Here is a 57671-nt window from a genome sequence, read left to right on the forward strand (position 1 = left end):
GAATAGTATGAAGAATGGAGTCAAAGTTGTACATATTTATTCAAGCGTTTTAGTACATTGTTAGGTTATCATTTATAAATAACTTAATATCGTCGATATTAGACAACCCTTCGTACGCACTCTTGCTCTCTTCAAATGATTTACATATGATGGCGATGCTATTATAACGAAGACTTCGTAAAGTTTCGACCTTAGATACAATGCTGCGATGCAGCTCTGTGTGATCGAACACTTGTGTTAGCTCAGGTCGCTCCCCATCTCTCTCAAAGGGGATAATCCGGTTTCCATTAGGTACTAGTTTGTTTGTGAATTCGATAATCGGTTTGGTAGACCGGTAACTCCTTGTCATGTTTATGACTTCCGTCTCATCTTGTCCGTAAAGGCTCATTAGTGTGTTAAAATCTTTCATTTCACTTGCATGTGCGAAAATCGCCTGGTTGAAATCACCTAGTACAGTCAGTCTGGCCCTTGGAAATAAACGCTTAAGGAACTCGAATTGGAAAGGTGAATAATCCTGCGCCTCGTCAACAAGGACGTGCTTGATAGATGAGTTTGTTTGAAAACCTTGAATCAGCTCTTTTATAAGTAGGTACGGAGTAGCATCTTCGTATGAAAGTTTGCCTTCGTTTAGCATTTCCAGTGTCGCACGACAAATCTCCGCCCACTCTTTAGGTGGTTCACCATTTACCCAGCGTTTGATTTGTGATGGTTCAACAAAAAGCTGCTTATATATCCCACTTATGTCGATGAAACCGAATGTTTGGATTCGTTTACGTAAAGGCTTCAATTTTTGTTGAATAATCAATTGAGCAAGATCTTCAGACTGAAGCTCATAATCGGTCATCGATTCTCCTCTTAAACCTCGTTTTTTCGCAAAGTAGATTTGGGCTTTATGGTACTCATCATTACTCAATAGCTCAATTTTTTCGAATACCCATGGTTTTTCCATTTCAGTCTTTTCCGTTTCATTTAACTTCTTAATTAGCCAATCCTTTAATTTTTCCAATCGATTATGGAAGCGGAGTGTTGTGTCGTAACTATAAAATCTTTCTGTTATTTGTTGAGCAGTCACAATCGGTTTTCCTCTGAAGTTCAAGTCCTTGAATAACATGCCAGATAACTCTAAAGACTTTCTATAGGATTGGATTGCTTCGAAAAAAGTAGGAGATGCTTTGAATCGAATGCTCGCAACCCTTGACCTGTAGGAAGTAGTACCTTTAGCAGTTAACACATATTCCAATTGATCATAAGGATTTTCTACTTGAAACTCTTTACTTAGCCGATGATTTAAATATTCTTGGAAAGTGACTTGTTGCATATTCTCTTCTCCCAGTTCAGGGAGTACATTTGACACATAACTGTTAAACATTGAGTTAGGTGAAAATAGAATAATCTGATCGGCACTTATAATTTCTCGATATTTGTAAAGTAAAAAAGCTATCCGCTGCAAGGCGGCTGATGTTTTCCCGCTACCAGCTGCCCCGTGCACAATGAGCAGTCTCCCCCGATCATGACGAATGATTCTATTTTGCTCTTGTTGAATGGTAGCCACTATATTGTGCATATGTTTGTCTGTTCCTTTTCCTAGCACTTGTTGTAAAATCTCATCCCCAATGGTGAGACTCGTATCGAACATAGACTCTAGAACACCGCCCCGGATAAGGTATTGCCCCTTTTTCTCCAAGTTGCCTTTAATTTCACCACCAGGCGTTACATACTTGGCCGGCCCAGTTTGAAACTCATAGTAAACACTTGAGACCGGTGCCCTCCAGTCATATATAAGAAATTCCTCACCACTAGCATCGGTAAGTGTAGAGATTCCAATATATATTTGTTCCGGAGCGGAATCCCCTTCTTCAATAAAATCGATTCGACCAAAATAAGGAGCCTCTTGCATACGTCGAAGCTTGGATAATTTTTTGGTTACCTGTCTAACGGTGCTTTGGCTTACTGATAGAACTTGAGCCTCTTGTCTCAAACCGATGATGGTCTCAAGATAATCATCGAAGCTATCAACATTCACCTTCACATCATCCCAAAAATGTTTACGTATCGTAACCAGTTCGTTTCGACGCTGAGAATTTTCTTCCTCTAACTTTTTGATTTCCTCTGTTATTGTTTCTATTACACATCCCACACGTTTTTGTTCCTTTTGAAATTCTGAATCCATAAAAAATCACTCCTAAAATTGATGGATTTGACAAACGGAAAACTTTGATGTATAATTTAAAATAGGGAAACAATAACCTTTTTTAATTTATACGTATAACTATATAAATTTACCATATGTCCACAGTTTTTTCAATGTATTGGACATGTTTTTTATGTTTGGTCCTTCTTATTGTTTTTTCATACTTTAATCGAATACAAATCAAAAACACCCACTCAAAGGGACTGACCCCCAAAAATGAGACAGGTCAAAACACCTTTTAATTAAACTGCCAGTTGTCGGTATTGGACCGGTGACTGGTAGTTTAATTTTGTTTGAATCCGGATATTGTTATAATAATCAATGTAGTCATGCACGGTACTTTCTACGATTGCCGTCGTAGTCCGTGTTAAATTGTAAAGATAGAACCTTTCCGACTTTAATGAGGAGTGAAAGGATTCAATCGGGGCATTATCAGCGGGCGTTCCCTTTCGGGACATGCTCATGGTAATGCCTTTTTCTTTTACTGCAGCTTGATATGCATAAGAGGTATAGACAGAGCCCTGGTCACTATGCAAGGTACAAGCATTTAGCGAAGGTGGAAGCTGATTCAAGGTATCTAAGACTAAATTGACATCTTGTCTATCCTTTATTGTGTATGCAACGATCTCACCATTATATAAATCTTTTATGCTTGAAAGATAAAGCATCTTCTGGCCAAAAGGCAAGTAAGTAATGTCAGTTACTAACTTTTCGAACGGTTTAGTGGCGGAGAAATCTTGCTTTAATATATTTTCCACAATGTGATAGGGCTGTCCTGTGACCTTGCGTTTCTTAACTTTCACACGGCATTGCCAACCGTAGGTTTGCATAATTCTTTGAACCGTCTTATGGTTCACGAGCATCTCTTTTCTTAAAATCCCTGTTATCGTGCGGTAACCATACGTATAGTGATGCTTCTTGCATAGTGATCCAATTTTGTTTTCTAGGTCAGTTTTCTTCCTCGTATTCGGATACTGATCACGCCATCTATAATAGGTGGATCTAGGAATGTTTAGTAAGCGGCATATCTTTGTGATAGTCATTGTTTTCTTCAGTTCATCAAAGACTTGTAACGCTACTCTTGGAACCACTTCCTCTCCAACTCTTTGTACTTTTCTAATACCTCAATGTGTTGTTTCAAATAGCGATTCTCCGCCTTCAGCTTTTCTACCTCATCTACATATTCCGGTCCTTTACCGAAGGTATATTGCTTGCCAACTGGTTGTTGAAGTCGGTGTATTTCTCCGTTTCTATACCATCTCATCCAAGTTTTTATTTGTGATTTATTTTTCACCCCAAGACGATCCATCACTTCTGCGACAGGAACACCTGCCATTCTTAAACGAATAGCTTCTTCTTTTACTTCCACTGGATAACTGACTCTTGTACCCATAGAAAAAACACCTCCAAGTTGGATTTAGGTAGTATATACCCGAATTTCAACATAAAGGTGTTTTTATTTGTCTCAGCCTATGGGGTCAGTCCCAAAAGAAAAAGCGGGTGTTTTTTTGAACGGAATTTTACTGTGAAACGTATTGTCTCCAAATAAAAATTTTTTCTGTCATTTAACTACCATGGCTAACACAATTAGTTGCAACATAACCACTTCCCTCGCAATAAAGGAGCGGAGCCTAATTAGAGTACAATCTTTTACATTTTTATTTACAATAAGATCGGCTACGTGATCACAACAAATTCTTATTTTCCTCTCATAACTTCTTATATACATAATCAAAACATAAAGTTTGGTGCCTTAATTACTTACAGCGACTTCAGTTACTGTTTGATCTGGATTCACTACATACTCCCAGACCTTTCCGTCATCGCCTTTATAAAAATAAGAATACATAAACGCTTTGTTGTCCACAAAGTTAATAAATAATTGATAGTGTACGAGTTCATCTTTTATATCTTGAAAAGCAACCGTTTCTAAACTCTTTTCATACTGATAATTATTTTTAACCTTGTCGTACATCCAAATGTCACTACTATCCACAAAATCTGAAACGTAATTTTTACCAAATATTCCTTTGACTCCTTGCTTTGTTATACCTATTTCCGCATTGCTTTCTAAAAATTCTTTTGTTATTGCAAGGGTTGATTTAGAACCATTTTTTTCATACCCTAAAACTTTCCCTTTTATTTCATCGATTGGCAGTGCACCAAAACTTCTACTATCAGAACTTCTCCACCAACTATCACCTAATACAAACACTGAATCATTCGGAATTAAAAGAGATTTCATATCAGTAGAAAAATATTCTTTCTGTCTTTCCTCATCTGCTTTGCTGTCATCTGTTGATTTTGCAAAATATTCTTCTTCACTCATCCCAAAGTAAGTTACTGTTGAATAGAAATAATCCAATTTTCGATCGTTAATAAATACTTTCCCATCCTTAATTTCAATCGTTTCTCCCGGCAAACCAACGACTCTTGAAATTTGAGAATCCTCTAAATTTAAGTGTGGGTTTTCGCTCTCGAATTCTGGTGTATTAAAATAGATTACATCCCCGCGTTGTACATCCATGTAATCCAAATCCACAACGAGACGAGAATGAACATACGTATCATAATCGTGATTGCCTCTATCCATATTGTCGCTTGCCCAATCTACCAGAAGAAAATTCCCACTCGGCTCAACAGATTTTACGACCGGTTTTGTGTTGTAACCTTTTGCGGGTTCTTCTATAGGTGTCTCTTCAGTTGTACAAGAAGCTAATAAAAGGACTACTCCTACTAATAAATATTTTTTCAACTTCATCATCTCCTTCACTTATCATATACCAACATTATCCATTCAACGGCCTTTATAAGTGAATATTCTGTGAAATATATAATTTTAGAGTGATTTTGAAGATCACATGACTTTCCGAGAATTATATTGTAATTGCGCTTGCACCTTTGGTGTAGAAAATGAGTATGAAGAGGGTGTAAATGAAGTGTTAAGACTATTTAGAAATTGAGAATTAAACATTGATACAATTTTAAGCAAATAAAAAATCCAGCAACTGATTAGTCTGCTGAATTCTAATGAATTTTTAAATAATTGAGTATTTATTCCTAAACAACTGATCCATTTCTTCCAATCCTTTTCCTTCTCTTGTTTCTTTCTGTACTTCCAAAGCTTCAGGCATGTCTTTGCCTGAAATAATTTGAAACCAGAGCTGGTCAACGATGTACATATGAGAAACAACTTCTGAAATAGAAGAGAATACACTATTAACTTCTTGATGAAAAACGTCATCTGAAAGTTCCTTTAGCCGATTAAACAGTATGTGATTTGCCCAAACATGATAGTCGTACATAGTTACCGCAAAGTGAGTCATCGATGTTTCCCCCATCTAGTAATTAGATTATCAGCGTTCTGATGGCCACGCCCCCTGCATTTTTCTGATTAGCATAATTTGGCCAGTATGGTACGCATCATGTAGCATGATATCTAATAACTTTTCCTCATGTGAATTTTCGCCCAACTTTTCAGAAGACGTTTTACTCAGAATATCCCGTAAATTTCTCTGGGCAATTTCTGCCCGCTCCACAACTTTACTCCATTCGTATTCGTCTCCCGATTGTTCCGTGAGGAAGAAAGTTTGGTCGCCGTCCAGAGGATTGTTCCATTCACGCCCAGCTATGTTGACTGCTAACCTCTCTTTATAGTAAATAAGATGATTCACATTCTCCCAAATCGATTTAGTCGCTTCGCCCGACGGCTTCCAACTCGCCTGTTGCGCGGTCAACCCCTCAATTGCAGCCTTGAATGGCGCATACCAACTCTCTTTGTCGTACGTCGAATCCAGTACCTTTACAAGTAAATCTGTTCGGTTCATATCGATTTCCTCCTTAGGGAGTGTTTAATCTAGTGAAGATATCCGTAATTTTCAGAATAAACAAAATTCTATTAATAACTTACAATATGTAATTTATCCAGTCAAGTAGACCCAGCATTCAACTCATTGCATGGGGTATTTATCACATCAAAAAACGCTTCTACTAGTTGTAGAAACGCTAAATTTATTTGGTTTATTTAACTCATTGCGCTAATATCTTTGTAAACATGGAAGGATTCGATTCCCGATTACATCAATTTTTGCATAAACACTTGTTAATTTTCCAAATTCTATGTCTTACATTAATTACTCCTTGGTTTACAAGACGATAAATAATTTCATTCATTTTTTCCATTTATTTAGTCATCTCTAGCTAAAAATCTCTCGCACATAATCTAAAACAAGATTCTGAATTAATAAGAACAGCAACCAACCACATCCACCTAAAGCAATTGAGAGAAATAGATGGAGAGAATTTTGCAAAGCGATGTAAACGATTATTAAGAGAATTGCAGTTGCAGGAAATCCCCATAATACCCCTAATGCAAACTTGCTTAAAGTGGCTGAATGTTCTCCCTGAACATAAAGCCAAATGATACTAAGTAAACTCACGAGCGGGAGAGCTGCCAACACTCCCCCATATGATGGGAATCTTCGAGAAATCTCCGTGACTACACCAATCACAATCGCTGAGGCGATAATCTTCATGACTACAAACATGTTTTTGCACGCTCACTTAAGATTTTGAATGCCTGTTCTACTACCTCTATTTCGTTGTCCACTAATTGGTTCAGTATTTGTTCCAGTTTTTCTTCATCTAGGCTTGTATTTCGATGCAGAACATTTTTCCCCAATTCTGTAAGTCGTAATATAACTCTTCTTTCATCAAGCAAGTCCCTCTCTTTGGTCAAAAAGTTCTTCTCGATCATACGTTTCACGTGTTCTGAAGCCGTATTCTGAGAAACTTGGAGGTAGGAGGCAATTTCATTCACCCCAACCTCTTCCTTTTTATCAATAAGCTGCAGAATACGAACCACTTGGTGGGAGATTTTTTCTTTATGGAAGTAATGCAGATGAAAATATATATCTGTCCAGTAACGATTTAATTGTTTAACTTTGTTGTGCACAGCTAACACCCCTTTAAATATATCTTTTTTTACGATTGTATCGTATTTTACGATATAATAAAAGAGATTACACAAATAACTAGTTTTTCTAAACCTTCAAAAGTGATTTACCCAAACACTTGTCCCATGCTACACTTAAAAAACCACTTGAAAAATTCCCCAATGTTGAAACACATATTGTATAGACCAAAATGACTGCGCAAAGGATGAGTTAAATTGAAACACGCACTCGTAATCGGGGGTACAGGTATGCTTGCTCGAGCGTCTGTATGGTTATCAGAAAATGGATATCATGTATCTGTAATTGGTCGAAACGCTGAAAAAATGCAAGTTCTATTAGACGAAAATCCAACTAGAATGACACCAGTTTTGGTTGATTACACAAATCGTGTTGAATTAATGGAGCAATTACATCGCATGCAAAATGAGAACGGCCCAATCCAGTTAGTCATTGCCTGGATTCATTCAACTGGACAATATGTCATTCCTTGTTTATCAGAATCACTTTCTCATTCACATCCATGGAAATTATTCCATCTAAGTGGCAGCAGTTCAAACTTAAAAGAGATAAAATCCAAAACTTCAATTCCCACACACGTTTCTTATCATCAAATTCAGCTAGGATTCAAGATAGAAAGCGGTATCTCCCGGTGGCTGACTCATGCGGAAATTTCCAATGGTGTCATTAAAGCCATTTTGGAAGAAAAATCTGAGCAAATTATTGGAACGATTGAACCGTGGGAGAACCGACCATAAGAAAACTCTTGTGGCTATTAAGAAAGAGCTATCCTCGATGGATAGCTCTTTCTTATTATTTGAAGCGAATTCGCCCCTATTCTACATGTCCCCTAAAAATCTGTTCAAACCGTAAGTTGTTGATCTAGTTCATACTTCTGACGCAGATGATGACGAAAATGCATGCCAACAAGAGCAAACCACTCCTGTGCATTTAGCCAGCCAAACCCTCCATGTTTATCTTTATAATTTGGGTTTGTTTCATCTACTATCTTTTTTAATTCTTTCATTCTTTTCATTAGTTGATCAAGCTCGAGCATGATGTCCTCTTTCATTTTTGAATTGTTAGGTGGTGCATTCATTTCATCTGGTAATTTGATTTTAATTGGTGGAAAGCCTCCAATATTAAATAAATATTCGCCAAACTCTGTTTTCCCCTTCTTTTGCTCTCCAGCAGCTAACGCACATGCTTCAACACTATCCAAGTACTCATGAGCTACGACAATTAAATGATCATACATTTGATTGATAGACCAAACCCCTTGTTTTGGTATATGTCTTAGTTGCTCAGGTGAATATTCTTCTAAAAAACCTTTGTATGTTTCAATTAATTTCAGATCACTCATGGAAAATCCTCCTCTTCATTTCAAGGATTGTTTGGTTACATTATTAATAAACCTGCACATCTGTACTTACATGAATAAGTACTACAAGAGATGCAAAACATGTCACTTATTTTTGCTTCAATCACTCTATTATTTCAGGTTAAAGATGCCTTTTCCAGATTGCATATCAATCGGCAATGATGAATGCTCGTGTGTGATTAGCCAAGAGTCATTTACTTTTTTCAAGCCAAATGTGAAACGGTTGATCATTTGACGATGTTTATCTTCAGTATTTCCTTTGAAAGCAGCGAAAGTCACAGCGCAATGCACGAATGCAATATGAGTATTTTCCTGAATCGATATATCATTAAAATCAACTTTTAGTAAATATCCGTCTTCATTCACACCATTAAACCATTCAGTCACACTTTCCTTCCATAAAGAGATCCCCTTACTCTCCCAGTTTCCCCAGCAATCATAAATATGTACGTCATCAGCATAGATTGATAGGAATTTTTTCGTATCTAGTTCATAAACAGCACTCTTGTAAATATCCAGAACGTCTTGGACTAAACTCGCTCCATTCGTCATAAAAATCAGCTCCTTAATAAAAAATGTAATTCTTTTCGATTGGGAATAAACTTTACTTTGTGTCTCTGTTTCCCACCAAATTAAACGTTTATTTTTGTAGTGTCTATCTTCCTATATGCATTACACTATGGCTCACAACAAGGGTTGACACCTTTCATTCATACGAGATATTCTATTTATCATTCTTAAAGTAATGGACAGGACGAATTTCGATGCGCCACCCAAACTCTTCTCCTTTGTTGACTTGTGTTGTCGGATGAATCGAGGCTATTCGAATCGCATCATCCATGTTCTCAGCTTCAAAAATGAATATGCTACCTATCATCTCTTTTGTTTCTGTAAACGGACCATCTGTGACAACTACCTTCCCGTCCACACGACGTAAATTCTTAATCTCTGATTCTAGCCCCGCATCAAGCAGCACTTTACCACTTTCATAAAATTTCTCCGTGTGCGGCTGGCATTCATCCATCAAAGCCTCAATTTCCGCATTTGGTCGTGCATGCATTTTTTCAGAGTTAAAATAGCCCATGCATAAAAAGATCATGATCATCTCTCCTATTTCATTCAAATTTTGTATCTATACATACAACGATCAGCAAATCGAAAAATCGACAAAACTGCTTTTTTTATTTCATACAATCTTCAGCCTGTTTCAATAGGAATTTCTGTTCCTGTGTATTTTGTGTTAATACCGCAGCACGTCGAAATTCTTCTGAAGCTTCCATCTTTCTTCCTAGCTTTAAGAGAAAATTCCCCTTTACACTTGGAAGTAAATGATAGTTTTTCAATGTCGGTTCCAAAAGTAAAGAATCGACAATTTCCAAACCTGCCAATGGTCCATTAACCATCGAAATCGCAACTGCCCTATTCAACTCAACGACGGGAGAAGGAGAGATTTTAGAAAGTGCTTCATAAAGTACAGAAATTCGCTCCCAATTTGTTTTTTCTGGCGTGTCTGCTTTTGCATGGCAGGCAGCTATAGAAGCTTGCAGTGCATACAGTCCGAATGTGCCTCCCAAATCCTCTGCTTTTTTAAGTGCAGCAACACCTCGCACTATGTGCTCTTGATTCCACAACGACCGGTTTTGGTCCATTAATAAAATCATTTCACCATTCGTATTCGTGCGTGCTTTAAAACGGGATACTTGTAGCTCCATTAGAGCAACCAGACCATAAACTTCCGGTTCTATAAGAATGAGATCTGCTAATACTCTTCCCACTCTTAATGCTTCATTACATAGATTCATTCGGATTAAATTATTACCTGAAGTAGCCGAATAACCTTCGTTGAACATAAGATAGATCACTTCCAATACAGAAGAAAGCCGTTCTCCATAAGCACTCTTATGAGGAATCTCGAAAGGAACATTTGCCGTCGCAAGCGTTCGTTTTGCCCTAACAATTCGCTGTGCAATCGTCGTTTCAGGTACAAGGAATGCATGTGCAATTTCTTCTGTTGTTAGCCCCCCAACCAATCTCAATGTAAGAGCTACACGGGCGTTTTTTGATAGTACTGGATGACAAGTCATAAAAATCAGCCTCAGCACGTTGTCATCAATTTCTTCATCAATTTCTTCGGAGAAATCGTAATCATTGTGGTTGTTCATTTCATAAGCTATTTGTTCATATTTTTGATCCAGTCGTTTTTTCCGTCGAAGTATGTCTATGGCTTTTCTTTTAGCCACAGTCATCAACCAGGCACCAGGGTTATCCGGAATACCAGAGACTGACCAACGCTCAATCGCTATAATCAGTGCATCTTGCGCAACATCTTCCGCTAAACTGATATCCTTCACCATCCGAGTTAAGGAAGCAATGATTTTAGCTGATTCCAATCTCCAAACGGATTCGATCCTTTGGTGAACGAAAGATTCATTCATATGCTTGTTCCTCCTTCGATTACCTCCTCTATAAAGAAAACGAATGAATATTCATTCTAAAAACACTTTTTGTCTGCTATCTACTTATTCCCATAAATAGATTCATTCCTCTATTAATAAAAATGTGACCATTCTTTTTTTAACTATCAAATAGATCCGTTACACTTAATTGATCAATCCAAAAAAAATTTTTGAAAGATCTCATTCCTAATGGGTGAACCGGGTAGTTTAAGTGAAATTCTTTATATACTTGACTTTATCTTAACATAAATATCCAAATATTCTGTTAAATTTTTGGTTTTTGAAATAAGAATGTCTATGAACAGGTAGTAAAATGCATCCTATTCGGAATCTGTTCCTAATAATTTGTATATGAAATTGAAAAAACCGACAGTCTTGTTTTAATAAGATCGTCGGGTTTCATCATTTATACATTTGGTCTATTATTGTTTTCATAATACGTCATCTGGTAGCTAACAGCTCAATTATTTTTATATTGAGCTATCCAAGCAGTTTTTAGTAATTCGAAAAAGAAAATGTCTCATCCTTAATCCCTTCAGTCCAATGCACTGGATGGCACTTTATTTATTCCATTACAACTTCATTTATAGGTTTAGAAAGAAGTTCCAATAAGCTAAACCGATAAAAACAAAAAACCAAGAAACAAACCCGAAAACCGTGACAATAACATTTTCGGACCACCTATATTTTATGCCAAAGTGATAGTGAATCGGCGTCATTTTGAAAATACGCTTACGAGTAAGTTTAAATGACGCGACTTGTAAAGTAACAGAAAGTACTTCAGCAAAATATATGATGAACAAAATAGGAATTAAAATCTCAACTTTCTCAAGTACAGCAAGAAATGATAACGATCCACCTATAGCTAATGATCCCGTATCCCCCATAAAAGCTTTAGCAGGAAATATGTTGTAAACGAGAAAGCCAAGTAAACATCCAATCATAATTAGACTAAAAAGTTGCACCTCTGCTCTTTCTGAAATCACAAAAAAGAAAAAGTAAGTTGGGATTGCAACAACTCCTAATAGACCGTCTAAGCCATCCGTGAAGTTAATGGCATTTGCAGAACCTACAACAAATAATGTGATGACAAAAACATATATCAACATGGGAAGATCCAAGGAAATATTTTTAAAAATATGAATGTTGGTGTCTACGCCGAGTTCGTTGATCATGTAATAAAGTAAACCACCAGTAAAAATAAATTGGAAAACAAGTTTGGTCTTACCCGATACCCCTTCTGGATCTTGACGAGAAGCTTTCCAAAAATCGTCCAAGAACCCAATAAAACTAAAAAGAATGTAGGTTATAGACAAGAAATACATTAATGGAGTAGGAGAAAAAAGAATTGATATGATTATTCCGACAAAAAGAATAATCCCAAACATTAAAGGAGTGCCTTTTTTTAACTGATGATTTGAAGGAAGTTCTTTTCTGATCGGTTGAATGAGTCTAAGTTTTTTCAAAACAGCAATTAAAATGGGAGACAAAATTAAAACAACTACAAAAGAGATTAAAGCTGGGATTATTTGATTAATCATTTTTCAATACTCCTTTTTTCTTTATTATCTATAAGTAAGTTCTATAAATCACATTCATTTCCTCTATTTTACAAAACCCAATATTCTAATATGTATAAAGTTAGGTTTAATAGAGACTAAATTAATCCTCCACATAATTGAAAAAGCTGCCCAAATTATATCTTCGGCAGCTTGCTTTATTCCGTCCGCTTCCGTCCCGCCACCATGTTCATCACGAGCAAGTGGCATTCCGCAACTTTGGCAATTCTTGAATTGTTTTTCCATTTCTATTCTCTTACTACAGGTGCTATAATTTATTTTATTTTGCGTTCACATCAGGTTCGTGAATTCCAAATATGTTGCCTTCGGTATCAATATAGTATCCTTGCCAAGCCATCCCAGGCAAAGCATATTTGGCCATTGCGACCTTGCCACCATTTTCAATTATTTTAGCTTCCGTTAAATCGTAATTTTCCACACTCATTGTACAAGCAAATCCATTTAGAGCTTGACCACGTTCCGGTGGCGCACTTTGACGTTGCATTAAAGCACCATTGATTCCAGGTTCACTTTCATCACCTGTCACCACTCCAAAGTAAGGCATTCCTGCATATTCACTATAATCTTGAAATGACCATCCAAATACGTCACCATAAAATTTCGTTGCTTGTTCCATGTCATTCACATGAATTTCAAAATGAACTAATCTTCCCATAATAACCTCCTATATTGACGTTATGTTTTTCTTACCTATTCTCTTTCATCCTAAACAATAGAAACAAATCCATTTTTATTACTAATACCGTACTAAAATGGAATTTCTATTATGTAAGTATTCCCTATCTATTGGTTATATCCTTTTCAACTATATTAATTTCTTATAAAACATAAGAGTTTATGATTATAACGCAAAAGACGATTTACCTTTATAGAGGCAAAATCGTCTTTTGTATATTTGCTGTAAATACGTCTACAAAGTTTGAAACCAATACGAAGGTTATTCTCTAATCATCTTGATGACCAATTTGACTGCGCCTTTTGTTCCCTGCCAGGCAGAACCTGCCATAAAAATTTGGCTACAGGGTTTGAAAAATTATATTTTTTTCCATCTTTCACGATATTATATTTCCCATTACAATCAACGTCCTTCTTGCCCAAGCTCACTGCAAGTGCACATTGACCATTAAATTCGGCATTAGATAAAGGTTTCATAAAATCCTCCTATTGTTTTGAATTTTCAAAAATATCTCCAAAAACTATCATACCATTTTTGTGACCCATATAATTGAACTTCTAAACAATAAAAACTCCAACAACGGACGGGTTGTTGGAGTTCGTTTATATTTACACTATCTATTGCTGTTCAGTACCTAATTCGCGGGTGCATTCTTATTACTGTTTTTGTGATCCATTGATTGTATTCGAATTGCTAGGAGAATTAACAGTATTCTTTTTAGCCTTATTAGTTGATCCGTTAACCATCTTAGCCGTTTTATCCACTGTATTCATCGCTGCAAATTCAGTCTTTTCCAATGCCTTGTGCACTGCATGAAATGCAGCTCCAGCCGTGTTTTTAACACCTTTGGTAATTTGATTTCCTTGTTGATTGGTATTTTTTTGATTTGGCATATTTTCACCTCCTGGATAGAGTTTAGGATATGTCATTTAAGTAACTTTATTCAGAAAGTGAAAGTTGTAAATTAAAGCATGTATGTAAAGACTAAAACTCCAACAACCGATAGGTTGTTGGAGTTATCATTTATTTTCATACAATTTATTGTGCTGTATAACCACCATCGATGACTGCTGCTTGTCCAGTAACACCTTTAGCTGAATCACTTGCCAAGAACAAAGCATAGTCCGCAACTTCAGTCACATCAAGCAAGCGTTTTTGTGGCACTAGAGGAAGAAGAACTTCTGCCAGTACTTTCTCTAACGGCACGTTACGAGTTTTCGCTAAGTCTTCCATTTGTCCACGAACAAGTGGCGTATCTACATAGCCTGGGCATAAAGCATTCACTGTAATTCCATGTTCTGCCCCTTCAAGAGCTGCCACTTTCGTTAATCCGATTACGCCATGTTTGGCACTATTATAAGCCGCTTTACCTGCAAAACCGATAACGCCGTTAATAGAAGCAATGTTGATGATACGGCCGAAGCCCTGTTCCTTCATCACCGGGAATACCGCTTTGGTTAGCATAAACGGAGCAGTTAACATGATTTTGATCATGATTTCAAACTTTTCAGTAGGGAATTCCTCAATTGGTGAAACATGTTGCAAACCAGCGTTGTTGATGACAATATCAACTGAACCGTAAGTTTCCTTAGCTGTGTTTACCAAGTTTTGAAGTTCTTGTTCACTAGTTACATCTGCTTTTACACCGATTGACTCAAATCCTAATTGTTTAAGCGATTCTGAGGATTCTTTCACCAGTTCTTCATTGATATCAGATAGAACGACTTTCGCTCCATTTTCTGCAAAACGTTTTCCTATTTCAAAACCAATTCCTTGAGCAGAACCAGTGATAACGACAACTTTACTTTGTACCATGATTTATTCCTCCAATAAAATATATTTATTCACCAATGTTGATTACACCAATCCCATACCACCCATGATGATTCCGACGATTACAGCAATTGTTGGGATTACTAATGCAACCACAAAGACATCTTTATACGTTTCTTTGTGCGTCATTCCAGTTACCGCAATTAGCGTTAACAAAGCGCCGTTATTTGGAAGAATCGATGCACCGGAAGCAACCGCAGCCATTCGATGGAATACTTCTGGGCTGATCCCGGTTGTTTGAGACAGTTCATAGAACGTGTCTCCTAGCGTACTAAGGGCAATTCCCATACCACCTGAAGCAGAACCTGTAATCATCGCCATAATTTGTACAGAAAGTGACTCAGCTATTAATGGATTATCCGATACATTCAGGAGCCAGGAAACGATGTCGTCAAATGCAGGAACAACCGCGATGACTGCTCCAAAACCAACAGCCGCACTTGTATTCAATATCGCCATGACCGAGCCTTTTGCTCCATCATTAATAGAGGACGTAAACTTTTTGTAATCCTTGAAATTGATCACCATAATACTCAAGACACCCAGTATTAATGCATAAATGGGTTCCATTTTGAAAACATTAAGCAAAACCACCACAATGACAAGGGGAATTAATGACAACATCCAATTCGGAATGCTTTCGTCATTGTTTGCTTCTTCTTCAGATTCCTCGGTTTCAGTGAACCCTTCACCCTTAGCAGAGAGTGTTTTCTCCCTGTAAGCTAACCAAAGATACCCACCGACCGCCATGATTAATGTCGTCACAATCCCAATGATCGGAGCCGCTGTTGGGGACGTATTAAAATACTCCATTGGAATTAAGTTCTGAATCTGCGGTGTCCCCGGCATGGATGTCATCGTGAAAGTAAATGCCCCAAGTGCGAATGTAGGAACAAGCAATCTTCTTGTTACATTCGCTTCACGGAATAACTCAAGCGCAATCGGATAAACTGCAAATACGACAACGAACAAACTTACGCCACCGTATGTCAATAAAGCTGAAGCAATTAACACACCAAGAATGGCTTTCTTTTTACCAATCAGCTGCGTTACCTTTTTAGCAACTGCTTTCGCAGCACCCGTTTCTTCCATTAACTTCCCAAAAACTGCACCGAGCAAGAAAATCGGGAACCATTTCTGAACGAACCCAACCAAACCTTCCATGTAGGTTCCGGTATACATATCAAAGACGTCCAAGCCGCTCATTAAAGCCACAACAGCAGCTGCTAGTGGCGCTACCCAAATAATCGACCATCCCAGATATGCCAACGCCATTAACAGGATCAAACCCACAATAATACTTAACAAATGAAATCACCTCTTTGTATTTACAGTAAATAAATCTTTGCATCTAGCAAAAATATATTATATTTACATATCTTTCTAATTTGTTTTATTGCTACTCACAAACAAATATAAATAATCTTATTTTCATGAAAACCTCTAGAAATATTAAATAAATTATCGATACACTTAAATTAAAGTACCCAGTTCACATTAAAGTATGCACAAATAATTAATATTTTATAATAATATTAATTCGAATAATTCAGTGTTTTTTGTTATAAGCTCAAGTTAGTAAAGCTGTTTTGTCGTTTTTTTATATGACTAACAAGGGTGATTTCCTAGAGAAAAAATCGAGTAAATAAAAGAGCAAAGCCATTAGGCTCTGCTCTTTTATCTAATCCCAGAAATTCTGATACAAGGCTATATTTTAATGAAGAAGCGTTTCTTTTATTTGTGGATTAGATTTATATTTTGTCAAACTCTTTCTTTGCTCACTCCAAATTCTTTGAGCATTAATAAGGATTTCTTTTAAAAATAAATAAGAATTGTAATTAGCATCTACATCAAGCTGTTCAAAGTCCGTGTGTTCATGTAGATAACCAGCTGAAAGATTGACACTTTGAATATTATGAGATGCCCAAATACTTGTATCGCTAGAACCTCCTCTTACTGACTTCCAAGGACCCAATTCATTCGTGTTTGCAATTCTTTCTAAAGAGAGACCAAATTCATGGTTACAAAACTCTTGTGAATTGTTATGTGTAACAATATCATTTGTTCCTCTACGATCAATCACAAAAGCCATTTCTGTATTCCATAAGAATGATTCATTTACTTTTCGAGCACCCACTAAACCAATCTCTTCTTCTACCGTAAAAATAATTTTCAAGGTACCATTAAATTCATTTGATTGAAGAGATTTTAGCGTAGCCAGTATGACATTAATACCTGCTCGGTCATCGGCACCTAATATCCCCTCGGTACTGGTCCAAATGTTTTCTTCTTTTAAAATAGTTCGAGACTCTTTAATTTTTTCCACTGTATCAAGATGTGCGTTCAATATAACTGTCGGACCAGATCCAAATCTTTTTTCAGCTAAAATATTCCCGTAAAAATCAGTAGTCACAAAGTCAATATAAGGAATCATTTCTTTTAAGACATGATTCCTTATTTTACTTTCTCTTCGACTCTCACCAGGAATATTTAATAACGTTTCTAGTTGATCATTAAAAACATCAATACTTATTCGTGAGTCTGAATTTAGCATAATCGTTTTCACATCTAAATCCGTATATTTAGATAGAGTTCCTGCAACAAGTGGTAATTTTTTTCGATTGATACGGATACTTAACTTTTTACCTCTTCGGTGACAATTGATATTTAAATGTTTTAAAAGAATTTCTGCTTTTCTTGCCATCTCTGCATTTATAAAGTGAATGTTTGGCATACGTTTATCATGACCATCACATGAGTAAATAGTAGGTAAGTCTAATCTAATAAATTGCGATACTAACCCAGCGATAAATAGATCTAATTTTATTACCGGTAATTCATCAGGATTAAAACTCATCTCCGTAATACCATCCGTAAGGTTACCTTGTACCTCTTGCCACTTTTCTTCATCAATAACTTCACCAAGGATTTCGATTGAGTTCGGTAAGCTTTGATAATGCACGTCAGCGTTTTTCAGTAAAAGTTGCAAATATTTTCGATTCTCCTTTGATAATTCCTTTACACCCAACGCCAGACCATTTTGCGTAGTTACAAATCCATAACGATTTAATAATTCTAACCATGTATTTGCCATTAGAGCAACACCCCTTTTCTTTTGTTACTCTAATTAAACAAAATAACCGGTTACACGCTTGTAACCGAAAAAAAAACCTTCCTGAATTACTCAGCAAGGTTTGAATGAAAGAATTGATCTTCCCTGTATGCAATTTGATAGCTAACACTCGAAATATAATAACCATCTTTATATAACAGGATATCATTGAATCCTGCGACTCTTAATACATGCCTCAAACGTGAAATATTCGTTTTAACGGTTCCTGGGCTAACTAAATCTTGATTAGTTTCTGAATCAAACTCTAATGGAAAGCGGTTCATCTTAATGGGTGATTCCGCTGATCCATTCTCAAGCAAATACTTTAAATAATCAGCAGATGTTTTTGATATCCTTGTTTCATTCACCCCATATAACATGATCTCATTGTCACTGAAGTAAAGGTACAAGTGATTAGGATTACTGTGTTCAACTAATTCATCACAGTCCTTTTTTGATACATGTTCTTGCTCGCCATTTGTATTCAGTATATATTCAGTTTTTGAAAGTTTTTGTTTAATTTGTTTTGATATATCTTCTATTTTTACACCATGATAATTCGTAAGTTCACCAATATCTTGTTGAAGAATATTCGCTTCTTGTATAGATTCATGCGCTTGTTGTAATGCACAATAACTAATAAAAAGATTAGCCTTCACAAGTTGATCATCTTCTAATTCAAACAAGTCGCTTCTTAGATTCAAACGAATAGCAGCATCAAAATGTTTAATTGCTTTTAGCCAATTTTTTTCTTTTTAGAAAATGTAACCGAGTCGATAATGTGCAGAGGAATTATTTTGATCGAGTGTTAAAATACTTTCAAATTCATGTTTAGCTGCTTCTTGGTTTTTATCAGATTCCGTTTTTATATAAAATGCATAACTCATTAACGTTTGAATGGCTGCTACTTTTTCATCATATGATAGTAAATTCATTCTTTTATCTAATTGAAGTAGCCTTTTAGTTAAAGATGACGTTTTATAATTATAAACACCCGGCTTAAGAGCATTTTCTTTTTTTATATCATCCCTAAGCTGGAGTAACTTTTCTTTGTTAGTTAAATTATTCACTTTTTTTAGCATAATCTGAAACATCCTCATATACTTGATAAACGCAGATTAAAGAATACAAATAATTACACTTCATAATTGTTTCTGATGTTCCCTTTAAATCTAGCTTTATTTGCACTACAGTACTTACCTACTTTCTCAGACACTTTATTTCCACAAGTATGGAAAATTTGTTATCTGTTGTTCTTTTGAATCTTCAATAGTTGCACTTGATTTAATCTGTTTAACATGAATTATTCTCAGATGTGGATACGTAATTCGACGGTACTTTGTTTTTATTTCACATAATTTATTAAATATTCTTCTACAATCCCTCTAGACAATATATCGTGACAATATTGATTTGAGTAATCCTTTAAACAACCATAACAACTTGTTTCTTTACCACATTGGCATGACGAAACTAGTTCTTTAGCTGATATTATTACTTTATCAAGTTGTCCATATACTTCATGCATATAACCCGCCCCACCAGGTACCTTGTCAAACAGAACAAGCGTCGGTGTAGCTAAATGATTGTACCGGACGCACCCATCAATATCACGTCGGTTTATTCCGAGAGAAATGCTGATTCCATTTAAAAGAGCATAAAGCAGTGAATCCCATGCATCTGCGGAGACAGAACTGTTTTTAAATTCAATTTCTAAAATATCGCTGATGAATTCATGGCCCAAGTGGACCATTCTCTTTTCAATCGTACCTTCACAATTCTTATTCATTTGATTTTTATGTTTGCCGTCCTTCGTTAACATCATGGATCCACATAGCGTACAAATACTGTATCCTCTTCCACTTCTTCCTTTACTAATAACAGATAGTTTTCCAAACGAAGAGTATTTAATACGAATTTCATTAGATTTCATACTAAATATATGTTCTTTTTCCATCGCCTGTTGATGTTCTCTAATCGCGGGTTCCTCAGAGTAAAAGTATTCTGAAAAGAACACTCGAGATCGATTTTCTCTCCCTGGCTTTCTGTCGCTTGCTTTTTCTAGACGTTTTGCTGTAAATCCAAATTTCGGAATAATCATTTTGTAAACCTCGTTTATTTCTTCACAAACTTCACATTTTGCTGTTAGACTACGATGATTTGGATTAATTCGCTCAATGACCTTGTACGATTTACAATTTTTACAATCTATATAGAAAAGTGTCGGCACCTCCAAACCTTTAACTTTTCGAATTCCAGTACTTTCATAAATAGTGCCGTTAGCTACAATTTGAGATCCTGGTGCATATTCACCTATCGCTATAGAAAGATCCCTACTTAATCTTATATCGTTTTTTTCTGCTTCTGTAATTATCATTTCAACTACATCTACTGGGAACCCATACTTAGGAATAAGGTTTGCAGTGGATAAGAAGCTGATTAAACCTTCACTTTGAATACGATTTAATACTCGATTTAATTTATCCGTGTTTCTACCTTTTTTAAAATCTTCTACTTTAATTTTTTGAAGTTCCTCAATATCTTGGTAATAAAGTTTAGATACTTTTTTTAATAGAGCCGTCTCTTTTAACATTAATTCTTCTTTCCATGCTTTCATTTCAGGGTGCTTAATGATTTCTTCATAATTAGGTAATACCTTTTTGATTGATTGCTCTAAATCATATGATATTTCATTCATGAACTTATCTAATAGTTTTGGACCTGATTTCAGTGTCATAGAATCTAAGAAAAAATCTGATACTTTACCAAATAAGCTATCATTTTCTCTGAAGAATTTTGATAAGACTAATGAGTTTAAGTGCCTCTTTACAATTTTAGGGTTATCCATTTTAAGTACCGGTGGCTTTATTATTCCAGCGATAATATTACCTGGATCTTGATAATAAGTTAAATCGTGAGACTTCCGTTGGGCAAAAGTTAAAACGAAAGCAACAGATGCTTTCCGTCTACCCGCTCGACCTGCTCTTTGAATATAATTAGAAGTCTCTGGTGGAACGTTTCTTAGAAAAACTGCTTCTAGACCGCCAACGTCTACTCCCATTTCAAATGTTGTAGAGCAACTTAATACATTAATTTCACCATTAACAAACTGCTCTTGATAATGCGAAGCATTTTGTGGAGATAACTGTGCAGTATGTTCTTTAACACTCATTTTTACCGGTATGATACGTTTATATTGATTAATATAATGAGATTTCAAGTCATGTTTTTCAATCAACTTTAATTGCCCATAGCAACCATTGGTCATACAAACATCTTTTACATTATATGAAGTAATTGATTTACAATCGCTACATTGAAAAAGAGGTTTATCTCTACGGACACGCCAGTTGGAATGTAACATTAAATTATTTCCATTTTTACTTTTAAAGAAGCTTTCATAAAAACGTTGTGAATTTATCAAATCCCAGATTACACTTAACGTTTGGTTAGCCATATGAGCAGCATTTTCTAGTGATAATCCTTTTCTTAAAAAAACTTTCTTCAAATAATCGAGTCTTATATTGGATTGCTTAGGCATCCATGCACTTACATAACCTTTTTTATCCGTACCTTCTTTATTTAACGAGTTTTCATAATTTACCGGCTTCATACGGTCAGAATTGTATTTACTTCTTTCTAAGTGAGTAACCGCATTTTTATGTCGGACTGTACTTAGAAGAACTTGTAAGATATTTTGAAATTCGCTTCCACTTTCAAAGTCTAGTTTATTAGCAATTGCATCTAAATTTATCTTCATTAATTCTGGTAAATCTAGTTCATAAGATATTAAACCTGTACCCTCAAGTGATATACGCACATTTCCTTTAATGAATTCTGACATTACATACTCTTCTGCAATTGTTTTACGTTCTTCCTTATCCATAAATGGGGTGTATACTTCCCATTTTAACGCTTCACTATAAGCATCTGCAGCCCATGTTTTTAAACTAATCGACTCAACATTATCATATTTCTCAAGAGTTCTATATAAAATGGAACGCCATAAATCTCGTTCATATGTATATTCTAAGTAAGGTGCAAAAAATGCAGCTTCTTGACGAGAATCAGAAAAGACAAGTAGTTTCTGAGCTTCATACTTATGTTCAAGCATTTGTTGTTGCGTATTTTGTTTTAAAGTATCTTGGAATAAATCACCAAAAAGATCATTTAGAGGCTTCACATTTTCATTCTTTATTGTTTTGCGTGAATCAATAACTAATTGTTGATATAGAGAAGTGGTTAAGACCGCTGCCGGACCGTCACTTCCAGTTAGAAATAGTTTAATTGGGTTATATTTCTTTTTCCCGCAGTGATTACAACTGGAATGACCCGAAAGTTTCATTTCTTCTTTAATAAGTGTTATTAAATTGATGTTCTTCTCTTCTCTTTCCTTACAACAAACTGAAGTATCTTCTCCTTTACTCCAAATGGTGGCACAACATTGGCACATTTTAAATGTCTCTTTGTCCTCTTCAGTTAGTTCCTCTTCGTCTTCATCTACCGCTAATTCATATTCATTATCTTTAATCATATATGTTGTGTAATTGATTAATCCATCCGATTGATTAGACTGTTTTCTTTGAATCAGCTTATTATTGTCTTCTTCTCCTATTAAGTGAACTTGTCCACAATTTGAACAAACACCCATTTCAAAATATGGATGGTTGGTTTTTTCATCCACTTTTTTTGCTTGTAGAGATACTTTATAGGTAGGATATAATCTTAAGTAACATCCTTCTATTGCACGAACGAAAACATGATAACGTGCAGGTAAAAGAGGCTCTTGTGAATCATTTGGCGAAGTTTTTCCTGCAACACTTACAAGATTAATTAATCCTTTTTGAATTTCCTCTTCATTAATATCGGCATACTTAGCTTGAATTGCCATTAGCCTAGAAAGTAAGTTTTGCAATTCTTGGGGCTTTGTTTTCAACAAATCTCGTAAGTCAAATAGATTTTCGTCTCCACTTAAAAACTCATATAGAAAAGTAGTTGTTTTCAAATCTTTTCCGAGCCACTTTTCAATATTCGTTACACCATATTCCTCAAGTTTATAAATATCCTCTTCAGATAACATATCTTCTTCAGAGAGTTCTAGTAAGTAGGAATATATGGACCAAGAAGGACGATGTAACACTTGATGTTCTTCTCGGTAGTCGATTCGTTGCGATTCGATTAAGTCATTTTCATGCTCTGATTTATATTGGAACGGCTCGTCAAATATATTTTGTGCGAAGTTTAATACCTTTTGTTTCGAGTCTGATCCAGAACCCAAAGTAGCACTTGTGGCTATACATTGTAAACTACCATTAAAAGGACGATTCTTCAGTACACGATCTTTCAATCGACGTAAAAGCATTCCAATTTCTATTCCACTTGCACCATTATAGGAGTGAGCTTCATCCAATACGATAGAATTCCAATTATTAGAATATTGACCATCAAAAAAAGCAGTATCTGTTGGTCTTAAAAGTAAATACTCTAACATTGCGTAGTTAGTAACCAAGATATGAGGAGGATTTTCCCTCATTTCATTTCTTGATAGTAATTCATTAGGTAATCGTTTAACCCCCGGATTTTGTTGATTGTATTTATTTAATGCATTTGAATCCAATTGTTCAGTTTCTCCTGTATAACGTCCAAAGGTAATTTGAGGTGTATCCTTTAAAAGAGAACGTAATCTTTTAACTTGGTCATTTGCCAAAGCATTCATTGGATAAATAAATAATGCACGTACACCAGGTGTAAGTGTACCTTTTTCATATTCACTAAATAAATTATTCAAAATAGGCATCATAAAGGACTCCGTTTTACCACTACCTGTCCCTGTAGCAACAATAAAATTCTTTTTCTCTTTTGCTTTTCTAATAGCACGTTCTTGGTGAGCATATAGCGGTCTATTTGATGGCATTTCTTCTTGATTTAAAGTTAGAAAATATTTTGATAGTATGCCTTCTGAAACCAGTTCCTGAATTGACATTCCTTTTTTATAAGGTGCAGTGACCTCTAAAAACGGACCTTTTGATAAAAGGTTTTCTGCTTTAAGTTCTTTTTGGAAAGCATCTTCAATTATATGGTTATTAATTGGAAAAGTAGTTGCTAAGTAATCACGATAGTCGGAATCAATTTGATTTTTTCCATGCAAAGGATGTATGCTCATATTTTGATTTCCTTTCCTGTTGCTCTTGAATTTCTTGGTTATCACTTAATAATTTATTCTTCCAATAAACGAGGTCATGAAGATACCAATTTTCTTCAATTTCAAATAAATTAGGTATAATCTGCTTAATATCAAATAATGAAGTTGATTCCATTTTACTTTCATGATCTATTATGAGCGCACTTGAAAGAGCAGCCAAACCAATATAATACGGGAAATTATATAATTCATTTGCTACAGAGAATTTGCGTTTGTTCAATTGTGCATTATTTTCTTTTGTAATAACTCCACTTTTTGTAAAATCACTATGAATATCTTCAAATTTTCGTTTGAATTGTTTAAAAAAACTCGCCACATCTCTTCTATAGTCCTTATCGAAATCTACTTTCTCAAACAAAGCTAAATACTCATGTTTAATACTGAAGTCACTTATACATTGCTCAGACTTTTTAGTTCGTTGATAGCTAAGTGCCCTTTCTCGTCGAGACATCTTTTCGATTAAGATTAAATTATCTGGAGCATAGACGACTTTGTTTCCCTGTGGAACAAGTCTATATTTCACTGCCGTTTTAAATGAATCTGAATCCCAGTCATGGTATCCAGAAATTTTATTAATAAAGGTGATAAAAGACTTATCTTCGTTAGAATGGAATATACTAAGTAATTGATCAATATTCTGCACGCCAAAGTCACAGCATGAGTAGTAGTTTTCTAACAATAGAGGCAATGATATTAATTCATGCTTCCATAAATGTCTTAAAAGCGCTTCTAATTCATTTCTTCCCCATTCTCTTTCATCCCCGTATTCATCTTGTAATAAGAGCCATTCAGTGAAGGATGGGAGCTTATTATAGTAATCTACTTTAATTAGTTTGTTATGTTTATTTAACGAAACTGGAAATTTAACCTCATCTAAAAAAGAAAAAATATCGTCTTCTTCATATTCTGCTAATTCAAAAATATAGTAACCTTCTTTTAATTCTTTCATGTCCACGTTTAGAGAATCTAAAGAATTATCCACTTTCTTCTCTAAAAAGAGATTATTTTCGACACGAAAAGACCATATTCGTGCGGTTAACTGCTCGGGTTGGAAAGAACAATTCCATGACAATTGATTATTCGTCAATGATGGAGTATGTACTGTTTCTAAAATCCACTCTGTCTCAACAGTTACAACTTTTTCCAATATATCTAACTCTGGAATCGATAAAGCAATTGTTCGTTTGCTAGCAGTACCATGTAAATTTTGAAAAAAATCTAATTCTAATACATGTTTTCTTCCTTTTCTACAATTAAATGTTTTTGATGCATACTCACCAGTTTTTAATTTCTCTTTGAGAATTACCATTAGTGTATTCTTATCTTTAAATAAAGATGGATTTTCCAAATCTAGTAAAATAGTGGTTTTATTAAAATCAAAATGTGTTGTTTCTACTGTTAGTCCCATGGGTTTGGTCTCATTTTGCATCCGTATTTCATAAGAGATTAAATTGGTATAAAGTATTAACTCTATTCTTTCATTTGAAATTTTATTTAATAAATTTCCATTTACGTATTGAGGATGTGTAGGTATAGAAAACGATTTAATTAGATCATTTCTTGTCTCAACTTCTAAAATCGTTGGAATAGTAAAATCATAGGATTCAGAAGTAGTAACATACATCTGCGTCCCATTATTTATCGAGAAATTAAAATCATTTTCTGATAAATAGATGAATTCAATTGATTCGTCAAATCCTAATACTCCAGTTAAACTAAGTGAGTATTTTCCAGAGACTTCCCCCATTTCATAAAATAAATCAGATAAATTAATGCTTATACCATTTGTTGAAGTACAATTTATTTCATTAATATTTTTTCGTAGAGTCTTTTTTGTATAAGTATGACTAAGTCGGATATTCCACTTTGATAAGTCTTTACTAATTGACTGAATATCAGCATCAATATTTACAAATGGTTGATTAATATAAATAGTAGTATCAGATTTCACGTTATCAAATAATTCACCATTTATAGTCATCAAACTTCGAAGTGGATTTAATAATACTGTATTGGTCTCAAATTCTAGTGAATCTATTTCAGTAATAAACAAGTCGATTTCATAGAAACCTAACCAGTATCCACTTAGAGGTCTCACTATGTATTTATTAATTCCTTTATCAATAATGTTAAAAGCTTGTTCGTTAACGATTAGTAATACATTAGGAATAGTTATGAAATTTTTATTTATTTGATTGTAGGTTTTAACATCAAACACAACTTTTTCATCGAGATAGAAAGCCCATTCACCATCAATTTTTCCATCAATAATTAAATTTACTGTATAATCACTTAAAGGTTTTACAGGGTGCTCTCCGTTTTTTCGATCAACAATGAATTCTACTTCCCCGGACTCCGGAGAAGAATATTTTTTTGTAACTACATGAAAATCTGTATCTTTAGAAAATATTCTCCACTCTATACTTGATGGTTCGTTTTTCCCAAATCGTTGGATAGGAAGTTTTATAAAAACATTTTGGAACTCTGGAGAATAACTTAAGATTGGTCGAGCTATTCTAAAATGTTTTGAACTTGTTCCAGATAAAGCTTTTTGGTTCGCGTAACCTTCAAACTCTTCCAAAATATGATCTGGTAAATATGATCTGTATTTTTCTGTAAATGGTCGGTCATTTTCTTTCCATACTTCAAGGCAACGTGAAAGTAAGTTATTTGAAACTAAATTATCTAAACGGATAAAGTCTTTTACACTTTTATATAGTCCATATGTTTTTACTATTGAACCATCATTTCTCCCCTTTTTAACAGACTCAATAATTTCTTCAACATTGAGATCATAAATTGCCGCGGGTTCAATTACATTTTTTATAAGTTCATGTATGTTATTTTTAGGAATGCCTGCATGACCTAAAATATTCTCCACATACTTTTGAGCACTGTTTTCACCAAATATCACCACAGACTCAAATTTAAGTTGTCGAAGAAAATACACCTTCCAATCATGATCTTTTATTAAAGAAATCTCATTTTTGAACTTACCCCAAAAATTCCCATCATAATTATAGATTGCATAATTCACAGTTATGACCAAGCACGTCTTTGGTGCGTTTTGCCATAAGACTCCCACTATTTTAGATTGTTTTTTTGCATCATACCGTTCTAATATCTTTTTGAAGTTTCCCAAGATTGTAAGATAATCTTTGTAAGTTATTTTAACCTCACTTAAAATCTGGATTTCCTGAAAAAGTATTTTCATTTTTCGTTCAGTTTTTATCAGATACTCCTCAATCCCCATCTAAGAACCCCCCTTAATTTGTACTGTTATGAATATTTTACCATGCAAGAAAGTGAAATAGACTTAAAATTGAGAAATTAAAAAAATCTATCACTTTTTTCTTTGTAGTAATAAATTTTTGTTAATAAAAAAATCAAAATGGTTCCTGGTGAAATAAACACAATAATCAAAGCTTTAACATTCGTGTTTGTTTATCATGGACGTAGTTTAAAGATTAATAAAGGAGAGACCCTCGGATAATTATGCACAGCATTTAATTGTTTACCGTTTCCTTGTCGCTTAAGACTAAACCTGACTCCACTATAATCTTATAAATGAAAAAACGAACTGCGACATGGTCACAGCTCGTTTTTATTTTCCTATAGACAAATCCTGCGGTAGCTTTGCGACTCAACTTGCAATTTAAGCTGCTCATGGAGTTCTTATACCTTTTCAAAACCCCTACTTTTATTTCCTCAAACACCAAATGGATTACCAATTTATTCTCATTTTTACTAGTAGTATATTGTCTGATGTAGGAGGTTATCTAAATGCTTAAAAATTTAATAAATAAAATAATGTCAAACAACTCCTCTGATCAAACAGAAACTATTCCTTCACATTTCCAAACACAGAAAATCTATCTTTTTGAATCTAATCAAAAAGAGTTAGAGGATATTATTAGTTTCCCAATGACTAAAGGGGTGGCTCCTGGATATGTTTATTTCGTTCAAGAGTATATGAATGGGACATTTAAAATCGGAAAAACCAAACATGTAGAAAAACGCATGAATCTTTTTGGAGTAAAATTACCTTTTGAAAATAAACTCATCTATCTAATACAAACTGCGAATTACCATCAAACACAAGTTGCATTTCATAATCATTTTTCCGATAAACGATTAGAAGGCGAGTGGTTTGCATTAACCAAGGAAGATATCTCTTGGATTAGGTCTGGAAAATATACACATGACATTAAACAAACGCTCACTCCTCTTGAAGAAGAGAATGAAGAGATTGCAACTAATAATGACACTAATGATGAAAAACCATTAACAATGAAACAAATTGAATTTGCAAAAACATTGATTCAGAAATTAGATAATGAATATATACTTAATATTAGCCCTTCCTCTTTAACACAAACAGATTTAAAAAGGTTAAGCGTTTACTTTAGATTTAAAAATAAGTGAGCCTTAACAAATTTGATCAAAAGCGGTGTGTTAAAAGCCAAATAAGCTACAAAAAGAATCCGTCCTCAGTTTAACTTGGAGGCAGATTTTTATTTAATAACACTATTATCTAAAATATTAAAGACGAGCTCCGATTTATCAGGGCTCGTCTCTAATTTTTTATACTAAATAACTATGTTTAGTGTTCTCAAATACTCTCATTAATCTTCGTATTAGATTTTGCATATTCGCCTTCTTCAACACCTAATTCGAGAAGAACTTCATTTAGTTTATTGTATAGATTCGGATTTCCTCTAACAGAGGTAGGATTATCGTTGATACTTGTAAGCTTACCATTAATTTCAAAAGCGATTCGGCTGGTGTGTCGGAATATACGAAGTCCATCTATTATTGCTGACTTTTCATTGAGGTAAGTCGCCTTAAACCTACCGTTTTGGATTGTCTTTTTTTCCACAACTTCACATCCTTAATTTATCTTCTCAGAACTCAACTCTATTCACATAAGCTTCCTTTACCAATTAAATCTACTACATTATCAAGTATCGAAAAATTTCATTTTTAATTGTTCTTATCAAAGAGGTCTTTTCTTCTATTTTTGTTATCACCTAATCCGTAAGTCTGATTAAAATCGAAATGTGATTTCCTTATCCATCGATGACTCTATAATTTCAAGTATCCAAAAGAAGATTAAGCGCCGTTCGCTTTAACCCTGCTTTATTTCTTAGTTTTATATCTTCTAATACTTGATCGATTGATACACTTTTTAAAAAGAGACAACCAGAATGAACAGCATGTTTATTCAGTTCAATCTTATTTGAGGTTATATGCTCTATGCCTTTAAATACCGGATATACGATTGTTGCTTTATAGATATCAGCTTTTTGAAAGTATTGCGCATAAAATGCAAGTTGAAAAATATCTGATGTTATGACTTTTTTAAAGTCATATGCCTTATATTTTGTATCAATCACATATGTTCTTTCGAGGCGTTCATCTCTAACAATAATATCGGGTATTACATCTCGGTAACGTAGACCATCAAGTAACACTGCATTTGTTATTCGCTGTCCTTCTGTGACCCGAAAATGCGGAGGCAAATATCTCTTTAAAACTGCTCCTACAAATCTTTCAAACAGTTCATTCATATCTACCAAAAAAGCAAAGTGATTATTATCAGATGCAGTATAGTTCTGTAAAAAAAGTTTCTCGAAAATAAACCGGCCAAAGGTGTGCACAACCCTATAATTATCATTTAATCGGTTGTAGGAAAGTTCAGGCCATTTTCTTTCCTCATATGGAACACAAATACTCGAAAATTGAATTTGCAACATATAAATGCGATGTTTCAGGTAAGATTCTAAGGGTAATTTATCAAGCAGTGTTAAGACTTTTAAAATTAGTTGATTTTCCACTATATCTTGAGTCAATTCGTCGAATTCACAATAGATATTGTTAGGTAGATTATAATTATGCAGCGCATTCTTTCTAAGTGAAACCTTTCCCCGCACTTGTTTTAAGTTTCCAGAGTGCTCCACGTAGTCTTTTTTTAAACCTTTTTTCAAAAGGTTTTCTGTTTCATTTAAAAACTTTGAAATGAGCATTCTAAACAGTTCACTTTTCTCCATACTTCCCCTTGTTTCTACCTCTGACCAAAAGGGTCTCCCATTTGCAAAAAGAGCCATGTTGATTACTTCAGTAAATGTATCATCAAACTTAGGTTGAATAATGATTCTTAAACGTTCTAATTCAATTAATCCGACAAAGCTTGTCGTTCTAATTCGCAACCCATCCTTCAATTCATCAAAATAAAACCGCTGTTCCCATGGGGTGTTTTTATGTATGGTTGCATAGTGTCGCAAATAAGACCTGTCTATTTCGCTACACTCATATCCCATAATAAGTCGTTCATTGTATTCCTGTATCTTTATCTCATCTTTCATCATCATTCACCTGGAAATGACTTTCAAGGGCTTCAATAAAAGCTGCATCATGATCACTAAAAATTTCACCATTGATTTCCTGATTGTGTACATCAACAAAACTCTCACCAAATATCTCTGCAAGCATTGAGTAATTATCAAAACAATACTCTTGGACAAGTGGAACTATATCGTACTGAAAAATATCTTTTAATTGGTCTACAGTCGAAACAACCGTTCCACCATCCATAAAATACGCATGACCAATTTGCAAATCACGACCTTGTACCTCAACTATCTTTTTATTTAGCTCTTTTAGAATCTGTGCAGGTGTAATATTTAGCATGTCTATTGGTGCATCCAGCAAATCATATTCAGGCATGCACTCTACAAAGGCAAAACGGCGTTTAATCGCAGCATCCATCATTTTAATACTACGGTCAGCTGTATTCATTGTCGCTATTAAATAAACATTTTTCGGAACGCTGAATGGATCTTTACTTTGAGGTAGCGTCAAAGCCATCCCTCGTTTATCTTTTTCTAACAGTGTGATGAGTTCGCCAAAAATCTTCGGTACGTTTCCACGATTTAATTCATCAATTATGAAGTAAAATGACTCACTTGGTGATTGTTGAGCACGCTGGATAAATTGTTTAAATACACCATCTTGCATCTTAAAAGAAACGGTCCCATTTTGTTCAACTGGTTTGAATCCCTCAATAAAGTCTTCATATTGATAGGAAGGATGGAATGTACAAAATTCAAGTTGAATTGGTTTTTGTTCCTCTTTCCATCTTAAATATTGAAGTACTGTATAAGTTTTCCCTGTACCTGGAGGACCATATAGAATAATTTGACCTTTTCGTGCTATAGCCTTCTCGATTATAGGAAACAATGTATTATTGTTTTCAATCTTCTCAGTTTGAATAGTTATTATAGAATTTGTCTCGCCTTCAATCCAGCCATCAACCGTTTTTACAGGAACCTTATCGACTGTGACCGTTTTCCACTTTTTCTGTGCAGGTATTGTTAAACCACCTTCATATATGGTATCCCACGTTACCCCAACTGTATGTTGATATCTCTGTAAATCTGTACCATACTTATATCCTTTTTCATTAACAGTACCGATTGCCAAAACTTGAGTTGTTCCTTTGTTCGCTAGGACACGGTCACCAGGCTGTAAATTATAGAAATCCCAGACCTCATTTGCTTTCCTTGTATTTGTGGAAGCATTGTCGTAAAAACCTTGCTGAATAAATGCTTTTTTAAATTCCTTGAAGTCATTATACTGACTTAAATCTCCGACATCATTCCATCCGAGTGTGATGATAGAATTTTCTTTACAAGAATCCCAATTTTCAGCATCTTTACCTGGTGCAATTTTATAAATAACGTCTTGCTGCATAAATGTAGTATAAAGAAAATTAGCTAGCACGATTTCATCGTATTGCTTAAATTCAGAGTGCTCATATAGTTTCTCATGTAATAATATACTCAGTTCGATTGTGTCACGTGTTATCAGCTCATCTTCTTTAGTACCGAGCTCACTTAAAAACTTTTTGAGGTGTTGTTCTTGATAAATAGGCATTAGTTTATCTGAGGAATATAGGTAGGAAATTTTACCTTTTAACATGTTTCCACGATTTAATAAATTTGTGGAAACAAGTGGTTCATAGTCTCTTTTGTTTAAATGATCGATAGTTTCTAATATATCACTGCGTAGTCTCTCCCAAGCATCTTGCTCATTTTCAAATTCAGGTGGATAAATCCATGTATTCTCTTTCTTTTTATAGTAGATAATATGTTTCCCCGCATTACCACCCTTAATACTTCCTAAAGGGATTGTGTTATATTCTAGCCACCAACTGAATGACCCTTGTGGATTTACCCCTAGTGCGTACTCTTCAAGTGGCATATTCTTTAACTTTTCATATGGAAATAAATTTAAAAACTCCTGATGCAGTTCCTTCTTCTTAATCAAACTATCTAACCCTAGATTTGCTATGTATTTTTCAAATAATTCAATCACATTTTTCAAATAAACATCTCCTTAAAATAACTGGATTTTATTACATATTACTAAAGTTTCCTGAAATACTCTTAATTACTCTTTAACAGTTCGTCAATTTAATGATTACAAGGTATTGTGAACGTAAATCATTAATTTCGCGTTGTTGAATGAAAAGATAGGATTACTTTTCTGATCGCTATACTTAACTCATCACGTGTCATTGACTTGATATTTATAAATCTGTTTTTATCCATCTGATTATGAAACTCTGGTAAGTAACCTACAAACAAATACCCATTCCCCGTTAAATAAAGTTCTTTTATTACTTTTTTTCTTTTTATGGGACTACCCGGATAGGAATAACTTACTCGATTTTTCGTGCATTCCCGGATCATCTAAATCTTGGTGAGAAATAAATATATTTTTACAGTACAAATTTTATAGATGATATGACCATTAACTTCAGTTGTTCTGTATAGACATCCATTTGCAAATTGTTATAAATCGTTTAACGAGGAAAATGTTCTTTCGCTATTAATTCTAGGAGCTTACTCACCTACCATACCGTCATTATCATTATCGCGCATGAAAGGATATAACCAATGATCACTCATTATTGGCATACTGAAACCTGCTGCTTTTGCTTCTTTAATCGTCACCTGTCCATTACCGTTTGTATCAACACTAGAAATATCACCGTTTGTGTTTGAACTAGTTGATTCAGAAGGCTCAGTACTTGTTAAACCAAGAGATGCGTTTACTTCATCAGGGTTCACATTGTAAAATGTATCAACGATTTCGTTACCCATTAAAGTATAGGTATACTGATAACGTGAAGGAATCTGCGTTTCCGTATTCGGATATGTAATAATTGCTTCAAAATTAGTAGCTCCACCTGTACTACGGATCACGTCTTCCATATAAGCTTGATCACCATGTCGGTTGAGTGTACTATCTTGTGGTGTAATATTATAAGCATTCGATACCCCTCCGAGAGAATCAGCAATGATATGTCCTTCATCTAAAACGTCACTTACGACACCAGGAACCTTTGCCTCATCAGAATAGTATCTGCCAGATGATAATACAGGTTCGTTACTATCATCTTGTAGAATGATTTCATCAGCAATGACACGTACTAGTTGTCCGTATTCATTAGTAAATGCCCAATATTCACGGTTCCCATAACCAATGTCAACGGCAACGTTAGGTTCACGATATCCAGACAAATCACCACCAGCAACTTCAATAAGTTTGTACCCTGAGAATAATTCATTCTTGGGTTCGGTTGTTGTTTCCTCTACTACGACATCTACTTCTTGTTCCTCGACAACCGTAGTGATAGTTTCTTCTTTATCTTTATTATTATTTGTACCAACTGTAGTTACTTCTTGCGGTTTTAATTCTACATTTTTAATGGAATTATCTCCTGTATTGGTACAACCAACCATCAATACAGTTATTAAAAGAAAGATTAAATAGTTCATTTTCTTATGCATTTTAAAACTCCTCGTATCTTAATTTCATATTGTTCACTCTAAAATCTTAGAATATACACAAAGATTAATGTTGTTAATCTTTTGTTAATAGTACATTCCAAACTACTTAGAATTACTAAAATTCAATTTTAGTAAAACACTATTTAGTAGAATGAAAAAATGTTATTACCTACTCGAGACTTGGCTACTGATAATTCTTCAAATAGAGATTACTCTTTTAATAGTAAATTCAATTTTGAATAATTGTTTTCAATTTTTCTTCTATTAATTCCCTTTCATTACTGCCAGTAGTGCTTAAACGGATGATAGGTAATTTATACTTCGCTAAAATAGCATCTTTCATCCGATCACGCTCTGCTTGTCGTGTGCCTTCTTTATGATAAGAATAACCATCTACTTCAACGATGAGGACCGGTGTTTTATCTATTTTGTTAAACATGACAAAGTCCAAATGTGTCCAGGAATTTTCTACATACTTTCTTTCTTCTTGCGTCAAAATTGTTCGCTCCTTAATTAACATTCTTAAGGGAGGGTGATTGCTAATAGAAAGGAAAGAAAACTCCTTGTTTTTAATAATGTCATCTAACAATTTTGCGGTTAAATTTTCGGAATCATATGTTGAAACTTTCTTTTGTTTTGCTAAGAGTACTTTACGCTCTTTTTCAAGTGAACGGTATAGATAATCAAATATAGAATAAAGTTCACTATGACGTACTTCGAAATTGTTATATCGAATATAGCGGATTAAATCACCTATATATGTTCCAGCCCATGTTTCGCTTCCATCAGCAGTGACCACAATCAATTGGTTTACGGCACGGGAAATAGCCACATTTATTAAATGTGCGTCATCAGCAAAATCATTGGCTTTTAATGTATTGACTACGGTCGAAAGAATGATAATATTTTTTTCTCTTCCTTGAAATTTATGAACAGTATCTGCTTCAAGTGAATATATCTGCTCCAACTGTTTCAATTTATTAGCTTGCTCACGAAATGGTGAAATAATGCCAATGGACATGTTTTTTTGATTATTATGAATCTGTGGAAGAATTTCAGTAGAAATAACCTCGATTTGTCTTTGATTGAACGTGCCCCGAGCATGGTTACCTTTTCCTGTCTTCACCACTAGAAGTGTATCTGTGGAGGGAAGCTGTTCTGTTAAAATAATTAACTCATTGTTATAAAAACGTTGGTTACAAAATTCAATAATCTGCGGATGGCTTCGATAATGCTCTCTTAAGAGAGTGACGGGTGCGTCAACAAAGACATTTCGAATAGACTGTAACAAACTGTTTTCAGAATAACGAAAAGCAGATGATATTTGAAAGCTGTGAAATACTGCGTCTGTTTTTTCTTTCAATTCTTGTGTAACAACATTAGGTAGTTGTTTTTGATCCCCTACAATGACAGTTCTTTTTGCAGCAGAAAGAGCAAGTGCTCCTGAAACTAAATCCACTTGGGATGATTCATCAATTAATACATAATCAAACAAGAAGTCTCGTCCAGATGATTGTTTAAGTGAATGGGTTGTGCTTGTAACAATCGGATATTCCTTCACTAGTGAAGAAAAGTTCTTCCACAAGACATCTTTTGTAAATGCTGGTCTTTCAGATCTACCTGAATATACTTCATATAACTTTGCATGCAAAAGTTGCATCGATAAAGCACTATATTCATCCATTTTTTCTTTGAATTGATACCCACTTAACTGGTTCTCAATTTTAGTAATACTTACCTTTAATTCCTTCATGCGACTTAAATAGAATTGTTGTTGCAACAGTAACCGTGTTGTTGATGACCTCAAATCAACCTTTTTAGAGTGGAAGAGTTTATATTTAAAATAAAAGATGATCCTTCTCCATATGCTTAAATTGCTATCAACTGGTAACTGATCAATGGCATTCAATAATCGTAAAGTTTGATTTGATGTTAATTTTTGAAGAGACAAAAAAATTGAAACATCTGGTTTTTCATCGTTCAAAAGGTCATCAAAATATTGATATTCACGTTCAACCGTTTCTAATTCCTGGCTGAGCTTCGCTTTCGTGTTTCGAAGTTCTAACATCTGGTTTAACATGTGTTGCATAGATGCCAAATTTGTTTTAAGGTGCTGGATTTCCTCAGACTTTCTCTTCCAAGTTGTCATATCTGGATAATTTTCAATCTTGTTAAAGAAGGCAGTTTGCTTTTGTTGATTGCCAAGAGTAGCAACAAGAAAATGCAATTCGTATTTCTGAAGTTTCTCTACTACATTGTCTGTAGCCGAATTGTTATTCGATACTACAGCAACACTTTGATTAAAAACTATCGCATTCGCGATGATGTTCAAGATGGTTTGAGTTTTCCCAGTGCCAGGAGGACCTTCAATTATGCTTATATGATTTGTAAATGCATGTTCTACAGCCATCTTTTGGCTTAAGTTAAAGCTAAATGGATAAATGTAGTTTTGGGCATGTTCAATTTTTTGAGGAGAATGTTTTTTCAAGTAGTGAGCAAGAACACTTTTAGGATGAATAAATTGCAGGCGTTCATATTGTTTTTCCAAGAAAGACTTCTCGATTTCATTGGGGGTATCTATTACAGTAGAGAGCATTTTAAGATAGGAAAAAGTATTTGCGACAACCGGCTTTTGTAATTCCGATTCTATTATTTGAATTGAATGACTTAGACATACCTTTTTGTAGCCTGATTTGAAGAGAATGCGTGAATGAGAGCCAAACTGTAAGAGGATAACTGCACCATCCATCAGTTCCCCACATACAAATACTTGTGAAGTGCTAACAGTCTGCACGTTTGGTTGACGTAGCCATTTCACATTTTCCCTATTATATGAAAAAGTTTTATTGTTTTCAAAGGTTACATTAATCTTTTGTAGGTTAGATTGGATATTCCGAACAGATTCAGTTTGATCTTGTCCTTTTATTAAAACTAAATTTTCGTTGGGATTCATACTAAACCTCCAAATGCTAATGAGCGCCTATTGTTATTGATGGTAATAATGGTAACATTAGTAAGTTCTAAAACCAATTGGTAAGAGTCCCAGCGTACCCCTGCTGAATTTTCTACTAAGTCATATTATGTAACACTTTGAATAATTGATTGGTGAGTAGAAATTTGAATGCAATGGAAGATCTAATTAATATAGGCTTAGGCGGTTTGCAATAATTTTAGCTATATATAGAAAAAACTTATTAAATACTTAAAAATCACGGGGGATTTAAATAATATGGTAAAAAAATCACTGTCGATTAATGATATGAAACAATCTGCTGCTGAAAGAGGGGGGTTGGGGCTAAGCCCCTTTATTTCCACAGATTTGATCATAAACAGACCTTCTTTTATAAATTTTACCATTTCTGTTTTATAAGTATATCTTTTTATTATTTAAAATAAGTATCGATAAGATGGTTTATCGCAACTTAAAAATCTCCTTGACGAATTTGAATGTTATTTTTATTCATTAATTTGAGGGATAAACAATGGTAAAATTCGAATCTTAATGAGAAATAGTTTATGTAATAAGTTTTGACATAAAAATGAAACAAAAAAGAAGGAGAATTATCTCTCCTTCTTCGCTACTTCACGAACCATCGTTTTTGGAATACCTTACTTACGATGAAATTCAATTATTTTTGCTCCGGATTATCTTTGGCAACCATCGTAAAATCCTAGTAGTCATCAAAGAGGGTATCTTGAACATAATGACTAGCTTTAATTTTTACTTCGTCCGAGATATTAAGTGTCGTCCTTAATTCATCGAGAAAAGATTCTTTTGTGCGCTCATGATTGTAAAATGGAAGGCCAACGATACGATAATGATCATCATCTACTAGAAGACCACCTTCATCTTTTTCCTTAATTTTCTTCAGAAAAGCTTGTTTCCATCCCTCTTTACCATTATCGAATTGCCCATTTGAATCTAGAAATTGACTTCCTTTCGGCTCTATAAAGAATTGCCAAGAAACATTACCAGTTTCTGCATCATTTGCAAACATGACAAAGTCGGGCTCAAAAGCATTACCTTTATCAAAACTATATATTTTTATTGATTTCTCATTACGAAGCAAATAGATATCAGTTAGTTTTGTTTCAAGCTCAGACATGTGATGTTTGATGGTTCTAACTACTAATTTTTCCTCGCTTGTACCAAAGTTATCTGTATAAGCATACCAGTCAAGTTTATCGATATCCTCAAAGATTCTGGTTTGAGTTAAGTCTTTTTGAGAAATACCATTCTCCTTGTTGCTATTCGAATCAATAACATACTTGCGTTGTATTCTCTTCTCAAAAACATCTTTAATCTTCACTGCTTTGAATTCCAATGTTCCTTCATACTGTTTCTCAACATTAATGTACTCATCTGCAATAGCCTGCAGAATTGCATTTGAAATAAACAGTTTGTGAACTTGAGAAAGAGTTTTGACATCCTCTTCATCACCAAAGACAATAACAGACACTTTGTTTTGAATTTCTTTCAATAATGCTTCCAATGTTGCTAGTCCGACATAAGATTTATGCAGTTTTTCAAAATTAAAATCTTTATTTTTATGGTTTACTGCTGCTCTTAAAACATTGAGAGTGATTTCTTTTCCGACTTTGAACTTTCGGTTATCTTGCTTTTTCTTAACTTGAAAAACCTCTCTATCTTCTCCTTCAAAGGCTGCAAAGTCGCCCATACCAGAAGTCGGAAGATGTACTTCCAATTCTTCTGGAAGAATGATTTCCCAATCATCCCCGAATAAGGATCCTTGCCCTGTTATAAAGGACGGCTTCTCAACTCGACTGTTGACCCATATGACACCGTTCTTATAAGTGCCGGTTTTCCGGAAGGATCGTTTCAATTTGATTTGCCTTTCAACCATTGATTGGTCATCATAGATTCCGGATTCACGAAGAACTTGCTTCAGCTCTGAAATATACCTCGGGTTGTCTTTCGAATGGTAATGAAGTTGTTCAATCACGCGTAGTTCGGATGCTTCATTATGGTCAAATTTCCGCTTATATTTCATAGCTACATCATTATTGATAACAAATGGATAATAACGAGCTCCACGACCAATAAGTTGCTTCTCTGCATTAGTTGTCGCACCGGGCTTGAATCCAGCTTTCGTCGTCTTCCCATCACGAGTATCGTAAAGACGCACGATATCAAATAGATTTAGTACATCCCATCCTTCGTTCAGCATATCAACGGCAAAGACAGCCCGAATCTCATTTTTAGGATCTTCCAGAGTATTTAATTCAGCCAACTTATCACTCGTCTTATTATCACTATCGATAAGCATTAATCGTTCTTCGCGGAAGTCTTCTTTTAATTCAGCAATTAGGTTCTCGTGAGTAATGCCATTTTCATCAAAAAAGTCAAACGCCTGTGTCAAAATACCATCAAGATTCGTTGCGGATTGTTTTTGTTGTTCAATTTGATCAGCCGTTAGTGCATCCAAAATTTCAAGGAAATCAGACAGATTCTCTGCACTTTCTGTCTTCTTTTGTGATTTAAGTAGAATTAGTGGCTTTAAGTTAATCCCATTTTTTAATGCGACTTTCTTTCTGAATTGACTGATGATTATTGCTTGAAGCATACGCACATCAACTTCATTATTTACCAGGTGGAACAGAACATCTTTACTATAACCATCTAATCGAAAATCTTTCAAATCATATTTATACAGTAATTGCTTTCTGTACTTCGCTGCAATGTCAGCATCTGATAAATCTATCGTTGCAGTGAACTCAAAAAGAGAAGAGTTTTTTGCATTTCTTTGAATATTGTCAACTGTCGCAGTCCAACTGGTATTATCCTTTTTCTCATCCGCATTGAGTCCGGCATTCAAATGATGTGCTTCGTCGGCGAGCATTACAACGGAAATGTCCTCGAACTGTTCATAAGAGAGGCGATTTTCACGAGGTGTATTCAAGTCGATGTGCAGTTGCTGGATAGTTGTAAATAAGAGGTTAATTGTATCCTCGTTCGAATCTGAAAAATCTGTAACTTCCCGAATTTCTACCAACTCATCAGCAATCATTATGGAATCAGCAAACAAATATTTCTCTGAAGTTGAATCGAGAAAGTTAGCTCGCGTTTTTTCGATAATGTTAGAGTTATTTACAAAGAACAGAAAGTTTCTTTCGCCCTGCTTGTATTTCTCCAAAATGATTGCAGCCATCATCATCGTTTTACCTGATCCAGTTGCCATATTAAAGAGCAATTGTTCGGGGTAGGTTCGGTTTTGTTCATCCCTATGCTCATAGTTCAAATAGCGACCAATACCTTCTAATTGATACTCGCGCAACTCATGCCGCAGATTTTCAGATATATATTTAGGAACTTGATTCTTAAAATAGTTGGCAAAAATTCCTAGCCCTCCATCATATTTTTCGTATAAGAATTGTTCCATATCTACTCACCCCCACCATAGAATTGACGGTTCAACACTTTATCTTCATCACTAATCCCGTACGACTGATCCTCAATATCAGAATAATTCACATACAAGTTATTATTATCGATAATTTCTCGAAGTAATTGCTTTTGTTCTGCAAATGATAGTTTTTCAAACTCCGAAGACTTCATTTTCTTAGGATCAACTCGATATGAAATAAAAGATGATTTCTTCGCTAATTCAAACAGTTCAAGTAGCTCGCTATTATCGCTCGCTTCCTCAATTCTATCGACAAATTCTTTAGCATCATTTTTAATTTCAAAGTATACAAATGAACCTCCTCCAGTCCATCCTTGTATTTTAGAAATGCCACTTTGGTCTCCGTTTATAACTGATTCTAGTCGAGGGATAGCAAGTTCATCAATATAGTCTAATTGCTCAACACCAATGTATCTTCGTCCAAGTTTATGGGCAACCGCACAAGTTGTACCACTTCCTAAAAAGAAATCCATAACTATATCATTCTCAGAATCAGTACCCATCTCAATAATCCGCTTAAGAAGTTTCTCAGGTTTTTTGCCACCTTTTAGAACTACTCCTCCTTCAGATGCGATCCCTTCATATGGTGTGTCAGTCCACATGTTTGTTGCTTGGACACTAGGTACCATTTCACCATTTATATATCTAATTTTTTTCTTATAAAACGCCAGTTCTTGCCCTTTATTTACATACACATCATATTGGCCTTCTCTTCTCACTAAAAAGATTTCGTGGGGACTTAACTTAGATTCATCTCTTACTTTTTTGATTTGTGCTCCTGCTTTATTACTAATTGCGACTGGCCGAAATACTTTATCTGGATTCTTCAAAGCATATTCCGCCATCAACCCCAAAATTAACTTGCCATCGTATTTTTTCTTGAAATTTTCTAATGTCAAACCTAAGTCATTAGCTATTACTTCTTTAATATCAACGATGTTCCAATTCTTAAAATCCTCATCAATATTCGTTACAACCCATTTGTAGTTTGCATCGTAGTCGGCTTCAACATATTGGCGATTATACGTCCACTTGGATTTATTTTTTGCAAAGCCAATAATATATTCTGCAGTTTCAAAGACTCCAGGATTCACACTCTGAAAACCTGAAGGTGATTTTGTTTTTACTGTAATCTTATTAATAAAGTTGTTGGTTGTTGGAGTGTTAAAAATCTCTTTCATCAACAAATGTAATTCTGCAACACCATCATCACTAATTTGAGCAAAAATTGCACCATCCTCTGCTAATAACTGTTTTGCGAGTTCTAGACGATTTTTCATAAAAACCAGCCATGTTGATAATTTGAAATTTGAATTGTATCGAAAAGTATCCTCAGACTTATTGGCGTTAAAATAATACGGTGGATCGATATAAATCAATTTAATTTTTCCTGCGAATTTTTCTTTTAAACTGGAAAGAGCTAAAAGGTTGTTGCCTTTTATTATTAGGTTTTCATCCCCTGAAATTTTTTCTAATTTTGAAACACCAGTCGAATCATGGAGAACAAAATTTGAAAAAGCTTTTGGTTCCATCAACCTGGTCACCTCTGTTGGTGACAAAACTTCATTGAAAAATAATTCATCTCGCTTCGCATCTTCCTTGTGTTGCCCACCTTCAAGAATACAATCCTTGTAAGGCCAGTTAAGGACGATTTGTTTATTTTGTGAAAGTAAATCTACCTCCCCCATATTTGCTAGTCCGATTTTTTGTTTATAAATTGTATAGCTGTCAGGTAAAAATGCCTTGTTATTCAAGAACTGAAGAAAAACTTCCAGTTTAAAAATAAGTCCTCCCTCAGTTAAAGCAAAAAAGTGACACTTAATCTTTTCGTTTGATTGAAGTGCATTCAATAGGCCAGCATCGTAATTTCGCGCAAGCTGGCCCACCAAGTTTTTGTTAAGCGTCCCCTCTACAACATATTCTTCCTGCGAAAGCAGTAAATTTTGTAATTCTTTATTCACGAGAAAATCCCCCCTGGTATCATTTTGGTTTAATTCTGTTGCAATAGAATCGCATATCACACTCACGACAAACAGAATAATTTGTCGTTCGTTGACTAAATTCTTTTTTTTCAATCTTATGAACCACATCCGTGAATTCCTCAATCATCTTATCGATTTGTTGGTTATCTTTTTCAAATTCTATAATCGGGTTTTCGTAAGCGCTTGGATAGTAGAGCTTTAATTTTGAAACAGTGACATTTTCCTTATCTTCGACAAGCCTTGCGTAGACTTGAAGTTGTTTCTCATAGTTGATGAGCAATTCATCACCTGGTTCAGGTTTATTCCCAGTTTTAAAGTCCACAATTTCCACAGTATCGCCTTTTCCTTTAATCATATCAACCTGACCATTCAAGATGAAATCCTTCATAGGATAGCTTAACTGTACTTCAGCTTTCCTGATATTTTTCCAAAGGTCTTCAGAATTTTCAAAGTAATTTTTGACATGCTTAAGTGCGGCATTTCTTGAACTCGGTGCTAGATAACTATGTTCACTCAGCACAAGGCTCTGGTAGTTGTTATTAAACCAAGTTTCAAGATTACTAGGGATAGATACTACTTCATCCCGAAGTATCGCATCATGAATATCCTCAATTGTCTGATGCACTAGAGATCCAAAAAGTGTAGAACCGACACGTATCTCAGAGAACCCTAGTTCACGAAACATTTTATATTCAATTGAGCACCTTTCATATTTAGAAATGTCAGATGTGAAAGCGTAAGACTGCTTCAAATCTGATGCCTTAACTGGTTTAAAATCAAACTCTTCAAATGAGTAGTGATGTTCATAATAGTCTTCTAGGTCATTAAAAGCTTTCTTAAACATTGTACCCGGCATCGGCCAAGCGCCACGTGCACGAATTGGTGTAGTAAGAATAAGTAATTCTTCTGCCCGTGAGTACGCGACATAATAACGTCTCCAGAAGTCAAAAAACTTAATCCTATCAGTTGGCTCAAACGATTTACGATGAGAATAAGCATCGTATACTTGTTCTAGAATTCCTTGATTGTCATCTGCTGGCCTATCATATAGAGAATCAGTGAAAACGATTGGAAACTCCATGCCTTTAGATTGATGAATCGTCATAAATGAAACGCAACCACTCGGAGCATATTCTGATTCATCTTGGTATTCTTCAATGCCACCACCACCATGATTGCTTCCAAAAAGGAATCTAAAATACGTTTCAAATAGCTTAGAAACGATCTGATCCTTCTTAACATCAGAGATGACATCAACATTTTCACTCGCTTCATATTTTGCAAGTACGTTTGTTAAAATGGCGAGATTTCGTATTGCCCTTTGATCAGCTACCCCGGAGGCCAAATCAGTATCAATAATCTTTCGGAAGTAATTGAAGCTAAACAGTTGATACAACAGTTGTGTGAATGCGTAATCCGTGTTTCCAACAAGTTTATCCAGCTCATCTTCTCTATAACTAACCCAATCTTCTAAATCTTGATCATCATCCATTAGTTGCTCGGCAAAGTCCAAGCACCGGTCATAATAATCAGTTAACTTTTCAAGATATTCTTCAGGTCTATCAACTAACTCATCCGAATAGTCACCAAAAATTGAAAGCAATAAACCAATCGACGCCATTATTTCTTCACGCTCGAAGAACATTTTTGACCTTGGAGAATAAACTGGAATTCCTTTGCCTTCAAGGTAGTTCGCAAGTTCCTGAGTCTCTTTCTTCGTCACAGAACGGAATAAAAAAGCAATCTGATTATAGTTACTTATGTATCCTTTATCTGATAGCATCTTGATGAATTTATAAATTCTTTCATGCCACTGTTCAGTCGACTCTCCGGCAATTTTTATTACAGGGGGTGTCAACTCTTTGTGGTTTTTCCCAGGACTAGGTAAAATTGTTTTATCAATTCGAAACTCATCCCACGGAAAGTGAGTCTCTGAATACTCCTTCATCCACCTATTATAGAACTCGATTATCTCAGGGGCCGAACGGTAATTGATAGAAAGGTGGATAACGCTGCACTCACCTTTTTTAAATTTATTTTCAAACTCCAGTATATTTCGAATCGTAGCGCCTCGAAAACGATACATTGATTGGTCATCGTCACCAACCACACATATATTATTTGTTTTAGATAGTAAAAAGATCAATTGTTCTTGAATTGAATTGGTATCTTGATACTCATCAATCATCATATATTGAAAAATGTCTTGATATTTTTTCAGAATTTCCGGATTTTCACTGAGTAACTGATAGGCAGTCAGCTGAATCGTCGCAAAATCCAGTCTATTTTTCTCTTGCAATAGTTCATCGTATTTTTGTTTGATTTCACCTAAAGCAACTATTTGTGGATTTGGATCCGTAAGTAATCGCTCAGGGTTTATTTTTTCTTCCGATAAGCCGTTAACTAGATTTGCTATTTTACTGACATTTCTCCATACACCTGAGGTTTCACTGATTAGATCATTAAAGTGTGGCAAATGTCTAAAATCATAATAATATCGCTGGTAGATGAAGTACTTTTGGTCAAAATCATCCATTAAAGTGAAGTTTTTCTTCAAAGTCGGGATAAACGCTAAGTTATCCCTTACAATTCTTAGACAAATTGAGTGGAAAGTTCCAATATAAACATCATTCAAATCAAAGTCAGGAATTACAGATGAAATACGCGTAACGATTTCCTTTGCCGCTTTTTCCGTAAAAGTAGCCATTAAGATATTCTCTGGTTTGACGCGATGATTATTCACCATATTGGCATATCGTTTAACTAGCGTGGCCGTCTTACCTGTACCGGGTCCGGCCGAAATCAATACTGGTCCATCTATCGTATCAATTGCCTTTTGTTGGTCACTGTTAGGAGTTACTTTTGCCATAACAACATCTTCTCCAATTTATTATTTAGTCTTTTATAATTGATACTTCGTCGCCGATGTCCTCCCTCAGATTAAGACATCACAAGTTACTCAATGGACACAGACTTATTTTCTACCATTTTTGCGAGGACGATGCTACCTACTTTCGCAGCGTCTTACAATTCATTTTTACTCATGTTTTTATCGATAATTAGAGTTCCATCACCCTACTCTATCTGCCATTTTCCCAAAATTTCTTTTCAAAACCTAATTCTACTGTTACCGTGTTGTTTCCTCTGTGTGCTATATCTTACATGTGCTTATTATATCAGTTAATTTGAACTAAGAACCCTCCGATAACAAATTACACCATTTTTAACAGTTACATTCATACTCTATGTAAGGGTAATTCGGTATTGTCACAACCTATTTTGATACGAAGATATTGAAAAATAATAACAGCACAGTTTATTAAACTGTGCTGTTATTATTTCGGGTGTAATATAAGCACACGTTAACAAAATATATAAAAGCTGTGTGCTTACCTACTAGTTTCAATCTCCGTACCATGGTTCACAACCTACTCCATCCCCATCTCGGTCAAGTCCAGGATGGTAGCCTGGGTCATCTTCGTATACAGGCTCAGCTCCATATTCCCTTGCTTCGTCACAGTTTTGGTAAAATACAGGAACTCCCCGGTCATTTCCATGTACAGGTTCTATCTCTCCACCAAACAATGGAACTAACAAAATGATTAATACTCCTGCCCACTGTGCTACGAGTGAACCCAAAGTCATGGCAATTATATCATCTCCTTTAAAGCTTGGATCTTCCATTACTTCAGAGAGTAGATAGTACCAATAGCCGAAATAAACGACCACGCTTACCAAAATGCTTACAATTAACTGTAGGAAGTTGGAGTGAACGTCCCCCACTATCCCAGTTTCAAAACCAATGTTGCACAGGGCTGAAGCAATACATGCTGCCCAAAATGATTGCATTGAAAAATCTGGTCTTTTCATTTATATTTTTTCTCCTCTGTTAGTCCAACTGGTCCATTTAATTTCTCTTTTTCGTTTGAAATCAATATATCGTTCAAGAGCAAGGACATAATGATTTTTTTAATTAGGAAATTCTTTTTCAACAGCTGCTTTCAAAATAGGAGTCATCTCATTTTCCTCCTTATAAATACCTCTATTGACAATTCTGTTGAAAGGACCGACATAGTCTTTGGCAGAACTTTCACTTAAACAATATTCCTGTATTAAAAAGTCCATAAATTTCATCTAGCTATCCCCTTTAATTTCTTCCACGTTTCTCATAATCAGCTTTCCGTTAAACAAAAACAAGTCACTGCCCTATACAAAACGCCTATCGTATATTTGATAGATACTACAATCTACATCCTTCAATCCTATTAAAGATTTTACCAATATAAGTAATGTTACCCGCCTTATTATAACTAGTTCGACATTCTTTCGTTTATTACCTGTTTAATTGTATGGAGGTGTTTTGAATCGAATGTAACGTTTTCCTATAAGTGTTACATTCAATTGAAATCTACAGCACATTTATCTATCTTTAAACCAGTTCCATCAGTAGAACTCACTTCAAAATCATTAATTAAGACATTCTCCTAATGTCTCAACTTATTGACATTGAAGATTAATACGCTACTACTTTCCCGAAAAACCTCCTACATTTGTTGATGTAACCTTTGAAGAACGATTGATTAAAGTTTCACGAGAATCTTCTTTTCTATAAACAAACCTCGTATTTTGAACAAAGTTTGATCAAAATACGAGGTTTTACCAGTTCACTTCTATTCATTTTAATAAAAAGATTAATTATTTCGGGAAGCGAATATTTAACTCAAGCACCCGTTAGCCATTCATGTAGCAAAAATAATAGCTACACCACAGACCATGAAAGAATATTACGTTCTTTCATGGGAGTTGAAGAACAATAGGCTGAATTGAACTCCACGTTCCTATTGTTCAGGACAAAAACCTGATATGTCTCCTATGGGACAGCGGCAACATTACAACTTTTCCTTTAATAAGTCCGCTATATAAAAGAGAATGGAGATTAAAACTGAAAGTAAGATAACAATGATGGTCCCAAAAATATAAAGCGGTGGTTCATAAGGAATGTCACTTGAAAAGAAACTTCCTAAAGCCAAAAACAAGAAAAAACTAACCATAATAATTAAGATAACGATACTTATATATTTCCCCAACATTCACACCCCGTTTCAAGTTTTCTTCTACTAACCTGCGTTAGTTTAAGTGTCCTCTCGCAATGAACAATTACCTATATTTTACCATATATATTAAGCAGCTACTCAAAAAACTTTGGTTCAATAAAAAGAGAGTTGCCTAAGCAACCCTATGATCTTTACTAAGCACCCGTTAGTTCACTTATTTGTTTTTCCTCGAAACAAGCCTTCTTCATAAACGCCATCTTTCCAATAAATATTTACTTCATTATCATAGGCTTCAATTTTAAGAGGGTCTGGCTTACCACTGTCAGCTATTTCTAAAGCATCAAATGTTGCATACCATATTCTTTTCCCTTCGTTTGTTTCAATAGCTGTCCGGATTGTGGTAAACCCATGCTAGAAGTAAATGGTAAAAATGTCAGGATCGTGAGTGTGGTCACCGTAAAAATGTCGCAAGAGTTCCAAATGCTCAATGTCCACAATGCTAGAAAAAACTTGAGCTTCGAGGTTAGGGTGAGGGACAAATCTTCACTTGTAAATGTGGCTATCGTGAAAAACTATCCTCCTTCGAACGCGGGAAAAAAGGGCAAACAAAAAACGTCTCTAAACAAGACGTTTCGAGATATATGAAGCAACAAGATAAGCAGGAAGAGCCAGTTAACAACTCATTAGCAGAAGCATTGAAAAAGCTTAATCTAAATTAATAATCTTCGGAATTATATTAAGCCGATTTTAGATGAATCGGCTTAATATTCTCATTAAAACTAGTTCTAAGAACTACTCATTCATTTCTAATATTTTTTCTGCTAATTTAGGTTCTAATATATTTATTGTAAACTGAGTTACTAAATTTATGAATCCATCAAGCTGGTGAGAGAGCGCTGGTTCATTAGGATTATTCATATAATTATTAAAACTATTCTTATCACTGTAACCACTTCTGATTTCAGAAATAAAATCCCCAAGTTGCTTATTGAACTTATTCACATGTAAAGAAGTATCTTCTACATATAACGATAATCTACTCATTTTAAAACTAGCTTTAGTAAAAATATGAATCCACTCATAAAATTCCGTTTTGAGTTTTTTTATCTCATCTTTGTAAATCAATTCTTCTTCCTTTGTATATACATCGGTTCCACCATATAATATATGGCTATAAGTAATATATCTTGTAAAATCGTTTGTACATTTAGTTACTGAATCCATGGTCTCCTCGATTAGCTCATAAAATTCTTCGATTTTTTCCACCTGATTATGAAAATGATATTGTTTCATCTCCCTTTTTAAAGCATTATTATGTTCTTCTCTTATAGAATCCAATTGAATTTTACGTTGTTCTTTCACCTGTATATTGGTTACTAAATATACTATGGCTGCACCAATTAATGCACCCAAATAACTCCCCCAGAAAGCAATCCAGGAATCAGTGGATCCCTTAGCAAAACTAAAGAAAGAAAGATTAATTAAAAAGGACATTAATATGGGCGGTATTAATAGTGATATAAGTATAGTTATTTTTTTCATTCCGCAAACACTTCCAATCATAAAGGTATATTGCTGTACCACCTTCAAAAAAAACATTTAAGTAAATATACTTTTGTAGAGATATTTCTTACTGTAGGAAATTCCTTTTCAAGAAAAATTCCTATCTGGTCTAAAGATATTAATTGGTACTCATTAGGTCTCAGTATTCGGCTATTAAAACTCCCTATAGTTGAATAACAACTTATCCTTCAACCATTTTTAAATAATTGTTTATATAATTACGGAATATGTATATAAAATCCTTGGTCTGTCATTACAGGGTATATCCCAAACGCATTCCATGTTTTTTCCACTACAACCGATACCGGTTCAAAATCAGACATTCTAGTCCACTTCGGATAAGTATTGTATATCTCAGCCAATGCATCCCAAAGGTTTTTCCAAGAGTCCCCAAAATAACTTTCCTTAAACAATTCATCTTTTAGGCTAACGACCATATCCTCCGGCAGCCACTTTGAACCGTGGATGTTCCCTATGACCGTAGCAGCCATTTTAATAAGAAAATAAACACTTTCCTCAAATTGGGGGAAAAATTTCCCCATATCACCATGGAACCGATATTGCATGATTTCCTTTCTAATCTTTTCTTTTGTATCCTCAACCACATCTACTAAAAACGGAATCAAAAGGTCTGAATCCTCCGGTAATGTCGGGGCAGATGTCCGGAGGGCAAAATATTCAGACCAGGCCCCCCATGCGTGATCATATAGCCGGGTGGATAGTTCAGTATCACCCAAGAGCTGAGATTCAGCGCTGAATATATTCATCTTATTGAAATCATCATGTACATGGCAAAGCTCGTGGTGGATGGTATTAATAGAAAATTGCTGTGTTTCTTCTCCATATAATCCACCAACAATATGCTTGTCCAAGAATATGGTGCATCGTTTTTTACCATTAACCTTGTAATCCAACACCTTAGCGTAAGCCTTCGCGTGTTCATTATGAGTAAAACCCTCTAAAAGATGATGTTTCCTTTGAAATAAGATTAATTCCTTTTCGAAATCATCAGGTACGACAAAGCTCTCAAGCAAGGACAAATCCAGCTGTGAAAGCTCTTGGAGTTGCAATATTAGAGTTTTTAGCCTCTCTTTTAACTGTTGGATTCCTTCTTCATTTATTTCAAAGAACTTATTAATAACAATTTCCATTAGATCATCCCCCCTGAAACTAATTTTACAATATTTTATAAGGACGGTTAATTTTAAACAGTCTGTTGTAACCAGAAATATATGTGAATTAATTTCAAAAGCCTTTTTTTACTTCAGATAAGAAAAGAGTTCCTAAATATTCTAAACTTCTTCTACTAACCTGCTGCGTTAGTTCAACAAGCATATGGCTTTACCTCTAATTGAAGTAAAACACACGTTAGTTCAACAACTAATTTCAAAGTATCCAGTTTCGTGGGGAAAATCACTTCGGGATAAACTTTGACCTAAAATCAATTGACGATAAGAAGTGATTGTCCCATCGTGAGAAACAATATAAATTTTTTCGTTTTTGACAGTTTACAGACCTCAATAAACTCTTCTGCAATTTTCACAAATTCACTATCCGAAATAACGTTGATACCTGAAGACCAAAAATCAAGAGAAGCATTCATATCAATTTCGAAAGTAGGATAATCTTTTATTATTATTTCTAAATCCATTGTTTCATCACAAGGCAATGTCTTTTTGCGTGGAAGAATAGGAAACATTCGTGGAGAGACAAATGGACTTACAATCTTACGACAATCTATAGTCTCACTCCAAATAAATGCTGTTTGAAGCGATCTTCTAATAAGACTTATAAAAACAATTTCAGTATTAGTTAAAGGGAATTTATTTCTTAACAATTCCGCTTGTTTCACCCCATTAGGCTTTAATGAAGGGTCTTTTAATTGTAAACTTCTTGGTACATCCATAGTATGTTCTCCTTGACCGTGACGAATAAATACCAACTCCATTTAATCATCCCTTCATAAAGAATTTCTCTTGTTAACTCAACTAACCTGCTGCGTTAGTACAATAAGTTCAACAAAAAATGCGTTAATCCTTCTTGGATCAACGCACCCGTTAGTGTTAAATCATAAACCTGTCCATTGTATTGTACTTGAACCTCCAAGGAGTCTTCCATTCTGACCTTTTGTTGCTAACAAGGGAATCCACCATTTCTCAATTGACACAATAGGTAGCCCTGTAGATGAGCAAGGTTTTTCTGCGCCAAATATTAAACTATATCCATTTGTTTTTTTCAAAATGTGCTCCAATATACTTTTTAGCCCTTTTTTCCATTTTAAATAGCAAGTCTACAATAAAAGGTTTATCCACTTCCTCCGGATAAAGTATCCCATTGGATATAGCAACTTCAATCGATTTTTTCATACCACTTCTAATTCCCATAAACCGTAGGAAGTACTGGCTCGCTTCTTCTAAAGAAACCTGGTTCTTGAATTGATCTCTCCAAATGTCTTGCTCAATAACGCCAATCTTTTTTAAGTAGCGATTCTGCATGTAGTACGGGACTTGTTTTCCATCTAACAAAAGTTTCACTTCTTTTTCCCGTTCTTTTTCAGTCATGAAATAGTCGTCGTAGATGAGAATCAATGAATGAAACATCATTCCAAGATAGACAGGATTAGCTGCAAATTCGATTTCTTTGCTTTGTCTTTTCGTTAGAAGCTCTTCCCATCTAGCTGTATAAACACCGGTGACAATCATCGGCAGAACTTCTTCTGTCGGATTCGAAGGTCGATGATTCCAACGGACATCCAAATTTAAATGTTCCATTTCCAAAGGAATTAGGTTGTGCAAATACATTGGAATAGACAAGTACATTTCTCCATTAACCTGATAATACGTCTTATTGAGTTTATTGGCATAAACCATTTCCTTTACCGGATAAGTTAATGCCATGCCTTCATAATATTCATTATCCTTTGATTCTCTTACTTTGAGATAGTCCTCTAAAGCATACGGCTCTCCCCATCGGTTAAAACATACCTCATTTAAAAGGCATTGATAAACATCGTTCTTTATAAAAGAATTTTGATTTAATTGTTCCAGTCCCCTATAGATTGTTACTTCCTCGTTATCAGGATTAAAAGTAATCAAGGATTCCATTTTAAAAAAATCTGCGAATCTCAATTCTTGAGCAGCATTCAATAAGTTCACGGTCACTAAATTATCACTTCGTACCAAGTTTTCGCCTGCAATCCAGATGTCATTGATGTTTAAGCTTCTATAAAGGGCTCTTCTTCTCTGAATGTCTTGGATGGGAATGTTGGACCGCTGGTACTCAATCACCCACCTTTCGCCCGTTTTGAATTGGATGAAGATATCAGCAATTTGTTTTGTTTCCGGTATAAAATGTTCGATATCTATGATTTCTAATTTGCATGCGAATACTTCTTTAAAGTAATTGAAAAGCTTAATTTTCCCTGCGTTATGCTCTTCACTCTCCCCTAAACCATAGGTACAGTCTTTTTTGCTTTTGTGTTTAAAATGAGGAATCTTTTTGGTGGGAATTGCCCAATGAAGCCCTACAGCTTCTTTACATTGTGGGCAAACAAAATCGTTTTTCTGTAGGTCGTGTTTTAAATACTCCCTGCTCTCTTTCCACACTTTTTCAATTAAATTTACCTGTCGATTTCTTAAAAGGGCTTTTTGCATTTTTCTTACCCCACCTTATTTCTGTATGAATTACTACATTTACTAACTTGTGATTGTTGTATTCTGTCTTCCAAAAACGACTGTGCTTTGATTAGCCAATTCCCCTATTTCTTTTAAGTATGTATCTGTGTAGTAAGGAATCACTTCTAGATGAATGAGCTAGAAAATGGCTGTTCCCCCCTATCGAGAATGCGTATCTTTATCGCTTCTTTACTAGAGATTCAGAGATACCAAAATCACACTCCAAAACGTCTTTTTAATCGCAATCCACTCTAATAAAATCTTTTAGTTTAACATACATTATAAATTATTAATTTACAATATACTCCATTTTTTGAATTGGAATTATCATTAATTAATTTTATAATAGAAGGAAGTTAAAATTGTAACTAACGCTATGACTTGTAAGTACGACCAGAAACAACGTACTTCTTCTCGCTTACAAATTCCTCTTCCTTTCTTAAAGGTGATTACATTTATATCTAAAATAGCTGTATTTTTTATCGTTCGGCTTATTTTAGGAGGCAATTAGGAAGCGAGATAGTAAATATCCGGTCTTGTCATAACTAATGAGAAAAATGAACAGAGAAAAAGACGTTTTAACCCTATTAGGGGTAGCGTCAGGAAAATGCGGAATTACATCGACAACGATAAGGAAATTCCAAATTAAAAAGCCCAACTTCTCTATAAATCAAAATAGAGAAATTGAGCTTTTCAGTTACTTCATTTATTTATTGAATTCATTAACTGGAAGAAGTATTCTGGTTTATGAGTCTTGTTTAGATTATACCATGAATGTAAAGCATCTGGTGTAAATACATGTAATTTTTTCAGTACTTCCATCGCAAATTCCAGAGGAGCTATTCCTGATGCAGTAACTAAATTCGCATCAGATATCGCAGGTCCCATCTCATAGAACTCCTCCCCTTTATAATTAGGGCAGACCATTTTAGTATATTCCAGGTTATTGCTTGTATGCTTTCTAGTTTCCAAATATCCCATATTCGCGAGGGCCTCAATTGCACCACAAATTGCAGCAACAATTGTGCCAAGCCTTAAAGCTTGTCCAATTTTTTCCAAGATAGGTTGATGAATATCTTCACTCCAAGTAGTCCCTCCTGGTAAAATTAAAAGATCTTTACTCTCAAGAGTACATTCATCCAGGGAAATATCTGGTTTTATGCTTAGTCCTCCCATAGTAGTAATCATTTCTTTATTAGCTCCTACTGTAATTACTTTTAAAGGTGCTAAATCTTTTTTGAAGTATCTTCCGGAGTTTAGTTCAGCAATTAAATATCCATATTCCCAGTCTGACATTGTATTAAATACATATAGAAAAACTTTCTTTGTTTGCATCCAATAACACCCCAATCACAATTTATATAGCTATTATAAAATAACTTCCCTGACAGTTAACGTCAGGGAAGTCATCATACTTCATGAAATTTTATTAATTCCGACAGAACTTCAATAAGTCGTTTCTTTAGACTTATTGGTTCAATAACCTTAATGGATTTATTGTACGGTAAAAGTAAATAAGGTACATATGTATGTATTACATCTATTTCAAGAAGAAAAACTGCTTGATTTGAAGTCCGTTCTTGTAAATAATGTCCTAAAAACCAATGTTGGCAAATATCCGCTAATACACCTTTATCCCCGCTAATAACCAAAGAACTAAGCCCTTCCTTATCTGCCATAGTTGGAAGGAGATTTTTTATAAAAAAGTCCCGTGCTGAAAAATTTTCTGGCCGGTTAAACTTGTTTTCGGTTAGCACTACACTTTCAATTCGATCCACTCTAAAACTGCGGATATCATTCCTAAGATGACAAAATCCAATCACATACCACTTATTATTCCAATAGAGTATTCTGTACGGATCGACCAATCGATCATTTAAAAGCTTTTCGCCACTTTTCTGGTACTGAATTTTTACGGAGTATCCGTCAGCTACGGCCTGCTCCAACTCCTTCAAAAAAGGTTCCACAGAGAGTGAACCTAACCGGCTTATTACTTCAAGACTGGTGAGATGTTGGTTTATCTTTGTTTCCTGCTCTTGGTTTGAGTGTTTACTCAGTTTTGAAATGGCCCTATCTAGTGCTTCACCTCCATAATAGCCGGCTTCTTCTGCAAAAACCGCAGCGTGAACCAGTGAAGTTTGCTCTTCAAAATCAAAAAAAAGAGGAGCTTTAATAAAATCGTTCATTAAAGTGTATCCACCGTTATGCCCTGGTTCTGAAATTATAGGTACGCCACTTGTTGAAATTGTATCAATATAACGATACACAGTCCTTATATTCATCTCTAACTTTTCTGAAATTTGTTTTGCAGTAATTTTTTCACCTGAACGAAGCATCCACAGAATTGCTAACATATTGTCAATTTTAGGCATGTAATTCCACCCCTATACAAAATTTATTTTCTATTATATATTTCCGATTTTTGGTATAACTCATCAACTATTCCTTTCCGATACAAAGATGAATGAATAAAGGAGAAGCCATGAATGGACTGGCAAGAGCAATTTTTTTGGAAATCAAGGAGAGCTTAGGAAACGAGCCATGCAGCATCTAAGAGCTAGTGCTCTAGATATAATTATAAATGCGATCAGTATCTGAAATACTCTACATCTAACTAAAGCAGTTAAATATCAAAAGCGGATAGGTAGTTTTAATGAAGACTTATTGCACCATATGTCACCTTTAGGCTGGGAATATATTAATTTGCTAGGAGAATACGATTTTAATTCGGAGAAAGTGATCTCATTAGATTCTTTAAGACCACTGAAACTTTCTTAACGTTGTTAAAACGAGAAAATCGTCAGGAAAATAGGCTTTGCGTTGTAAATCCGCATTTTCATGGCTACATGGAGGACTAACGGGTTCTATTTGTATTGAGCTGTTGAAGTATTTAGTCCGGCAATAAGGTCATGTCCTAACTTATGAAAATTTAATTTCTCATTTCTTTATTAAATTTTCTTAAAATCAAATTTTTATTTTCAATAAATATCTCTATTGAATCACCTTTTCTTATAGCTAAAAATTCAATAATTTCTTTGGGTATTTTTAATCGATTTGCTGAATCTATTTTCCTTATATATGTATTCATAAATAACTCCTTAAAAGAAAAAATCTATTATGATGACCCGTCATCAAAACGGTTTCTAAAGACATTAATATGGGAATTATTTCAATAATATCATTATTTAAAAAGAATTGAATGATATAATTTGTTATTATCGAAAAAATTATAATTTCCTTAGGAGATTAACTATGCCTATTTACAACAAACTTGTCCGCGACAGAATTCCAGAAATAATTGAAGCTAATAATAAGAAATTCTCAATGAAGATTCTTGAACCAAGTGAACAAGCAATTGAAATTAAACGTAAATTTGTTGAAGAATTAACGGAATACCAAGAAACAGTAAACAATGAGGATGCTATTGAAGAACTAGCGGATTTAATGGAACTTATTTATGCTGTTCTACCAATGCATGGTTCATCAATGGAAGAGTTAGAGAAAGTACGATTAGCGAAGCGTGAGAAACGTGGCGGATTTGAGAAGGGATACTTTCTTATCGAGGTACAAGATTAAGTAAACCCCTTGGAATAATTACTATTCCAAGGGGTTTTATGCAGGTGTCCAGCCTTTTTCGAAACCATTTAACTCTGCATATTCATATAGTTTATTGAACTTTTTAAATTCATATTTCTCCATATATTGTTTTACATAGACATCGCCAATTTGCATAAAGTGACGGTTTCGTTCGTCTAGTTGTTGTAAGTAGCGTTCTGCTGGTAGCTTGCTCCCTTTACTCGAATTTAGCGTAGATGAGGTTAATACAAAATTCCACAATTCATCACTATGCACAAAACTCCATGGTACAAAATGATCTACAGCAATGATCCTTTTTCCTGCTGCCAAAGGCTTTCCGGTATAAAAACAATTGCTTCCTGAATGCTCCACGAGTAATTTTTGAAACTGTTGAAGTGACTCTCTCTGGGTGATATTTTCAATTTCTTCAAGTAAAATCCCTTGGGTCACAAGTGGGTTTTTCTTTTGTAAAAATTTTGCTAACTCGTAATTCACTAATTTAAATACGGTAGTTTGATATTTTAGTAAGTACTCATATCCTGAAGATGTGATTGCTATTTTTCTTTCCTTTTTAGAGAAGCCATATAAAACGCCATCCGTATCTGCATATAATGCTCCTACTACATCCTTATGTAGAATTTTACGTTCAATCGTTTGCATAAGAATTGACTGTTGGTCTACTGGAATAGAGTCGAACCCAACGCCATCTGGTATTACATACATTATTTTAAAATTTATTAGCTCTTTCTCTATTTGAGATTGATGTCCTTGTGAGTACCCATTTCGAATGACTAAGTTCCAATACAGTTTGGCGAACGATTCAGCTAACTGGATGAAGTTCACTTCCAACTTGTCGTTTACCTTATATAAGTTTTCTAAGATTGCTCTTAGCAAGGCAAATTTATAAGAAGTTGTCTTCTTAGACTGTGGAGATAAAACTTTCATAATCACTGTCCACACATGATCTTCTGAAACTACACCATAATGTGCTTGTCCTTCTTTCAGCTTCCATCCTTCACTCAAACTACTCACCTCCTATTGGAATAATTAGTTACGATTAATTTTATCCTAAAAATACCATTTAGAACATTCTACTTTTATGAATAAAGCAAATATCAATTCAAAGCAAGTGACGGCTGAAATAGCATCTTCAGCCG

Annotated in this window: 44 protein-coding genes and 2 pseudogenes; 5 read left to right on the plus strand and 41 right to left on the minus strand. The window is 34.7% G+C overall.

The window, feature by feature from the left end; all coding sequences use genetic code 11:
- Positions 1 to 49: 49 nt before the first annotated feature.
- The 7 genes from helD to ACHUE4_RS13500 form a co-directional block, all read right to left on the minus strand.
- On the minus strand, positions 50 to 2170 hold the full coding sequence (gene helD, locus ACHUE4_RS13470; RefSeq protein WP_394190894.1) for an RNA polymerase recycling motor HelD: 2121 nt from the start codon (positions 2168 to 2170) through the stop codon (positions 50 to 52).
- A gap of 263 nt (positions 2171 to 2433) precedes the next feature.
- Positions 2434 to 3584 (minus strand): IS3 family transposase gene (locus ACHUE4_RS13475; RefSeq protein WP_394190896.1). Its coding sequence is split into 2 segments (ribosomal slippage): positions 2434 to 3308 and positions 3308 to 3584, totalling 1152 coding nucleotides; the frame shifts between segments, so codons are not numbered across the junction.
- A gap of 360 nt (positions 3585 to 3944) precedes the next feature.
- The gene (gene lepB, locus ACHUE4_RS13480; protein ID WP_394190898.1) at positions 3945 to 4946 is read right to left on the minus strand and encodes a signal peptidase I; all 1002 of its coding nucleotides are present in this window, start codon (positions 4944 to 4946) and stop codon (positions 3945 to 3947) included.
- A gap of 283 nt (positions 4947 to 5229) precedes the next feature.
- Complete coding sequence (locus ACHUE4_RS13485) at positions 5230 to 5517, minus strand: DinB family protein (RefSeq protein ID WP_394190900.1); 288 nt, start codon at positions 5515 to 5517, stop codon at positions 5230 to 5232.
- A gap of 30 nt (positions 5518 to 5547) precedes the next feature.
- Positions 5548 to 6018, minus strand: coding sequence for a DinB family protein (locus ACHUE4_RS13490; RefSeq protein WP_394190902.1), 471 nt, complete (start codon positions 6016 to 6018; stop codon positions 5548 to 5550).
- Positions 6019 to 6387: 369 nt separating this feature from the next.
- Positions 6388 to 6738, minus strand: a complete 351-nt coding sequence (locus ACHUE4_RS13495) for a DUF3147 family protein (RefSeq protein ID WP_394190904.1) — start codon at positions 6736 to 6738, stop codon at positions 6388 to 6390.
- Positions 6729 to 7145 carry a MarR family winged helix-turn-helix transcriptional regulator gene (locus ACHUE4_RS13500; protein ID WP_394190906.1) on the minus strand — a complete coding sequence of 139 codons (417 nt, stop codon included), beginning with the start codon at positions 7143 to 7145 and terminating at the stop codon, positions 6729 to 6731. Before ACHUE4_RS13500 ends, ACHUE4_RS13495 begins: the two co-directional genes overlap by 10 nt.
- Positions 7146 to 7361: 216 nt before the next feature.
- Here ACHUE4_RS13500 and ACHUE4_RS13505 point away from each other — a divergent pair, with 216 nt between their 5' ends.
- On the plus strand, positions 7362 to 7901 hold the full coding sequence (locus ACHUE4_RS13505) for a short-chain dehydrogenase (RefSeq protein ID WP_394190908.1): 540 nt from the start codon (positions 7362 to 7364) through the stop codon (positions 7899 to 7901).
- 104 nt (positions 7902 to 8005) lie between these two features.
- On the opposite strand, the gene ACHUE4_RS13510 is transcribed toward ACHUE4_RS13505, so the two are convergent.
- The 16 genes from ACHUE4_RS13510 to ACHUE4_RS13585 all read right to left on the minus strand — a co-directional run bounded on the left by ACHUE4_RS13510 (position 8006) and on the right by ACHUE4_RS13585 (position 27636).
- Positions 8006 to 8506: a DinB family protein gene (locus ACHUE4_RS13510; RefSeq protein WP_394190910.1), complete on the minus strand. Its 501-nt coding sequence runs from the start codon at positions 8504 to 8506 to the stop codon at positions 8006 to 8008.
- A gap of 129 nt (positions 8507 to 8635) precedes the next feature.
- Complete coding sequence (locus ACHUE4_RS13515; protein ID WP_394190912.1) at positions 8636 to 9076, minus strand: YybH family protein; 441 nt, start codon at positions 9074 to 9076, stop codon at positions 8636 to 8638.
- A gap of 172 nt (positions 9077 to 9248) precedes the next feature.
- Positions 9249 to 9623, minus strand: coding sequence for a YciI family protein (locus ACHUE4_RS13520; protein WP_394190914.1), 375 nt, complete (start codon positions 9621 to 9623; stop codon positions 9249 to 9251).
- Positions 9624 to 9705: 82 nt separating this feature from the next.
- Positions 9706 to 10959, minus strand: coding sequence for an RNA polymerase sigma factor (locus ACHUE4_RS13525; protein WP_394190916.1), 1254 nt, complete (start codon positions 10957 to 10959; stop codon positions 9706 to 9708).
- A 605-nt stretch (positions 10960 to 11564) separates the two neighbouring features.
- Entirely contained in the window at positions 11565 to 12521 is a 957-nt protein-coding gene (gene mraY / locus ACHUE4_RS13530) for a phospho-N-acetylmuramoyl-pentapeptide-transferase (RefSeq protein WP_394190918.1), read from the minus strand.
- Between the two features lie 63 nt (positions 12522 to 12584).
- Positions 12585 to 12785: a zinc ribbon domain-containing protein gene (locus ACHUE4_RS13535; protein ID WP_394190920.1), complete on the minus strand. Its 201-nt coding sequence runs from the start codon at positions 12783 to 12785 to the stop codon at positions 12585 to 12587.
- Between the two features lie 34 nt (positions 12786 to 12819).
- Complete coding sequence (locus ACHUE4_RS13540; RefSeq protein ID WP_394190922.1) at positions 12820 to 13215, minus strand: VOC family protein; 396 nt, start codon at positions 13213 to 13215, stop codon at positions 12820 to 12822.
- Positions 13216 to 13508: 293 nt separating this feature from the next.
- Entirely contained in the window at positions 13509 to 13712 is a 204-nt protein-coding gene (locus ACHUE4_RS13545; RefSeq protein WP_394190924.1) for a hypothetical protein, read from the minus strand.
- A gap of 180 nt (positions 13713 to 13892) precedes the next feature.
- Positions 13893 to 14129 (minus strand): hypothetical protein, encoded by a 237-nt coding sequence (locus ACHUE4_RS13550; RefSeq protein WP_394190925.1) that lies wholly within the window; start codon positions 14127 to 14129, stop codon positions 13893 to 13895.
- 145 nt (positions 14130 to 14274) lie between these two features.
- Positions 14275 to 15051: a 3-hydroxybutyrate dehydrogenase gene (locus ACHUE4_RS13555; protein ID WP_394190927.1), complete on the minus strand. Its 777-nt coding sequence runs from the start codon at positions 15049 to 15051 to the stop codon at positions 14275 to 14277.
- A 42-nt stretch (positions 15052 to 15093) separates the two neighbouring features.
- A complete protein-coding gene (locus ACHUE4_RS13560) occupies positions 15094 to 16377 on the minus strand; it encodes a GntP family permease (protein WP_394190929.1) in 1284 nt (427 codons plus the stop codon).
- Positions 16378 to 16783: 406 nt separating this feature from the next.
- On the minus strand, positions 16784 to 18163 hold the full coding sequence (locus tag ACHUE4_RS13565) for a M20/M25/M40 family metallo-hydrolase (protein WP_394190931.1): 1380 nt from the start codon (positions 18161 to 18163) through the stop codon (positions 16784 to 16786).
- An 86-nt stretch (positions 18164 to 18249) separates the two neighbouring features.
- Positions 18250 to 18867, minus strand: coding sequence for a hypothetical protein (locus ACHUE4_RS13570; protein ID WP_394190933.1), 618 nt, complete (start codon positions 18865 to 18867; stop codon positions 18250 to 18252).
- A gap of 69 nt (positions 18868 to 18936) precedes the next feature.
- On the minus strand, positions 18937 to 19263 hold the full coding sequence (locus tag ACHUE4_RS13575) for a hypothetical protein (protein ID WP_394190935.1): 327 nt from the start codon (positions 19261 to 19263) through the stop codon (positions 18937 to 18939).
- Between the two features lie 263 nt (positions 19264 to 19526).
- Entirely contained in the window at positions 19527 to 24344 is a 4818-nt protein-coding gene (locus tag ACHUE4_RS13580; RefSeq protein ID WP_394190937.1) for a DEAD/DEAH box helicase, read from the minus strand.
- On the minus strand, positions 24307 to 27636 hold the full coding sequence (locus ACHUE4_RS13585) for a hypothetical protein (RefSeq protein WP_394190939.1): 3330 nt from the start codon (positions 27634 to 27636) through the stop codon (positions 24307 to 24309). Before ACHUE4_RS13585 ends, ACHUE4_RS13580 begins: the two co-directional genes overlap by 38 nt.
- Before the next feature lie 530 nt (positions 27637 to 28166).
- Between ACHUE4_RS13585 and ACHUE4_RS13590 the strand changes: the two genes are divergently transcribed.
- Complete coding sequence (locus tag ACHUE4_RS13590; protein WP_394190941.1) at positions 28167 to 28808, plus strand: GIY-YIG nuclease family protein; 642 nt, start codon at positions 28167 to 28169, stop codon at positions 28806 to 28808.
- Between the two features lie 187 nt (positions 28809 to 28995).
- Here the strand turns inward: ACHUE4_RS13590 and ACHUE4_RS13595 are convergent, their stop codons facing one another.
- The 10 genes from ACHUE4_RS13595 to ACHUE4_RS13640 all read right to left on the minus strand — a co-directional run bounded on the left by ACHUE4_RS13595 (position 28996) and on the right by ACHUE4_RS13640 (position 46781).
- Positions 28996 to 29262 (minus strand): hypothetical protein, encoded by a 267-nt coding sequence (locus ACHUE4_RS13595; RefSeq protein ID WP_394190943.1) that lies wholly within the window; start codon positions 29260 to 29262, stop codon positions 28996 to 28998.
- 214 nt (positions 29263 to 29476) lie between these two features.
- Positions 29477 to 30748, minus strand: coding sequence for an McrC family protein (locus ACHUE4_RS13600; protein ID WP_394190945.1), 1272 nt, complete (start codon positions 30746 to 30748; stop codon positions 29477 to 29479).
- Positions 30738 to 32759 carry an AAA family ATPase gene (locus tag ACHUE4_RS13605; protein WP_394191018.1) on the minus strand — a complete coding sequence of 674 codons (2022 nt, stop codon included), beginning with the start codon at positions 32757 to 32759 and terminating at the stop codon, positions 30738 to 30740. The genes ACHUE4_RS13600 and ACHUE4_RS13605 overlap by 11 nt, the downstream gene beginning before the upstream one ends.
- A 530-nt stretch (positions 32760 to 33289) precedes the next feature.
- The gene (locus ACHUE4_RS13610; RefSeq protein ID WP_394190947.1) at positions 33290 to 34240 is read right to left on the minus strand and encodes a DNA/RNA non-specific endonuclease; all 951 of its coding nucleotides are present in this window, start codon (positions 34238 to 34240) and stop codon (positions 33290 to 33292) included.
- Positions 34241 to 34469: 229 nt separating this feature from the next.
- Positions 34470 to 37193: an AAA domain-containing protein gene (locus ACHUE4_RS13615; RefSeq protein WP_394190949.1), complete on the minus strand. Its 2724-nt coding sequence runs from the start codon at positions 37191 to 37193 to the stop codon at positions 34470 to 34472.
- A 718-nt stretch (positions 37194 to 37911) separates the two neighbouring features.
- Positions 37912 to 40641 carry a DEAD/DEAH box helicase family protein gene (locus ACHUE4_RS13620; protein ID WP_394190951.1) on the minus strand — a complete coding sequence of 910 codons (2730 nt, stop codon included), beginning with the start codon at positions 40639 to 40641 and terminating at the stop codon, positions 37912 to 37914.
- A 2-nt stretch (positions 40642 to 40643) separates the two neighbouring features.
- A complete protein-coding gene (locus tag ACHUE4_RS13625; protein ID WP_394190953.1) occupies positions 40644 to 42626 on the minus strand; it encodes a DNA methyltransferase in 1983 nt (660 codons plus the stop codon).
- Between the two features lie 19 nt (positions 42627 to 42645).
- On the minus strand, positions 42646 to 45516 hold the full coding sequence (locus ACHUE4_RS13630) for an ATP-dependent helicase (RefSeq protein ID WP_394190955.1): 2871 nt from the start codon (positions 45514 to 45516) through the stop codon (positions 42646 to 42648).
- Positions 45517 to 46049: 533 nt separating this feature from the next.
- Positions 46050 to 46517: an excalibur calcium-binding domain-containing protein gene (locus tag ACHUE4_RS13635; RefSeq protein WP_394190957.1), complete on the minus strand. Its 468-nt coding sequence runs from the start codon at positions 46515 to 46517 to the stop codon at positions 46050 to 46052.
- A 99-nt stretch (positions 46518 to 46616) separates the two neighbouring features.
- Positions 46617 to 46781 carry a hypothetical protein gene (locus ACHUE4_RS13640; RefSeq protein WP_394190959.1) on the minus strand — a complete coding sequence of 55 codons (165 nt, stop codon included), beginning with the start codon at positions 46779 to 46781 and terminating at the stop codon, positions 46617 to 46619.
- 1301 nt (positions 46782 to 48082) lie between these two features.
- Between ACHUE4_RS13640 and ACHUE4_RS13645 the strand changes: the two are divergent.
- Positions 48083 to 48420, plus strand: a pseudogene (locus ACHUE4_RS13645) (DNA topoisomerase III); the annotation flags it as partial.
- A gap of 73 nt (positions 48421 to 48493) precedes the next feature.
- Here the strand turns inward: ACHUE4_RS13645 and ACHUE4_RS13650 are convergent.
- The 6 genes from ACHUE4_RS13650 to ACHUE4_RS13675 form a co-directional block, all read right to left on the minus strand.
- Complete coding sequence (locus tag ACHUE4_RS13650) at positions 48494 to 49114, minus strand: hypothetical protein (protein WP_394190961.1); 621 nt, start codon at positions 49112 to 49114, stop codon at positions 48494 to 48496.
- 368 nt (positions 49115 to 49482) lie between these two features.
- Positions 49483 to 50415 carry a hypothetical protein gene (locus tag ACHUE4_RS13655; RefSeq protein WP_394190963.1) on the minus strand — a complete coding sequence of 311 codons (933 nt, stop codon included), beginning with the start codon at positions 50413 to 50415 and terminating at the stop codon, positions 49483 to 49485.
- Positions 50416 to 50705: 290 nt separating this feature from the next.
- Positions 50706 to 51212, minus strand: coding sequence for a phosphoglycerate mutase family protein (locus tag ACHUE4_RS13660; RefSeq protein ID WP_394190965.1), 507 nt, complete (start codon positions 51210 to 51212; stop codon positions 50706 to 50708).
- Positions 51213 to 51480: 268 nt separating this feature from the next.
- Complete coding sequence (locus ACHUE4_RS13665; RefSeq protein WP_394190967.1) at positions 51481 to 52917, minus strand: competence protein CoiA; 1437 nt, start codon at positions 52915 to 52917, stop codon at positions 51481 to 51483.
- A gap of 723 nt (positions 52918 to 53640) precedes the next feature.
- A complete protein-coding gene (locus ACHUE4_RS13670) occupies positions 53641 to 54273 on the minus strand; it encodes a type 1 glutamine amidotransferase family protein (RefSeq protein ID WP_394190969.1) in 633 nt (210 codons plus the stop codon).
- Positions 54274 to 54347: 74 nt separating this feature from the next.
- On the minus strand, positions 54348 to 55310 hold the full coding sequence (locus tag ACHUE4_RS13675) for a helix-turn-helix transcriptional regulator (RefSeq protein WP_394190970.1): 963 nt from the start codon (positions 55308 to 55310) through the stop codon (positions 54348 to 54350).
- A 92-nt stretch (positions 55311 to 55402) separates the two neighbouring features.
- Between ACHUE4_RS13675 and ACHUE4_RS13680 the strand changes: the two are divergent.
- Positions 55403 to 55716, plus strand: a pseudogene (locus ACHUE4_RS13680) (Tn3 family transposase); the annotation flags it as partial.
- A 151-nt stretch (positions 55717 to 55867) separates the two neighbouring features.
- On the opposite strand, the gene ACHUE4_RS13685 reads toward ACHUE4_RS13680, so the two are convergent.
- Positions 55868 to 56026 carry an AbrB/MazE/SpoVT family DNA-binding domain-containing protein gene (locus ACHUE4_RS13685; protein WP_394190972.1) on the minus strand — a complete coding sequence of 53 codons (159 nt, stop codon included), beginning with the start codon at positions 56024 to 56026 and terminating at the stop codon, positions 55868 to 55870.
- Between the two features lie 164 nt (positions 56027 to 56190).
- Between ACHUE4_RS13685 and ACHUE4_RS13690 the strand changes: the two genes are divergently transcribed.
- On the plus strand, positions 56191 to 56514 hold the full coding sequence (locus ACHUE4_RS13690; protein ID WP_394190974.1) for a phosphoribosyl-ATP pyrophosphohydrolase: 324 nt from the start codon (positions 56191 to 56193) through the stop codon (positions 56512 to 56514).
- 36 nt (positions 56515 to 56550) lie between these two features.
- On the opposite strand, the gene ACHUE4_RS13695 is transcribed toward ACHUE4_RS13690, so the two are convergent.
- On the minus strand, positions 56551 to 57537 hold the full coding sequence (locus ACHUE4_RS13695; protein ID WP_394190976.1) for an HNH endonuclease domain-containing protein: 987 nt from the start codon (positions 57535 to 57537) through the stop codon (positions 56551 to 56553).
- Between the last annotated feature and the right edge of the window lie 134 nt (positions 57538 to 57671).

Origin of the sequence: Paenisporosarcina quisquiliarum (genome assembly GCF_043641925.1) — a bacterium.
Lineage (GTDB): Bacteria > Bacillota > Bacilli > Bacillales_A > Planococcaceae > Paenisporosarcina > Paenisporosarcina quisquiliarum_A.

Bases quoted from the DNA above. Each gene is read 5' to 3' on its own strand.
- helD (WP_394190894.1), bottom strand. From the start codon at position 2,170: ATGGATTCAGAATTTCAAAAGGAACAAAAACGTGTGGGATGTGTAATA.
- ACHUE4_RS13485 (WP_394190900.1), bottom strand. From the start codon at position 5,517: ATGACTCACTTTGCGGTAACTATGTACGACTATCATGTTTGGGCAAAT.
- ACHUE4_RS13490 (WP_394190902.1), bottom strand. From the start codon at position 6,018: ATGAACCGAACAGATTTACTTGTAAAGGTACTGGATTCGACGTACGAC.
- ACHUE4_RS13495 (WP_394190904.1), bottom strand. From the start codon at position 6,738: ATGTTTGTAGTCATGAAGATTATCGCCTCAGCGATTGTGATTGGTGTA.
- ACHUE4_RS13510 (WP_394190910.1), bottom strand. From the start codon at position 8,506: ATGAGTGATCTGAAATTAATTGAAACATACAAAGGTTTTTTAGAAGAA.
- ACHUE4_RS13515 (WP_394190912.1), bottom strand. From the start codon at position 9,076: ATGACGAATGGAGCGAGTTTAGTCCAAGACGTTCTGGATATTTACAAG.
- ACHUE4_RS13520 (WP_394190914.1), bottom strand. From the start codon at position 9,623: ATGATCTTTTTATGCATGGGCTATTTTAACTCTGAAAAAATGCATGCA.
- ACHUE4_RS13525 (WP_394190916.1), bottom strand. From the start codon at position 10,959: ATGAATGAATCTTTCGTTCACCAAAGGATCGAATCCGTTTGGAGATTG.
- mraY (WP_394190918.1), bottom strand. From the start codon at position 12,521: ATGATTAATCAAATAATCCCAGCTTTAATCTCTTTTGTAGTTGTTTTA.
- ACHUE4_RS13535 (WP_394190920.1), bottom strand. From the start codon at position 12,785: ATGGAAAAACAATTCAAGAATTGCCAAAGTTGCGGAATGCCACTTGCT.
- ACHUE4_RS13540 (WP_394190922.1), bottom strand. From the start codon at position 13,215: ATGGGAAGATTAGTTCATTTTGAAATTCATGTGAATGACATGGAACAA.
- ACHUE4_RS13545 (WP_394190924.1), bottom strand. From the start codon at position 13,712: ATGAAACCTTTATCTAATGCCGAATTTAATGGTCAATGTGCACTTGCA.
- ACHUE4_RS13550 (WP_394190925.1), bottom strand. From the start codon at position 14,129: ATGCCAAATCAAAAAAATACCAATCAACAAGGAAATCAAATTACCAAA.
- ACHUE4_RS13555 (WP_394190927.1), bottom strand. From the start codon at position 15,051: ATGGTACAAAGTAAAGTTGTCGTTATCACTGGTTCTGCTCAAGGAATT.
- ACHUE4_RS13565 (WP_394190931.1), bottom strand. From the start codon at position 18,163: ATGGCAAATACATGGTTAGAATTATTAAATCGTTATGGATTTGTAACT.
- ACHUE4_RS13575 (WP_394190935.1), bottom strand. From the start codon at position 19,263: ATGCTAAAAAAAGTGAATAATTTAACTAACAAAGAAAAGTTACTCCAG.
- ACHUE4_RS13580 (WP_394190937.1), bottom strand. From the start codon at position 24,344: ATGAGCATACATCCTTTGCATGGAAAAAATCAAATTGATTCCGACTAT.
- ACHUE4_RS13585 (WP_394190939.1), bottom strand. From the start codon at position 27,636: ATGGGGATTGAGGAGTATCTGATAAAAACTGAACGAAAAATGAAAATA.
- ACHUE4_RS13590 (WP_394190941.1), top strand. From the start codon at position 28,167: ATGCTTAAAAATTTAATAAATAAAATAATGTCAAACAACTCCTCTGAT.
- ACHUE4_RS13600 (WP_394190945.1), bottom strand. From the start codon at position 30,748: ATGAAAGATGAGATAAAGATACAGGAATACAATGAACGACTTATTATG.
- ACHUE4_RS13610 (WP_394190947.1), bottom strand. From the start codon at position 34,240: ATGCATAAGAAAATGAACTATTTAATCTTTCTTTTAATAACTGTATTG.
- ACHUE4_RS13615 (WP_394190949.1), bottom strand. From the start codon at position 37,193: ATGAATCCCAACGAAAATTTAGTTTTAATAAAAGGACAAGATCAAACT.
- ACHUE4_RS13620 (WP_394190951.1), bottom strand. From the start codon at position 40,641: ATGGAACAATTCTTATACGAAAAATATGATGGAGGGCTAGGAATTTTT.
- ACHUE4_RS13630 (WP_394190955.1), bottom strand. From the start codon at position 45,516: ATGGCAAAAGTAACTCCTAACAGTGACCAACAAAAGGCAATTGATACG.
- ACHUE4_RS13635 (WP_394190957.1), bottom strand. From the start codon at position 46,517: ATGAAAAGACCAGATTTTTCAATGCAATCATTTTGGGCAGCATGTATT.
- ACHUE4_RS13640 (WP_394190959.1), bottom strand. From the start codon at position 46,781: ATGAAATTTATGGACTTTTTAATACAGGAATATTGTTTAAGTGAAAGT.
- ACHUE4_RS13655 (WP_394190963.1), bottom strand. From the start codon at position 50,415: ATGGAAATTGTTATTAATAAGTTCTTTGAAATAAATGAAGAAGGAATC.
- ACHUE4_RS13660 (WP_394190965.1), bottom strand. From the start codon at position 51,212: ATGGAGTTGGTATTTATTCGTCACGGTCAAGGAGAACATACTATGGAT.
- ACHUE4_RS13665 (WP_394190967.1), bottom strand. From the start codon at position 52,917: ATGCAAAAAGCCCTTTTAAGAAATCGACAGGTAAATTTAATTGAAAAA.
- ACHUE4_RS13670 (WP_394190969.1), bottom strand. From the start codon at position 54,273: ATGCAAACAAAGAAAGTTTTTCTATATGTATTTAATACAATGTCAGAC.
- ACHUE4_RS13675 (WP_394190970.1), bottom strand. From the start codon at position 55,310: ATGCCTAAAATTGACAATATGTTAGCAATTCTGTGGATGCTTCGTTCA.
- ACHUE4_RS13685 (WP_394190972.1), bottom strand. From the start codon at position 56,026: ATGAATACATATATAAGGAAAATAGATTCAGCAAATCGATTAAAAATA.
- ACHUE4_RS13690 (WP_394190974.1), top strand. From the start codon at position 56,191: ATGCCTATTTACAACAAACTTGTCCGCGACAGAATTCCAGAAATAATT.